This is a genomic window from Ralstonia mojiangensis (assembly GCF_023955645.1).
GTDB lineage: Bacteria > Pseudomonadota > Gammaproteobacteria > Burkholderiales > Burkholderiaceae > Ralstonia > Ralstonia mojiangensis.
The window spans coordinates 458,500-515,453 of record NZ_JAMXHU010000005.1; the positions used below are offsets into that span (position 1 = coordinate 458,500).

At 64.6% G+C, this 56,954-nt stretch carries 50 protein-coding genes and 1 riboswitch (2 of these 51 only partly in view); of the genes, 24 read left to right on the plus strand and 26 right to left on the minus strand.

The annotated features are described in order from the left end of the window. From NG898_RS22525 to NG898_RS22550, 6 genes are all read left to right on the plus strand, one after another. Positions 1-33, plus strand: the final stretch of a protein-coding gene (locus NG898_RS22525; protein ID WP_232039974.1) for an ABC transporter ATP-binding protein. It extends 762 nt beyond the left edge of the window; only the last 33 of its 795 coding nucleotides appear in the window; its start codon lies off the left edge, out of view; it ends in the stop codon at positions 31-33. Further along, positions 23-919 (plus strand): ABC transporter permease, encoded by an 897-nt coding sequence (locus tag NG898_RS22530; RefSeq protein WP_252694505.1) that lies wholly within the window; start codon positions 23-25, stop codon positions 917-919. Before NG898_RS22525 ends, NG898_RS22530 begins: the two co-directional genes overlap by 11 nt. Before the next feature lie 294 nt (positions 920-1,213). Beyond that, positions 1,214-2,242 (plus strand): ABC transporter substrate-binding protein, encoded by a 1,029-nt coding sequence (locus tag NG898_RS22535; protein WP_252694506.1) that lies wholly within the window; start codon positions 1,214-1,216, stop codon positions 2,240-2,242. A 54-nt stretch (positions 2,243-2,296) separates the two neighbouring features. Then, positions 2,297-2,707, plus strand: a complete 411-nt coding sequence (locus tag NG898_RS22540; RefSeq protein WP_252694507.1) for a DUF488 domain-containing protein — start codon at positions 2,297-2,299, stop codon at positions 2,705-2,707. Between the two features lie 29 nt (positions 2,708-2,736). Beyond that, positions 2,737-3,267, plus strand: a complete 531-nt coding sequence (locus NG898_RS22545; protein ID WP_420803715.1) for a DUF3455 domain-containing protein — start codon at positions 2,737-2,739, stop codon at positions 3,265-3,267. A 138-nt stretch (positions 3,268-3,405) separates the two neighbouring features. Continuing rightward, positions 3,406-3,624 (plus strand): DUF1059 domain-containing protein, encoded by a 219-nt coding sequence (locus NG898_RS22550; protein WP_024978360.1) that lies wholly within the window; start codon positions 3,406-3,408, stop codon positions 3,622-3,624. Between the two features lie 17 nt (positions 3,625-3,641). Here the strand turns inward: NG898_RS22550 and NG898_RS22555 are convergent, their stop codons facing one another. Together NG898_RS22555 and NG898_RS22560 are read right to left on the minus strand one after the other, a co-directional pair. Next, entirely contained in the window at positions 3,642-4,283 is a 642-nt protein-coding gene (locus NG898_RS22555; protein WP_252694509.1) for a helix-turn-helix transcriptional regulator, read from the minus strand. A 114-nt stretch (positions 4,284-4,397) separates the two neighbouring features. Further along, positions 4,398-4,835 carry a multidrug/biocide efflux PACE transporter gene (locus NG898_RS22560; protein ID WP_252694510.1) on the minus strand — a complete coding sequence of 146 codons (438 nt, stop codon included), beginning with the start codon at positions 4,833-4,835 and terminating at the stop codon, positions 4,398-4,400. Between the two features lie 114 nt (positions 4,836-4,949). Here NG898_RS22560 and NG898_RS22565 point away from each other — a divergent pair, with 114 nt between their 5' ends. Further along, positions 4,950-5,846 (plus strand): LysR family transcriptional regulator, encoded by an 897-nt coding sequence (locus NG898_RS22565; RefSeq protein WP_252694511.1) that lies wholly within the window; start codon positions 4,950-4,952, stop codon positions 5,844-5,846. A gap of 21 nt (positions 5,847-5,867) precedes the next feature. Here NG898_RS22565 and NG898_RS22570 read toward each other — a convergent pair whose 3' ends face one another. The 7 genes from NG898_RS22570 to NG898_RS22600 form a co-directional block, all read right to left on the minus strand. Then, on the minus strand, positions 5,868-6,743 hold the full coding sequence (locus NG898_RS22570; RefSeq protein WP_252694512.1) for a flagellar brake protein: 876 nt from the start codon (positions 6,741-6,743) through the stop codon (positions 5,868-5,870). 145 nt (positions 6,744-6,888) lie between these two features. Then, the gene (locus NG898_RS22575; protein ID WP_252694513.1) at positions 6,889-7,278 is read right to left on the minus strand and encodes a RidA family protein; all 390 of its coding nucleotides are present in this window, start codon (positions 7,276-7,278) and stop codon (positions 6,889-6,891) included. Beyond that, positions 7,275-8,252, minus strand: a complete 978-nt coding sequence (locus NG898_RS22580) for a threo-3-hydroxy-L-aspartate ammonia-lyase (protein ID WP_252694514.1) — start codon at positions 8,250-8,252, stop codon at positions 7,275-7,277. The genes NG898_RS22575 and NG898_RS22580 overlap by 4 nt, the downstream gene beginning before the upstream one ends. Then, on the minus strand, positions 8,249-8,890 hold the full coding sequence (locus tag NG898_RS22585; RefSeq protein WP_092972254.1) for a helix-turn-helix transcriptional regulator: 642 nt from the start codon (positions 8,888-8,890) through the stop codon (positions 8,249-8,251). The genes NG898_RS22580 and NG898_RS22585 overlap by 4 nt, the downstream gene beginning before the upstream one ends. A 139-nt stretch (positions 8,891-9,029) precedes the next feature. Then, complete coding sequence (locus NG898_RS22590) at positions 9,030-12,152, minus strand: efflux RND transporter permease subunit (protein WP_252694515.1); 3,123 nt, start codon at positions 12,150-12,152, stop codon at positions 9,030-9,032. After that, on the minus strand, positions 12,149-13,270 hold the full coding sequence (locus NG898_RS22595) for an efflux RND transporter periplasmic adaptor subunit (protein ID WP_252694516.1): 1,122 nt from the start codon (positions 13,268-13,270) through the stop codon (positions 12,149-12,151). The genes NG898_RS22590 and NG898_RS22595 overlap by 4 nt, the downstream gene beginning before the upstream one ends. Before the next feature lie 87 nt (positions 13,271-13,357). After that, positions 13,358-13,972, minus strand: a complete 615-nt coding sequence (locus tag NG898_RS22600; RefSeq protein ID WP_252694517.1) for a TetR/AcrR family transcriptional regulator — start codon at positions 13,970-13,972, stop codon at positions 13,358-13,360. 86 nt (positions 13,973-14,058) lie between these two features. Here NG898_RS22600 and NG898_RS22605 point away from each other — a divergent pair, with 86 nt between their 5' ends. From NG898_RS22605 to NG898_RS22615, 3 genes are all read left to right on the plus strand, one after another. Further along, on the plus strand, positions 14,059-15,519 hold the full coding sequence (locus NG898_RS22605) for an efflux transporter outer membrane subunit (protein ID WP_252694518.1): 1,461 nt from the start codon (positions 14,059-14,061) through the stop codon (positions 15,517-15,519). A gap of 58 nt (positions 15,520-15,577) precedes the next feature. Continuing rightward, complete coding sequence (locus tag NG898_RS22610) at positions 15,578-16,384, plus strand: oxidoreductase (protein ID WP_252694519.1); 807 nt, start codon at positions 15,578-15,580, stop codon at positions 16,382-16,384. A 460-nt stretch (positions 16,385-16,844) separates the two neighbouring features. Then, positions 16,845-19,169: a TonB-dependent siderophore receptor gene (locus NG898_RS22615; RefSeq protein WP_252694520.1), complete on the plus strand. Its 2,325-nt coding sequence runs from the start codon at positions 16,845-16,847 to the stop codon at positions 19,167-19,169. A 46-nt stretch (positions 19,170-19,215) separates the two neighbouring features. On the opposite strand, the gene NG898_RS22620 is transcribed toward NG898_RS22615, so the two are convergent. Next, the gene (locus tag NG898_RS22620) at positions 19,216-19,965 is read right to left on the minus strand and encodes an SDR family oxidoreductase (RefSeq protein ID WP_252694521.1); all 750 of its coding nucleotides are present in this window, start codon (positions 19,963-19,965) and stop codon (positions 19,216-19,218) included. Positions 19,966-20,077: 112 nt separating this feature from the next. Between NG898_RS22620 and NG898_RS22625 the strand changes: the two genes are divergently transcribed. The 3 genes from NG898_RS22625 (at position 20,078) to NG898_RS22635 (ending at position 23,561) form a co-directional block, all read left to right on the plus strand. Beyond that, positions 20,078-21,004: a LysR family transcriptional regulator gene (locus NG898_RS22625; protein WP_252694522.1), complete on the plus strand. Its 927-nt coding sequence runs from the start codon at positions 20,078-20,080 to the stop codon at positions 21,002-21,004. 210 nt (positions 21,005-21,214) lie between these two features. Then, the gene (locus tag NG898_RS22630; RefSeq protein WP_252694523.1) at positions 21,215-21,760 is read left to right on the plus strand and encodes a sunset domain-containing protein; all 546 of its coding nucleotides are present in this window, start codon (positions 21,215-21,217) and stop codon (positions 21,758-21,760) included. A 79-nt stretch (positions 21,761-21,839) separates the two neighbouring features. Next, positions 21,840-23,561: a SulP family inorganic anion transporter gene (locus NG898_RS22635; protein WP_252694524.1), complete on the plus strand. Its 1,722-nt coding sequence runs from the start codon at positions 21,840-21,842 to the stop codon at positions 23,559-23,561. Positions 23,562-23,639: 78 nt separating this feature from the next. On the opposite strand, the gene NG898_RS22640 is transcribed toward NG898_RS22635, so the two are convergent. The 3 genes from NG898_RS22640 to NG898_RS22650 form a co-directional block, all read right to left on the minus strand. Continuing rightward, positions 23,640-25,403, minus strand: coding sequence for a virulence factor family protein (locus NG898_RS22640; RefSeq protein ID WP_252694525.1), 1,764 nt, complete (start codon positions 25,401-25,403; stop codon positions 23,640-23,642). Next, positions 25,400-28,033 (minus strand): bifunctional lysylphosphatidylglycerol flippase/synthetase MprF, encoded by a 2,634-nt coding sequence (gene mprF / locus NG898_RS22645; RefSeq protein WP_252694526.1) that lies wholly within the window; start codon positions 28,031-28,033, stop codon positions 25,400-25,402. Before mprF ends, NG898_RS22640 begins: the two co-directional genes overlap by 4 nt. Positions 28,034-28,317: 284 nt before the next feature. After that, entirely contained in the window at positions 28,318-28,512 is a 195-nt protein-coding gene (locus NG898_RS22650; protein ID WP_092972264.1) for a hypothetical protein, read from the minus strand. A 291-nt stretch (positions 28,513-28,803) separates the two neighbouring features. Between NG898_RS22650 and NG898_RS22655 the strand changes: the two genes are divergently transcribed. The 5 genes from NG898_RS22655 to NG898_RS22675 all read left to right on the plus strand — a co-directional run bounded on the left by NG898_RS22655 (position 28,804) and on the right by NG898_RS22675 (position 35,670). After that, on the plus strand, positions 28,804-30,321 hold the full coding sequence (locus NG898_RS22655; protein ID WP_252694527.1) for a sensor domain-containing diguanylate cyclase: 1,518 nt from the start codon (positions 28,804-28,806) through the stop codon (positions 30,319-30,321). An 87-nt stretch (positions 30,322-30,408) separates the two neighbouring features. After that, positions 30,409-31,425, plus strand: a complete 1,017-nt coding sequence (locus NG898_RS22660) for a helix-turn-helix domain-containing protein (RefSeq protein WP_252694528.1) — start codon at positions 30,409-30,411, stop codon at positions 31,423-31,425. A 291-nt stretch (positions 31,426-31,716) separates the two neighbouring features. Continuing rightward, positions 31,717-33,657: a S8 family serine peptidase gene (locus NG898_RS22665; RefSeq protein WP_252694529.1), complete on the plus strand. Its 1,941-nt coding sequence runs from the start codon at positions 31,717-31,719 to the stop codon at positions 33,655-33,657. A 22-nt stretch (positions 33,658-33,679) separates the two neighbouring features. Then, positions 33,680-34,165 (plus strand): hypothetical protein, encoded by a 486-nt coding sequence (locus NG898_RS22670; protein ID WP_252694530.1) that lies wholly within the window; start codon positions 33,680-33,682, stop codon positions 34,163-34,165. 98 nt (positions 34,166-34,263) lie between these two features. Then, positions 34,264-35,670 carry an amino acid permease gene (locus tag NG898_RS22675; protein ID WP_252694531.1) on the plus strand — a complete coding sequence of 469 codons (1,407 nt, stop codon included), beginning with the start codon at positions 34,264-34,266 and terminating at the stop codon, positions 35,668-35,670. On the opposite strand, the gene NG898_RS22680 is transcribed toward NG898_RS22675, so the two are convergent. Continuing rightward, positions 35,649-36,848, minus strand: coding sequence for a M20 aminoacylase family protein (locus NG898_RS22680; protein ID WP_252694532.1), 1,200 nt, complete (start codon positions 36,846-36,848; stop codon positions 35,649-35,651). The two genes, NG898_RS22675 and NG898_RS22680, sit on opposite strands and share 22 nt — an antisense overlap. 53 nt (positions 36,849-36,901) lie before the next feature. Further along, entirely contained in the window at positions 36,902-38,197 is a 1,296-nt protein-coding gene (locus NG898_RS22685) for an MFS transporter (RefSeq protein ID WP_252694533.1), read from the minus strand. 255 nt (positions 38,198-38,452) lie between these two features. Here NG898_RS22685 and NG898_RS22690 point away from each other — a divergent pair, with 255 nt between their 5' ends. Continuing rightward, entirely contained in the window at positions 38,453-39,370 is a 918-nt protein-coding gene (locus tag NG898_RS22690) for a LysR family transcriptional regulator (RefSeq protein ID WP_252694534.1), read from the plus strand. Positions 39,371-39,392: 22 nt separating this feature from the next. Here the strand turns inward: NG898_RS22690 and NG898_RS22695 are convergent, their stop codons facing one another. Beyond that, on the minus strand, positions 39,393-40,697 hold the full coding sequence (locus NG898_RS22695) for an O-acetylhomoserine aminocarboxypropyltransferase/cysteine synthase family protein (protein ID WP_252694535.1): 1,305 nt from the start codon (positions 40,695-40,697) through the stop codon (positions 39,393-39,395). Positions 40,698-40,910: 213 nt separating this feature from the next. Here NG898_RS22695 and NG898_RS22700 point away from each other — a divergent pair, with 213 nt between their 5' ends. The 4 genes from NG898_RS22700 (at position 40,911) to aspA (ending at position 46,216) form a co-directional block, all read left to right on the plus strand. Next, positions 40,911-41,810 carry a LysR substrate-binding domain-containing protein gene (locus NG898_RS22700; RefSeq protein ID WP_252694536.1) on the plus strand — a complete coding sequence of 300 codons (900 nt, stop codon included), beginning with the start codon at positions 40,911-40,913 and terminating at the stop codon, positions 41,808-41,810. 208 nt (positions 41,811-42,018) lie between these two features. Beyond that, positions 42,019-43,326 (plus strand): dicarboxylate/amino acid:cation symporter, encoded by a 1,308-nt coding sequence (locus NG898_RS22705; protein ID WP_252694537.1) that lies wholly within the window; start codon positions 42,019-42,021, stop codon positions 43,324-43,326. Next, entirely contained in the window at positions 43,323-44,804 is a 1,482-nt protein-coding gene (cuyB, locus tag NG898_RS22710; RefSeq protein ID WP_252694538.1) for a cysteate racemase, read from the plus strand. The genes NG898_RS22705 and cuyB overlap by 4 nt, the downstream gene beginning before the upstream one ends. Beyond that, entirely contained in the window at positions 44,801-46,216 is a 1,416-nt protein-coding gene (aspA, locus tag NG898_RS22715) for an aspartate ammonia-lyase (protein ID WP_252694539.1), read from the plus strand. Before cuyB ends, aspA begins: the two co-directional genes overlap by 4 nt. A 34-nt stretch (positions 46,217-46,250) precedes the next feature. Here aspA and NG898_RS22720 read toward each other — a convergent pair whose 3' ends face one another. The 6 genes from NG898_RS22720 to NG898_RS22745 form a co-directional block, all read right to left on the minus strand. Further along, entirely contained in the window at positions 46,251-47,186 is a 936-nt protein-coding gene (locus NG898_RS22720) for an amidohydrolase family protein (protein WP_252694540.1), read from the minus strand. A gap of 2 nt (positions 47,187-47,188) precedes the next feature. Beyond that, positions 47,189-48,514 carry an MFS transporter gene (locus NG898_RS22725; protein WP_092972279.1) on the minus strand — a complete coding sequence of 442 codons (1,326 nt, stop codon included), beginning with the start codon at positions 48,512-48,514 and terminating at the stop codon, positions 47,189-47,191. A gap of 76 nt (positions 48,515-48,590) precedes the next feature. Further along, a complete protein-coding gene (locus NG898_RS22730; RefSeq protein WP_420803716.1) occupies positions 48,591-49,958 on the minus strand; it encodes an MFS transporter in 1,368 nt (455 codons plus the stop codon). A gap of 56 nt (positions 49,959-50,014) precedes the next feature. Then, complete coding sequence (locus NG898_RS22735) at positions 50,015-50,965, minus strand: SMP-30/gluconolactonase/LRE family protein (protein WP_252694774.1); 951 nt, start codon at positions 50,963-50,965, stop codon at positions 50,015-50,017. A 5-nt stretch (positions 50,966-50,970) separates the two neighbouring features. Beyond that, positions 50,971-51,918, minus strand: a complete 948-nt coding sequence (locus NG898_RS22740) for an NAD(P)-dependent oxidoreductase (protein ID WP_252694542.1) — start codon at positions 51,916-51,918, stop codon at positions 50,971-50,973. Next, positions 51,918-52,616, minus strand: coding sequence for an RraA family protein (locus tag NG898_RS22745; RefSeq protein ID WP_252694543.1), 699 nt, complete (start codon positions 52,614-52,616; stop codon positions 51,918-51,920). The genes NG898_RS22740 and NG898_RS22745 overlap by 1 nt, the downstream gene beginning before the upstream one ends. 170 nt (positions 52,617-52,786) lie before the next feature. Here NG898_RS22745 and NG898_RS22750 point away from each other — a divergent pair, with 170 nt between their 5' ends. Next, the gene (locus tag NG898_RS22750; protein WP_252694544.1) at positions 52,787-53,497 is read left to right on the plus strand and encodes an IclR family transcriptional regulator; all 711 of its coding nucleotides are present in this window, start codon (positions 52,787-52,789) and stop codon (positions 53,495-53,497) included. A 39-nt stretch (positions 53,498-53,536) separates the two neighbouring features. On the opposite strand, the gene NG898_RS22755 is transcribed toward NG898_RS22750, so the two are convergent. The 4 genes from NG898_RS22755 to NG898_RS22770 form a co-directional block, all read right to left on the minus strand. Next, positions 53,537-54,817 (minus strand): voltage-gated chloride channel family protein, encoded by a 1,281-nt coding sequence (locus NG898_RS22755; protein WP_252694545.1) that lies wholly within the window; start codon positions 54,815-54,817, stop codon positions 53,537-53,539. A 77-nt stretch (positions 54,818-54,894) separates the two neighbouring features. Beyond that, a riboswitch (Fluoride riboswitch) is annotated at positions 54,895-54,972 on the minus strand. A 119-nt stretch (positions 54,973-55,091) separates the two neighbouring features. Beyond that, the gene (locus tag NG898_RS22760; protein WP_252694546.1) at positions 55,092-56,378 is read right to left on the minus strand and encodes a cytochrome c; all 1,287 of its coding nucleotides are present in this window, start codon (positions 56,376-56,378) and stop codon (positions 55,092-55,094) included. Beyond that, the gene (locus tag NG898_RS22765) at positions 56,378-56,938 is read right to left on the minus strand and encodes a (2Fe-2S)-binding protein (RefSeq protein ID WP_065854089.1); all 561 of its coding nucleotides are present in this window, start codon (positions 56,936-56,938) and stop codon (positions 56,378-56,380) included. The genes NG898_RS22760 and NG898_RS22765 overlap by 1 nt, the downstream gene beginning before the upstream one ends. Beyond that, a protein-coding gene (locus tag NG898_RS22770; protein ID WP_252694547.1) for a xanthine dehydrogenase family protein molybdopterin-binding subunit crosses the window boundary here: on the minus strand, positions 56,935-56,954 show its final stretch. Its footprint extends 2,815 nt past the window's final position; 20 of the gene's 2,835 nt are visible here — the last part of the coding sequence; the start codon falls outside the window, past its right edge; it ends in the stop codon at positions 56,935-56,937. The genes NG898_RS22765 and NG898_RS22770 overlap by 4 nt, the downstream gene beginning before the upstream one ends.

Genomic DNA, 56,954 nt, shown 5'->3' on the forward strand with positions numbered 1-56,954 from the left:
GCCCGCACGGTGGAGGAAACCCATGCAGACTGAAACCCTTTCCATGCCGGCTACCACCGACATCAGCAACCGCGCGCCCGTCTACAGCACGCCCGTGGCGTTCGAGCGCATCGGCGTGGTGGAAAAACCGCTCTCCATTGCTGAACGCCTGTACGAGCAGGCGTGGCTGCGCAAGCTCGTCATCCTCGTCGTGCTCGCACTCGTGTGGGAAGGCGGTGCGCGCTGGCTCGACAACCCGCTGCTGCTGCCGACCTTCTCCGATACCGTGCAGGCACTGTGGGCAGGGTTGGCCAGCGGCACACTGTTTGCTCGCATCGGCACGTCGATGCAAACACTGCTGGCAGGCTACGTGCTCGGCTTGGCGTTGTCTTGCGCGCTGGTCGTGCTCGGCATCAGCAATCGGCTCGGGCAGGACTTTCTGGAAACGCTCACCGCCATGTTCAACCCGCTGCCGGCCATCGCCCTGCTGCCAATCGCGCTGGTGTGGTTCGGCCTGGGCAACGGCAGCCTGATCTTCGTGATCGTGCATTCGGTGGTGTGGGCGGTGTCGCTCAACACGCATGCCGGTTTCCTGTCGGTATCGAACACGCTGCGCATGGTAGGCCGCAACTACGGGCTTTCGGGCATGGGGTATCTGACCAAGATCCTGATCCCGGCGGCGTTCCCATCCATCCTCACGGGCCTGAAGATCGGCTGGGCATTTGCATGGCGCACGTTGATTGCATCCGAACTCGTATTTGGCGTGAGTTCCGGCCAGGGCGGTCTCGGCTGGTACATCTACGAGAACAAGAACCAACTGCAGATTCCCGAAGTGTTCGCCGGCCTGCTGACGGTGATCATCATCGGTCTGCTGGTAGAGAACTTGGTGTTCCGCACGCTGGAGGCACGCACCGTCAAACGCTGGGGCATGCAGAACTGAACATGGGCGCAACGCAAGCGCCCAGACGGTTTGGCCGTACTCTGCCCTATGCGGCGCCTTGAATTTTTGTGAGCGGGCGGAAAAAAGAAGGAGGCCTGTTTGAGCGATGCGAGTTTGCCTCCTTCTCCGCACGACGGTCACGGAAATTCAAGGAGTCTTTCGTCGCATCGGGCGCGCCTTTCTTTGCTTACTTTCTTTGGCAAGACAAAGAAAGTGAGTCGGCCCCAGCAGGGGACGAAACACCAGATGCACCACCAACAGACATAAAAATCGACAGCAACAAGGAGACACAAGATGCAGCAACCCCGCCGCAACATCCTCCGTTTCACCATGGCCGCCACGCTGGCCACATCCCTCTTCGGCGGCGCTGTCAGCACCGCGCATGCTGAAGCCAGCGAAGTCCGTATCTCCCACGGCTACGGCATCCTCTACCTGCCCATCATGGTGATGGCCAGCGAACACCTGCTGGAGAAGCAAGCCAAGGCCGCAGGACTGGGCGACGTCAAAGTCAGCTATCGCATCCTGGACGGCGGCAACGTCATCAACGACGCGATGCTTTCGGGCGCGTTGGACATCGCCTCGCTGGGCGTCCCGGGCTTCCTCACGCTGTGGGACAAGACGCGCGGCAGCGCGATGGAAGTGCGCGGGCTCTCGTCGCTAAGCTCCTCGTCGATGTACCTGATGACGCGTAACCCGAACGTGAAGACGCTGGCGGATTTCTCCGACAAGGACCGCATTGCCGTGCCGGGTATCAAGACCTCGCTGCCGGCGGTGGTGCTGCAGATGGCCGCCGCCAAGACGTTTGGCGACAAGCAGTTCAACAAGCTTGACCCGATCACCGTGCCGCTGCCGCACCCTGACGCCACCGCCGTCATGCTGGCCGGCGGCAGCCAGATCAACAGCCACATGGCCTCGCCACCCTTCTCGTACACCGAGGCCGCCGCGCCCGGCCTGCACCGCGTGTTCAACACGGTCGATGTGCTGGGCAACATCACGCTGGACATGACCTACACCAGCAAGAAGTTCTACGAGGCCAACCCGAAGCTGTCGGCGGCCTTCGTGGCGGCGCTGGATGAAGCCAACGCCCTCATCGCCAAGGACAAGACCAAAGCTGCGCAGATCTACATTGCGCAATCGAAGGTGAAGAGTTCGCCGGAAGAAGTGAAGAAGATCCTGGACGATCCGGATTCGCGCTTCACGACCACGCCCGTGGGCGTCGCACACTATGCTGAATTCATGCAGCGCGTGGGCACGCTCAAGAACAAGCCCGCGTCGTGGAAGGATGTTTTCTTCCCGACGGTGCAGAACCGGCAGGGTTCGTAACGCAAAACGCCTGAGCACAACGAGCAGCACGCAGCATCCGCACGGAGGCATTTCATGGCACTACGCATCGTCCGGCTCGGCGAGCCGCGCCACCCCGACGAAGGCTTGCGCATCGGCACCGTGCGGCGCCCGCCACGCGGCGTGCCCAAGGAAGAATTCGCCAGCCGCGATTTCTACGACGTCTGGATGCCGCTGCTCTCTCCCACGCCCGAACTCGTCAAGCAGGCGCAGGCCGCACAGACCGCGCACGACAAGGATCAGCAAAACAAGGGCTGGCAAACCTTCGTGCGCAACTTCCGCACCGAAATGCGCGACGGCGATGCGGCACGATTGCTCGACATGCTGGCCGCGCTATCGCACCAGACCAACCTGTCGGTCGGCTGCTATTGCGAGGACGAGGCGCATTGCCATCGGTCAGTGCTGCGCGAGTTGTTGAGGGAACGTGGGGCAAAGGTGGCTCCGTGAACAAGCACGCCACTTATACAAGGAAGACCATGACCAGCCTGCCCCGAACGCTTCGTCACCGCACCGCATCAGCCCTTCTGCTCGCACTGGCAATGACCAGCGCGCAGACAGTCATGGCGCAAACTGCGCCCGCCGTGCTCCAGCCAGCCGATGCACACCACATCGTCGCCACGCTATCGGCCACGGGGGTGCAAATCTACGTTTGCAAGCGCGACGGCGACAAGCCCCTGGCGTGGGCCTTCAAGGCGCCACTGGCGGAGCTTTACGATGCCAGCGGCAAGCTCGTCATCAAACACGGTGCGGGCCCAAGCTGGGAAGCCCCAGACGGCAGCAAGATCACAGGAAAAGTCTTGCAGCAAGCGCCAAACACCTCGGAAGCCGGTGCCATTCCGCTGCTGCTGTTGCAAGCCACCAATGTTGGCGGCGCGGGCTTGTTGAGCAGTGTGCGCTACGTGCAGCGGCTGCAGACCCACGGCGGCATCGCACCCGCACAACCTTGTACGGAAGAAGGCCAGGAAGGCCGCAGCCCGTACCTTGCGCAATACGTCTTCCTCGACTGACGCGCCGCTGCCAGCGGTTGGTGCCCCTACCCCATACGGGGGACGACGCGCTTCCTTGGCGACCCTATAACGAAGAGACGCGCGACCGGTGGTTCACCGCGTCGCGCCGTCGTCATTCGTCATTCCAGGAGCACCACCATGGGCCGCCGCTACATCGATTGCCGCGCCTTCCCCAGCGAGACCAACTGCTCGGTCGCCATCAGCGCCGACAGCGATGCCGAACTGCTGGAGGCGGCTGTGCAGCATGCCGTTTCCGTGCACAAGCACACCGATTCCCCCGAGTTGCGGGCGCAACTGCAGACCCTTTTCCAGGACGGCACCCCTGCCGTGGCGCCACCAAAGATGGCCGCTGCCTGATCAAAATGCGGCCGCTCCTACCGACGCGCCGACAGTGCCAGCATCAGCCGCACCACATCGCACTGGCTGTGCGTGTTGGTCTTGCGATAGACGTGCTTGAGGTGCGTGCGCACCGTGTCGAGTGAAATGCCCAGCGTGCGGGCAATACAGGCTGGGTCGGAGCCGCTTGCGAGCAGATCGGCCACATCGGCTTCGCGGCGCGTCAGGTGGAATGCATCGGTCAACCACAGGCTGGCCGGCTGCGCGGGCGAGATGCCCGCGCGCGCGGCAACGCGTTGCCAGCACAACGGCAGCGCTTGCGCAAAGTGCGGCAGCAAGGCTTGTGGTGCCGCACCGTGCCGCATGGGTTGCGGCACGCCCGACTTGCAGTAATCGAGCCACACCGCGCCGCGCACTTCGGCATCGGCCACAGACCACGAATCGACGCCATCACCGCGCACTGCATGCAGCAGCATGTCAGCCGCGCGTGCGCCACGCGATGCCACCCAGTGCCACCTTCTATCGACGCGCCACCGGATCATTGCCGCAGCATGGTCTGCGCCGCACGCGTCGCGCAGCACGTTCATCACGCCCACGGCATCGCCTGCGCAGGCCGCTACGTAGCAGTGGCGCAGCACGGTTGCCGAGGCATGAGGTGACGTGGTCAGAAGACGCGGCATAAGGCAATACGGGCGCAGCGGCTTGCGACCGCTGCGCCCGTCTGGAAAGGGACTTCATTATAGGAAGCGCGTCACCTCCTGCACTGCTCCTTTTGCCCTAGGCCAGCCCGCGCCTCAGGCCAGCGCGCGACGCGACATCCAGCGTGCGCGCAGATGGTCGTACGCGAGGTTGAAGAAAAACGTGTACGGCAAGAAGAACAGCATGATGCCGATGTCGATGACGAAGGCCTCCCACAGGCTGACGTTCAGCCACCACGCGCCCAGGGGCACCAGCATCACGACCAGCCCGCCCTCGAACAAGCATGCATGCACCACCCGCACCATCAACGTGCGCGACAACTTGTAGCGGTGCTCCACCCGCTCGAAGATCGCGTTGAAGACCATGTTCCATGCCATCGCCACGCCGGCAAACATGAGGGTCAATGCGCCCATGTGGGCAAGCGGCACGTCCATGATCCAACTGAACAGCGGTGCGCAGATGATGGTGGCGAGCAACTCAAAGCTCAGCGCGTGAAACACACGCTCGACAGGGGTTTTGGCTGGGACTTGCATGGCAGTGACTCCGATGAATGGGCGTCATTTTCATCGGTGGAAACCAGTTTTTCCAGTTCGATAGCATCGGCTTTTCCGATATATTGAGCGGATCCATCTGCCCTGGAGCGATCTATGCGCCACTCTCCTGAAGCTCTGCATGCCTTTGCCGAAGCCGCCACGCTGGGCTCGTTCTCGGCGGCGGCGCGCAAGCTGGGCAAGCGGCAATCGACGGTGAGCGAGGCGATCGGCAATCTGGAGATCGACCTGGGCCTGACGCTGTTCGATCGAAGCACGCGACAGCCGACGCTGACCGAAGCGGGCCGGGCGATGCTCACTCAGGTGCGCCGCGTGCTCGAAGCCAGCGAGCGGATGGACCGGCTGGCCGCGCAGATGGCCGGTGGCCTGGAGGCGCGCTTGACGCTGGTGGTGTCCGATACATACCAGTCCGATCGCTACGAACAGACGCTCGCGCTGCTCGAACAGCGCTTTCCGGAGCTGGAACTCGAATGCCTGATTGCTGAGTACGAAGACGTGCTCGACATCATCCAGCAGGGCCGCGCGCAGTTGGGCCTGGTGGCTACGCAGCCTGCGTATCCGCCCGACATTGGCGCCGCAACCATCGCCGAGCAATCGGAGATCGGTCTGTTCGTCGGGCGCCAGCACCCGCTCGCGCAATATGGGGACGAAGAAGTACCGCACACGGTACTGCGCGACACGCGGGAGCTGCGGCTGAACACGTTCGTTGACCCGATCGGGCCGCGGGCGGAAACAACGCCCGTGCGCGGCCTGCGCAGGTGGTCTGCGCCGAGCTATCTGATGCTGCTGGAAATGGCCGTGCTGGGTTTCGGTTGGACGGAACTGCCGCGCTGGCTGGTTGACCATTTCGCGGCAGATCGGCTGCACGAAGTGCACGCACGCGGATGGCCGCGCCATGTGCCCGTAGACGCAGTGTGGTCGCGCAAGCGCACGCTGGGCCACGCCGGCGCCTGGCTGCTGGAGACGATGCTGGCCGGTACGGTCAAGGCCTGAGCCCGTCGCCGGGCGTGATCGCTATTCGTCCAGCCGGTCGATGATCAGGTGCGAAAGCTGCGCCGTCTGCTCCTTCGACAGCGAGAACTCCATGCCAAACGACGGAAACGCAGAAGTAGGCGCCCCCAGCGCGGGCGACCCGCTCGCCACGCGGCCCGTGAGGGAGAACGTCTCCAACTGTCCATCGACGTAAGCACTGAAATCGAGAGCCAGCCGGTCGCCGGGCTGAAACGCCGCGCTGGCACTTTGCACAAGTGCGCCATTCAGGCAGATGTCGCGGATCACCGCCACACGATCTGCCGCTGATGCCGCCTGCCCTTCGGGGCGCAAGCGGGCACCGATCCGTACTTGCACGCGCTTGGCACGGCGCAACGGCATCTTCTGCATCTTGATCGGCGCAGACAGCACCAGATACGGTGTGGGAAACTGCCCCACCGATACCACGCTGCACATCATGGTGACCACGGCGCGGCCCGAGAACCCGCGCAACAAGAGAATGTCCCGTACCTCCGGACGCAGCGTGCGCTTGCCGTCGGCCGGCTGCGTGACGAACACCGCCTCGCCTTCGATATAGCCGATCAGTCGACACGGCAGCAGCCCCCGCAGCGGGGCAGATTTCTCCTGCACCTGCAGAACGGTGCCGACGCCCAGGCCCGTTGCCCCAAGGCGGGGCTTCGTCTCAGCTGGGGCGGCGGGCGCGGGGGGAGCAACGCCACTGCTTTCGTCCAACGCCAGCACGGGACCATGATGAAACAGCAAGCGGACGTCTTCGGCATCCGGCACCACGGCGCCGGCGGGCAGCAGCAGGTGGCCTACGCTGTCGGCCAGCGGGAACGGCAGTGGCTGGCCGACCGGCACGTCTTCCTGGGTAAGCTGCCGCGTTTTTGGTTGGGTCATGAGGGGGCGATGGATCTGTGCGTCTGGGCCGGGCATATGCCCCGGCAGGCATACCGGCCATTTTGCAACAATGGCGGGCAAACGGCCGGAGATCAACTCGCGCGAACCCTGCCTGCCTGACGCACATCAACGACAAGCGTTTGCATCACACCGCCAGTGCCGTCGCCTCGATTTCAACTGCCAGACCGTAATGCAGCGTGGGCACGGGCACCACGGCGCGCGCGGGCCGCAGTTCGCCGATCCACGCCCGATACAGCGCGTCGAACGCCGGCCAGTGCGTTTCCATGTCGGTCACATACACGCGCACCTGCACGAGGCGCGAGCGGTCGCTGCCGGCCGCGGCAAGCACGGCGTCAAGGTTGGACAACACCTGGCGCACCTGCGTCTCGAATGGCGCATCAACGAGCTTTTCGCCTGCCGGCGTGACTGGAATCTGCCCTGCCACGAACACGAAACCATTGGCGCAGACTGCGTGCGAGTAGTGCCCCGCAGGCGGACGCAACGCCGGCGCGTTCAGGTAGCGCGCATCGCTCATTTGGCCGCCTCCGCCCCCAGCACCAGCTTAGCGAAGTGCTGCAAGTCGACATTGCCGCCCGACAGAATCACGCCGACGCGCTTGCCGCGCACGTCGACCTTGCCGGTGAGTGCGGCCGCGGCAGCCAGACAGCCGGTGGGCTCAACCACCGCCTTCATTCGGCTGGCGAAGAATTGCATGGCGCTCACCAGTTCCGCATCGCTCACGGTCACGATGTCGTCGACCAACTCGCGAATCACGGCAAACGTATAGTTGCCCAGGTGCTGGGTCTGCGCGCCATCGGCCAGCGTCTTGGGCGTATCGATATGGACGATCTCGCCCTTGCGAAAGCTCTGCTGGCCGTCGTTGCCAGCCTCGGGCTCCACGCCAAAGATCTTGCACGCGGGGTTCAGTGCGCGCGCCGCCGTGGCGCAGCCCGAGAGCAGGCCGCCACCGCCCAGCGGGGCCAGCAGCACATCCAGCGGGCCAACCTCTTCGATCAGTTCTTTGGCCGCGGTGCCCTGCCCGGCCATCACGTGCGGATGGTCGTACGGCGGGATCAGCGTCAAGCCATGCTCTTCGGCCAGTTTGCGGCCGATGGCTTCGCGGTCTTCGGTGTAGCGGTCGAAGAACACCACCTCGCCGCCGTAGCCGCGCGTGGCTTCCACCTTCACGACGGGCGCGTCCTTGGGCATGACGATGACAGCACGCATGCCCAGCAGCCTGGCCGACAGCGCAATCGCCTGCGCGTGGTTACCGGACGAAAACGTGATCACGCCCGCCTTGCGCTGCTCCGGCGTGAACTGCGACAGCGCGTTGTACGCCCCGCGAAACTTGAATGCGCCCATGCGCTGGAAGCTCTCGGCCTTGAAGAACAGCTCGGCGCCGGTCATGGCATTGGCGGTGGCCGAAGTCAGCACGGGAGTCTTGTGGGCAACGCCTTGCAGGCGCGCGTGGGCGGCAACAACGTCGTCGTAGGAAATGGGCAGGCTCATGCGAGGTTCTCGGGAAGGTAGGTGTAGACGGTGGAGCGCGCCACGCCGAGCGTCTGCGCGACTTCGGTCAGCGCGCGGCGCAAGTTCAATAGGCCGCTGGCGGCCAGTTCTCGCATGGCTTCGCGGCGCTGGTCGAGCGTCATGGCCATGGGTGTGGTGTTGCGTGCGGCGGCAAACTGTTCCAGCGCGACGCGCACGTCTTCCACACGGCGAGGCGCCAACGATTCGGGCACCGGCGGCGCGGCCACATCAACGCGCATCAGTTGCGTAAGGCCGGTTGTCACCGCGTTCAACATGGAGACGTCCATGTTCAGGCAGATGGCCGCGACATATTGGCCACGGCTGTTCTTCAGGCCGATCGACGTGCTCTTGGCCGGGCGCCCATCGGGAAACCGGTTGGCGTAATTTTCGATGACTTCCGGAAAGTCCGGATCGGCCAGGCGCGCGAGTCCCAGCTCCGTCACGGCGTCGCCCACTTGGCGGCCGGACAGGTTATTGGCGATGGCGACGACGGAATGATCGGGATCGGTCAGGTCGTGCAGGACGACTTCCACCAGCGGCGCCAGCGTGTTGCCTAGCGCCTCGACGATCTTGCGGCCTTCGCGCAGCAGAAGGCGGTTTTCTTCGATGGACTTCATGGGTGCTGACGATACGTCAATTCCTGACATTTCGTCAACACCGTGGGAGCCGCCATGACGGCGTGCGGCTCCCGGCGAGAAAAAACGCCTGCCCGAAGGTCGAGAGAGAACAGAGGTAACTGGGGCAGGCGAAGAAAGATTACTCAGGCACCAGTTGGCCTGGGGGCTGCGCCGCTTCGTGAGATGCGTGCTTCGCCTCGGCCGCGTTGCCAGGCCGGATCCTGAACCAGATCGAGTACATCGCCGGCAGGAACACCAGGGTCAGGATCGTGCCGGCGAACGTTCCCCCGATCAGCGTGTAAGCGAGCGCACCCCAGAACACCGAATGCGTCAGCGGGATGAAGGCAAGGATGGCGGCCAGCGCCGTGAGAATCACGGGGCGGGCGCGTTGGACCGTCGCTTCCACCACGGCCCGGAACGGGTCCAACCCCTCGTCTTTGTTGTGCTGAATCTGCCCGATCAGGATCAACGTGTTGCGCATCAAGATGCCCGACAACGCAATCAGGCCAACCAGCGCGTTGATGCCAAATGGCTGCCCAAACAGGATCAAGGTCGGGACCACGCCAATCAACCCCAGCGGACTGGTCAGGAACACCATGACCATTGCCGGAATCGATCGCACCTGGAAGATGAGAATCAGCAGGGTCACCGCCAGCATGATCGGGAACAGCGGCAGCATGGCCTTCGTCGCCTTGCCCGACTCTTCGATGGAGCCCGCCTGCTCAATGCGGTATCCGCTCGGCAGTTTCTCGATGATGGGCTGAAGCTGCTTGCTGATGGCGGTCGACACATCGGGCGGTTGCAGGCCATCAGCAATGTCACCACGCACCGTGATGGTCGGCATGCGGTCGCGACGGCGCATGATGGGCTCTTCCATGCGCACATCGATCTTGCCGATCTGCGAGAGCGGAATGCGCTGCCCGTTGGCGCCAGCCAGCGTGAAGTCTGCGATCTTGGCCGGGTCGAGCCGCACGTTGCCAGCCGAGCGCGCGGTCACTTGCACGGTGCGGATGTCTTCTCGCACCGCCGTCACCGGAACGCCGTTAAGCAGGAATTGCAGTTGCTGCGCGACAGCGCTGGAAGTCAGGCCCACAGCCTGGAGACGGTCTTGCTGCAAGGTGAAATGCAGCGTCGGCACGCGCATGCCCCAATCCGTATTGACCGTGCGCATCATCGGGCTGGCGTCCATGACCTGCCGCACATCGGCCGCTATGCGGCGCAGTGTCTCCGCATCCGGGCCGGTCACGCGGTAGGCCACCGGGAACGGCGAATACGGACCGAACACGAGCTGCGTCACACGCACGCGTGCCTCGGGAGCGATACCTTCCGCAACGGCCTGACGCAGACGCTGCTCCAACGCGTCACGCTCTTCCTGGCTATTGGTGCGGATCACGATCTTGGCGAACGACGGATCGGGCAGCTCCGGCCCCATTGCCAGAAAGAAGCGCGGCGCCCCCTGGCCGATATAAGCCGTCACGATTCTGGCTTCCTTCTGCTTGGCGAGCCAGCTTTCGATTTTTGCGGTCGCCGCGTCGGTCTGGTTGATTGATGTGCCATAAGGCATCTGCACCTCGACCAGCACTTCCGGGCGATCCGAAATTGGAAAGAACTGCTTCTTGACCACAGCCATGCCCGCAATGGCCAGCGCGAAGAGCCCAACCACCGCACCCGCCACCAGCCATTTGCGCGCAATCACGCGCCCGAGCAGCGTGCGGAAGCGGTTGTAGCGCGGCGTGTCGTAAATGGCAGCGTGACCACCTTCGACCTTCTTGAAGTCGGGCAGCATCTTCACGCCCAGGTAAGGCGTGAACACGACCGCAACCACCCAGGATGCGATCAGCGCAATGCCGACGATCCAGAACATGTTGCTGGTGTATTCACCCGCGGTGGAACGTGCAAAGCCGTTGGGCATGAAACCGACGGCCGTGACCAGCGTGCCCGACAGCATTGGCGCGGCGGTGTGACTCCACGCATAGGCCGAAGCGGCCACGCGGCTGTAGCCCTCTTCCATCTTCACCACCATCATTTCGATGGCGATGATCGCGTCGTCCACCAACAAACCCAGCGCCAAAATCAAAGAGCCGAGGGTGATGCGATCAAAGTTCTTGCCTGTCGCGGCCATCACCACAAACACCACGGCGAGCGTCAGCGGCACGGCTGCGGCCACCACAAGGCCTGCGCGCCAGCCCATGCTGATGAAGCTCACCAGCATCACGACCAGCAATGCCGCAAAGAACTTCAGCATGAACTCATCAACGGACGCGGCGATGTTGACCGCCTGATCCGTCACCTTGGTCAAGCTCATGCCAAGCGGCATGTCCGCATTGATTGCGCCGACTTCCTTGTCGAGCGCCTTGCCGAGATCGAGCCCGTTCCAACCCTCGCGCATGACGATGCCCAGCAACAAGGCCGGCTGCCCGCCATTGCGCACCATGAACGTGGCCGGGTCTTCATAACCGCGCTTGACGGTGGCGATGTCGGAGAGCTTTAACGTGCGGCCTTGCGACACCACCGGCGTATCGCGAATCTTCTGCAACTCATCAAATGCGCCATCCAGGCGGACGAACACCTGCGGCCCTTTTGTTTCCACCGAGCCGGCGGCCGTCAGCGCATTCTGGTTGTTGAGCGCAGCAAACACGTCTTGCGGGCTCACGCCCAGCGTTGCCAGTCGGTCATGTGAGAACTCGACGTAGATGCGCTCGGACTGTTCGCCGATGATGTTGACCTTCTTCACGCCGGGCACGTGCAGCAAGCGCTGGCGCTGCGTCTCCGCATCGCGCACGAGCGCACGTTGCGGCTCGCCCTGCGCCTTGAGCGCAAACAGGGCAAAGGTCACGTCCGAATATTCGTCATTGACGATTGGCCCGATCACGCCTGACGGCAGGTTGCCCACCTCGTCGCCAACCTTCTTGCGCGCTTGGTAAAACTCCTCCTGCACTTGCGATGGCGGCGTGCTGTCGAGCAACGTCAGCGTGGTGAACGCCAGGCCGGGGCGCGTGTAGGTTTCGGTGCGGTCGTACCAGCGCAGCTCCTGCATGCGCTTTTCGATCTTCTCAGCCACCTGGTCCTGCATTTCCTGCGCGGTAGCACCCGGCCACACGGTGACGATGTTCATCACCTTGACCGTAAACGCGGGGTCTTCCGCGCGGCCCAGCTTGAAGAAGGAAATCAGCCCTGCCAGCGAGATCAGGCAGATGAGGAACAGCGTGACCGCACGCTCGCGCACGGCAAGCGCCGATAGGTTGAAGCGGCCCGGGCTCACAGTCGCACTCCCGCGATGGCGGTGCCGGTGCCGGTGCCCTGCCCGGCCACGCGGACTTGCTGGCCCTCGCGCAGCAGTTGTGCGCCTAACGCGACGATCCGTTCGCCTTGTTTGATCTGGCCGGCAACGCTTGCCCCTTCGTCACCAACACGCACGATGGTGATGGAACGCCACGACACCTTGGCAGGGTCCCCCTGAATGACCCAAACACCGGGACCCTTGCCGGCATCAAATACCGCACCCAGCGGTACCTGTAGATCGCCTTGCGCTGTGGCCAGCCGCTCAGGAATCTGGATCGTGACAGTCGCGCCAAGCGGCGCATTGGCCAGTTCGCCATCCAGAACATAGCGCGCTTCATACGTGCGGGTAAGCCGATCGGCAGCATCCGACAGTTGCCGCAGCTTGGCAGGCGTGCCATCGCTTTCCTTGCCGAACAACGTGGCCTGGGCGACTGAGCCGATCGCAGGCCGCAACGTTTCCGGCAACTGCACCACCGCTTCACGGCGCCCGGCATGGGCCAAGCGCACCACCGCCTGCCCGGCATTCACCACTTGGCCCGGCTCGGCCAGCGTTTCCATGACCACGCCGTCGCCATCGGCAACGAGTTCTGCATAGCGGCTGGCGTTGCGCGCTACGTCTGCCTGCGCTTCAGCAGCGCTCAGTTGCGCTTTGGCCGCATCCGCCGCGGCCTTGGCCTGGTCATAGGCGGAGGCGGAAATCGCGCCCGTGCCACGCAAGTCGCGGTAGCGCGCTTCGTCTTCCGAGGTCTGTTGCGCGCGTGCCCGCGCGGCGCTCACGGCTTCTCGCTGTGCGTGCGCAGCGAGCTTCAGATCCGCAGGATCGATGCGCATGAGCGGCTGCCCGCGCTTGACGGTTTGCCCCGCGTCCACCAGCCGTTCCAGCACCTTGCCAGGCACGCGGAACCCGAGGTCGCTCTGCACCCTCGCAGCCACCACGCCGGTGAACGAGCGCGATGCGGACGTCACGGGCCGAACAAACGCGGCGCGCACCAGAGGCGCCTGGGTGCGTGGGTCAGCGGGGGCTTTGTCACCGCAAGCGCTCAGCGCGAGCGGCAACGCAAGAACAACGGAAGAAGTAATAAGGCGACGCGAAAGCATGAAAGCCCCACCGACAGGATGAACTGGGCTTTCATTCTTGTTCTTGTGACCACTTTAGTCAATGGTCACAAAGAAAAAAACTGCACGTCAGGGGGAAAGACTCCGGAGCACGAGGCTCGAAAGCAATCCGGGCGCCGTGTCCGTGTAGTCAAAGCTGTACTGCAGAAGCAACGGATTCATGTAGGGGCGCATGACCAGGGAGATGGCAGCTGTGGCCTCGTCCAGCGGCGTCTTGCGCTCGAAGTCTCCGGTCTCGCGGCCCTCCTGCAGCACATCGCGCAGCAACGTCTGGATACGGCCTTCGTAGGCGATCACAGACTGCCAGCGCTCAGTCGCTGCCGAGGCGGCAATTTCATACAGCTTGCGGTCATGGGAAAACAGCCGAAGGCTGGACTCCGTCAAGGCTTTGAACATGCGGCGCAGCTTCTCGGGCGGAGAGTCTGCGTCCGCCAGGGCTGCATTCACGTCGGCCTCGATCTCGCGCAGGCAGTTGGCGCAAATCATCTCGCCAATGGCCTGCTTGGACTCGAAGAACTTGTAAATGTAGGCCTTGGAAAAACCGATGGCCTTGGCCAGGTCGGACACGGCGGTCTTCTCATAGCCGTAGCGGCTGAAGTGCTCGGTAGCGGCCGCGACGATCTGGTCTCGCACATCGTGATCCGCCGGGCCGCGGGCGGAGACGGGGTAGGAAGGGGTCTTCATGGGCCTCAGCTTACGCGAGTCGCAATAGTTGAACAACTTGTGACCAATTTGTACTATAGTCACTCAAAATTTCGATGGACGTCACCATGTTGCCCAAACACGCCTCCGCAGCCCTTCTCCTCGCAAGCTTGGCGGCCGGCTGTGCAGTCGGCCCCGATTATGTGAAACCTGATGCACCGTTTCCGGAACGATTCCAAGGCCAGACAGCGGTCGAGCAACGCACGGCCAATGCTGCGGCGGATCTATCCACGTGGTGGGCGGGTTTTGGCGATCCGAAACTCACCAAATTGGTGCGACTTGCACTGGAACAGAACCTGGACCTTGCCCAGGCGTTCGCACGCGTTACCCAGGCACGTGCAGGTTTGGGAGCCGCCAATGCCGCGCTGCTGCCCTCCGGCAATGTCACGGGTCAGGCTGCGCGTGCATACCAGTCTGTCGAAACCCCATTGGGCCGCGTGCTGAACTCGAGGCCCGGCTTTGACCGCTACGGCAACGCGTTTGAGGCTGACGTGAACGCTAGTTGGGAGCTGGACGTATTTGGCGGCCTGCGCCGTGGCCGCGAGGCTGCACTGGCGGACTACCAAGCCTCCCAAGCAGGCGCCGTGGCCACACGGCTGGCAGTGGCAGCGCAGACCGCCGACATCTACATCACCATCCGCGGCTTGCAAACGCGCCTGAAGGTGGCCCGTCACCAGGTGCAAACGCAGGAGGAATTGCTCTCCACCATCAACCTGCTGTACGGCAAGGGGTTGGCCGCCGAGCTTCAAGTCAGGCAGGCAGAGGGCGCGCTCGCTCAGGTACGCGCCTCGATCCCGCAACTTGAGGCGGGGCTTGAAGCAGCGATGAACGCGCTGGACGTGATGCTCGGCTCGCTACCGGGCACGCACCGGGACGAGCTTGCGCAAGACAGTGATATCCCCGCCGCGCCGCAGATTGCCATCAGCGGATCGCCCGGCGATTTGCTGAGGCGCCGCCCCGACCTCATCGTCGCCGAGCGCCGCCTCGCTGCTTCCAACGCGCGCATCGGCGTCGCCATCGCGGAGTACTACCCGAAGTTCTCGCTCAGCGGGCTGCTCGGCAGCGCCACATCGGTGGGCGCCGGAAGCCTGTTCGGCAGCGGCGCCAGCCAATTTGCCGGCGTGCTCGGCCTGCGCTGGCGCCTGTTCGACTTCGGCCGCATCAACGCGCAGATCGATCAAGCAAAGGGGCAAGAGGCGGAGATGCTGGCTGCGTACCGGCTTGCCGTGCTGCGCGCCACAGAAGATGTGGAAGACGCGTTCTCCGCCCTGGTCAAGCGCGAGGAGCAGGCCACGGTGCTCGCGCAGGGCGTGGATTCACTGAGCCGCGCGCGGAATGCTTCATTTGCGGCGTACCAAAAAGGCGTCGTCAGCCTGATCGAAGTCCTGCAGGCAGACGAGAGCCTGTTGCGTGCATCGGACGCTCGCGCCCAGGCCCAAACGGAATCCGCGCGCGCCGCGGTCGCGGCATTCAAAGCGCTGGGCGGCGGCTGGCAGCCCGATACCCCGACCGCCGTCGCCAGCAAATAGACCGCTGACAAAACCGATTGACCGCTACTCCCATTCACCCATACAGAAAGAAACTGCCATGTCGAATTCAAAAGTTGTTGTGATTACCGGCGTGTCCTCCGGCATCGGCCGTGCCACCGCCGCAAAGTTTGCCCAGCGCGGGTGCCGTGTATTCGGCACCGTGCGCAACCTCGCACGCACTCAACCGATTGCCGGTGTTGAACTGATCCAGATGGATGTCCGTGATGAAGCCTCTGTCCAGCGTGGATTCGAGGCGATCATCGCGCAGGCCAAGCGCATCGATGTGCTGGTCAACAGCGCCGGCGTGGCCCTGCTCGGCGCGACAGAAGAAACGTCGGTTGCCGAAGCCCAGACGCTGTTCGACACCAACGTGTTCGGCATCTTGCGCACCACCCAGGCCGTCTTGCCGCACATGCGTGCGCAACGCTCCGGACGCATTGTCAACATCAGCTCGGTGGTCGGCTTTCTGCCGGCGCCGTACATGGGCCTGTATTCGGCATCCAAGCACGCGGTGGAGGGAATGTCCGAGACCTTGGATCATGAGGTGCGCAAGTTCGGAATCCGTGTGGTGCTTGTCGAGCCGTCATTCACCAAGACCAGCCTGGATGCAAACGCGCCTCAAGCGGTTTCCAAGGTCTCTGCCTACGACGCGGAGCGCGGCATCGTTTCTCAGGCCATTCAAAAGAGTGTCCAGAATGCGCCGGACCCTGATGGGGTCGCCAGCACCATCGTCGATGCTGCACTGGGGGCCTGGAAGATGCGCCGCACACCCAAAGGCGAGGCGTCCCTTCTCAGCAAGCTGCGCCGGTTCATGCCGGCAGGCCCCGTTGACGCGAGCCTGAGGAAGACATTCGGCCTCTCTTGAGCGCGTTGTCGCAAGCGCGTTCACGCCCCGCGCGAAAGCTCAACAATGTTCATTGGAAGTCCGAAACCTCGGACGTGCCGCCAGAAAACATCTTGAAAAAACCTCATCAAATCTGCCCCTCCCTGGAAGCTTGACGACGCATCCTGTCAGGCGTGGCGGCAAAGCGTGCGTCTGCCGTCAAAGCCCCGCATGGCATGGTTCCTGCACGCCGTAATGCGCCGTACCACCAAAAAAATGTCGGGGGACTTACGTGATGAAGGGGCAGCACAAAAGGGGAATTCGCCGAACAAGAGAAATGTGCACAGGGGCTCACGCTACGCAGCACTGTAAGCGGCGGCGTTGTGTTTTCCGGACCCACCATGGAGACGGAGCCCCGCACGCCAGGGTGACCGCAGACCCCGCCGCCTGATCGCTTGTCAGGATGTGCTCGAAGTGCCGCTGCGCCGCGTGCATCATCACCATGCGGCCGTCTAAAGCCATCGCATGCGCAACGGCGCAGGCTTGCCTGCCGCGCACGGGCCGCACATTGCACGGCGTGCGACTGTTCGGGCTTGCAGCGCTGTTCGCTGCGCAGTACGCCCACGCTGCCCCGCTGGGCACCTGGGATTTTTCCATCGAGCGGGCGCCTTTGGAGCGGGTGTTGATGGAAATCGCCAACGTGAGCGGACAGCCCATGTCGTTCCCCTCCGGTCTTGCCAAAGACCTGTTGGCTGGTCCGGTTCGCGGTGCCATGTCGGCCCAGCAGGCTGCGGAACAGGCCCTCAAGGACAGCGGTCTGCAACTGACCACGCTGCCCGACAACACGTTGACCATCGTGCGGGCCTCAGAGCAGCCGCGCGACATCGGGACCCTTCCCCCAGCTGAAGTACGGGCAAAGACAGACAGCGACTTTGCCGTCTTCACAACAGGCTCCATCACGCATATCGAGACGCCCATTACGAGCGAGCCCCACGCCGTCAGCACCCTCACAAGAGAGTTGCTCACCAGCCAGAATGCCCCGTCGATGGCAGATGCCCTGGCACTTGCCGGTGTCTCGTCGATGTCGCTCGACCCCAGCGCCACGCCACGGTACGCCACGCGGGGTTTCATGACGGGACAAATCTCCGTCGATGGTCAGCCTGACAAGATGGCTGCGCTGCGCCCCCTCGAGGCGGTAGAAGATGTTTCGGTGATCAAGGGAACGCATGCTGACATCGGGGGTGCCCCCACCGCCGTGGGCGGCATCAATGCCAATCTCAGGGCACCCACGGTAGCGCCGCAACGGACGGTGTCCGTGGAAATCGGCTCGCACGCCGAGCGCAAAGCCCTGGTGGATCTAGCCGGCCCGATCGGATCGACCGACCTGTCTTACCGGACGGTGGCGTTGCAGGACACGACGGCCAACAGCGATTCCGGATACGCCGGTCGCCGCAAAAGCTACGGGCTCGCAGCGCTCGGGTGGCAGGATGCCGCTACGGAGGTCACAGTCGGACTCGAGTCCGTCACCAGCCGCCAGCCCATGCCGCCCGCCACGTTCGCATTGAACGGCGCGCCTGTCCGATTGGCCATGCAAAGCCCGCTGGGCAATGCCGACGACAACGTGCAGTCCCGCGCGAGCCGCGCCTATTACAAGGTCTCGCGCAACCTGTCGGACGATTGGTCCTTGCACTCACGCGGCACGTACGAAGCGCTCACCGAACAATCTGCGCTCTGGCATACGGCGCTCGTGGTCAACAACATGGCACCCACGTCGACGCTGAACTTTGGCGATCGCAGCAACGACACCTCGTGGGCCATCTCGAACGAGCTCACGGGCAGGTTCGCACATGGGCCGTTCCAGCACGTGCTCACGCTCGGCTGGGATGAGTTTCAGGAGCGGCAGGACATGGTCTTTGCGGCAGCGCCTTTTCTGATGCCGCAGAATCCGTTTGCCCCTGTTCAACTGCCGCCGGCCACGTTCGTGCCGGGCATTCAGGTTTCGCAATCGGTACGGCAGTCGGAGTTTCGCGTGCGTGACCAAGTCGCCATTGGCGAGCATTGGGAGCTGTCCGGCGCCATGTACGTGAATGACTACATCGCCAAACTGCCGCTCGGGCAGCTTCAGGGCTCCGCCTGGACACCGTCGCTGGGCGTGCTCTACAAGCTGACGCCGCATACCGCATGGTTTGCCGATTACTCACGCGGTTTCCGTCTCAACACCAGCTACTTCGATCCGTGCCAAGCCTTGTTGCCTGAACGGAGTCGCCAGCTGGAAACCGGGCTGCGCTGGGCAGATGCCAACCGCGCGCTGACGATGCAGGCGGCGTTGTATCGCATCGACGCGCACCACGTAAGGCTGGTGGATGTGGCGCCCGCCGGCTACGACACACAAATCGCGCACCAAAGCAGCGAAGGACTGGAAGTCTCGATGCAAGGCGCGGTAACCAAAGGCTTGGACACCTCGTTGTGGGTGGCACTGGCTCGCGTATCCGGCACGCTGATCACGGGATACCTGCCGCAGGCGCCATTCCTGAGCGGCGCGGTTTGGACGACGTACACCATGCAGGCGGGCCCATTGAAAGGCGCGGGCGCCGGGATTGGCATCACGGGGCAACGCGGCGCGCCATGCTACGGCGACACCCCGTTTCGCATGCCCGGCTTCATGCGCGCCGACGCCAGTCTCTTCTGGCACCAGAGATCCTGGAGCGTCGATCTCTTCGCACGCAATCTCTTCAATATCCGGGCTTACGGCAACGCACAGTCTGGAAACTTCATCCCCGTTCAGCCGGGCCGCACGCTGACACTGCGCGTGACCCACAACTTCTGACGTTGGCCGGCCCAGCCGAATCGGGCACACGCGCCAAGGGACGGGCTTAAAGCTGGCTCATGCCGCCGTCGGCAATGATTTCCGTGCCAACAATGAAGGCCGATTCCGGCGCCGACAGATGCAGCACGGTCGAAGCAATCTCCTCCGGCTGGCCAAAGCGGCCCAGCGGCACCTGGCTCTGGATCTGCGCAGCGGTGGCAGCCAGCGTGTCGGCATCCAGGCCGAGCTTGCCGTACAGCGGCGTTGTCACCGGGCCGGGACTGACCACATTCACGCGGATGCCCGAACCGATCAGTTCACCCGACAGCGTCTTCGCCAGCGAGATCAGCGCAGCCTTGCTCGCTGCATAGACCGAAGAATTCGGCATGCCGATGTGTGCGTTGATGGAGCCGTTCAGCACGATCGACGTGCCCTTGTTGAGGATGGGCAACAGTGCCTGGATCTGAAAGAACGCGCCCTTCACGTTGGCGTTGAAGGTGGCATCCCACAGCGCCTCGTCAACGTCCGGGACGGCGGCAAAGCGGGCCATGCCGGCGTTGATGAACACGGCGTCCAGACGCACGCCGGCCTCCTGCAGTTGACGGGTCAGCTCGCGTGCGGCCGCCACGCTGCCGGTTTCATTGCGGATGGCGATGGCGTTGTGACCGAGCGCGGCGCGCGCCGTTTCCAGCGCTGCGGCGTCACGGCCAGTGATGACCACGCGGGCGCCTTCGCGCACAAATGCCTGGGCGGCTGCCAGGCCAATACCGCTGTTGCCGCCAGTGACCAGAACGGTCTTGCCTTCGAAGCGATTCATGATGTCCTCCAGTAGGAAAGTTGAACTTGAACAATCGCGTGACTGCAGTGTGGACGCGGGCAAGCGGTTTGCCATACGATCCGGACGATGAACACGTTCGAAGGAATTGCACATGTTGACGGATGAAGAATTGGCCCTGCTGGAGGCCATCCGGCAGACGGGCAGCCTGTCGCGCGCGGCGGCACAACTGGGCAAGGCGCCATCGACCGTGTCGTATGCCGCGCGGCAACTGGAGCAGCGCTTCGACGCCCTGCTGTTTGATCGGCGCCGCTACCGGCTGCAGCTCACGCGCGCCGGGCAGTTGCTTACGGAAGAAGCCGCGCGACTGGCGCAGGATGTCTCGCGCGTGACGCAGCGTGTGCGCCAGGTGGCCAACGGCTGGGAAGACCGCCTGTGGATCGTGACGGATGAACTGCTGGAGTTCGAATCGCTCATGCCCGTGATGCACGCGTTCGATGCGCTGCAATCGGGCGTGGCGCTGCGCGTGACGCACGAGGTACTGGCCGGCACCTGGGAGGCGCTGCGCGACGGCCGCGCCGATCTCGTCATCGGGGCGACGAACGAGCCGCCGTCCATCCCGAACCTCGGGTGGTTCGAACTGGGCGTGGTGGAGTGGGTGTTTGCCGTGTCGCCACGGCATCCGCTAGCCGCCGTTGAAGCGCCGCTCACGCGCGAGGAAATCGCCCGACATCGCGCCGTGGTGGTGGCCGATTCCGCGCGAACCACCGCCGGCCGCGCCTACGGCATGCTCAGCGGGCAACCGACGCTGGCCGTGCCCAGCATGCGTGCCAAGACGCTTGCGCAGCGCGACGGCCTGGGCGTCGGCTGGCTGCCGCGGCACCGCGTGGCGTCCCTGCTTGCGCGCGGCGAGCTGGTGGAAAAGCGCACCACCGATCCGCGCGAGCCGAACCTGCTCTACGTCGGCTGGCGCAGCGGCGATGGCGACGGTGAAGGCCGCGCACTCCAATGGTGGCTCGAACAACTACGGCAGCCCCGTCTGGCCAAGCGGCTTGTGCAGGGCGTCGACGCATTCGCCTGAAACTTCACCGGGCCACGTGATCTTGCCTATGCTGGGATGACGCCGACGCCGCATTCGCCCGTCGGCGCAACACAAGCGACGCCGACTGTTGCGGAATGATCAATGTTGCAGCGTTTGTCTTCTGACAAACCCTCGGGTGGGTCAACGCGCGCTGTCGGCCAGCGTTAATCGGTCACGCACGTATCTCCGTGCCTCGTTGAGGGTCTCGTTATGAAACTGTCTGCGTTGATGTTTTCGATGGGTGCGCTGGTGATGGGCTCGGCGTTTGCGCAGGGCACCGCCGCGCCCGCCACCGCACCAGCAGCGGCCCCGGCGGCCGTCCACGCGGTCTGCAAGGATGGCACCCCGTATAGCGGCGCGACGCTCAAGGGCGCTTGCCGCGGCCATGGCGGTGTCGACAAGAAAGCCAGCGCAGGCGGTGCCCCTGCTGCCGCGCCGGCCGCTGCACCTGCCGCCCCGGCTCCGGCCAAACCTGCCGCAGCCGCTCCCGCTGCGCGTGCCGCCGCTCCAGCTCCAGCTCCGGCAGCAGCGGCCAAGCCCGCAGCCGCAGCGCCTGCCAAACCGGCCGCGGCCGCTGCAGGCACCGTTGCCCCCGGCGGCGGCCCCGACAAGGTCTGGGCCAATGCCAGCACCAAGGTCTACCACTGCCCGGGCGATCGCTATTACGGCAAGACCAAGCAGGGCGAATACATGACCGAAGCTGACGCCAAGGCTGCCGGCATGCGCCCCAGCCGCAACAAGGCCTGCACCAAGTAAGACACGCCTGACGCAAACCCGCACGCCGCGGCCCACCCGGGTCGCGGCGTCGTCCATTTCAGCCTGATCACCGCATCGCATGCCCCCCAGCAACGAACATCCCGCCGCCGCCCTGCAACACCCAGAGGGCTTCGCCCCGTTGGCTGCGCCGCCCCAGCCGCCACAGCAGCGGGTGGTGCGCGACGTCATCGCCGGGTTCTCGATTGCGGGCCTGTTGCTGCCCGAAGCCGTTGCTTACGCAGGCATTGCCAGCCTGCCGCCACAGGCCGGGCTCATCGCATTGCTGTGCGGCCTGGTGGTCTATTCGCTGATCGGCACGAGCCGCTTTGCCATTGTCTCGGCCACATCGTCTTCTGCCGCCGTTCTGTTTGCGACGGTGCTATCCGAACCTAGCGGTAACGGCGCAACGGCGCTCACGATGGCGGCGGCGCTCATCATCGCAACGGGCGTGCTGTTCATCCTGGCGGGCGCGGCACGCCTGGGCGGCATGTCGGATTTCATCGCGCGACCGGTATTGCGCGGTTTCACGTTTGGGCTGGCACTGACGATTGCCGTCAAGCAGTTGCCTAAGATCCTCGACGTGACGGTGCACCACAGCGACACGCCACGCATCGCGCTCGACCTCATCACCAGTGCGGCCAGTGCCAACCGGTACAGCACGACATTGGGCGCCGTCGCACTCGCGCTGCTCTTCGGCCTTGGGCGCTGGGGGCGCATTCCGGCCACGCTGGTCGTCATCGTGCTGGCCATCGCGGCCGGCTACTGGATCGACTGGCACAGCTACGGCATTGCCGTGGTCGGCCATATCGACCTGCAGAACATCAGTTTCGGTGTGCCTGCGCTGAACCGGGTGCAATGGATGGAAAGCGCCGAACTCGGTTTTGCGCTCATGCTGATCCTTTATGCCGAGTCCTACGGCTCGATCCGCAACTTCGCGCTCAAGCACGGAGATGGCATCTCCGCCAACCGTGACCTCGTTGCGCTGGGCTGCGCGAATCTGCTCTCTGGCCTGCTGCATGGCATGCCCGTCGGCGCCGGGTATTCGGCCACGTCTGCCAACGAAGCGGCGGGCGCGCAATCGCGTTTTTCGGGGCTCTGCGCGGCGGCCGTGGTGGCGCTGATCGTCTGGTTGTTCCTGCCGCAACTCGCGCGCATTCCCGAGCCGGTGCTGGCGGCCATCGTGATCTTTGCGGTAAGCCATTCACTGCATCCCGCCGTGTTCAAGCCTTACTGGACCTGGCGCCGCGATCGGCTGGTGGTGATTGCCGCGTTGCTGGCCGTGCTGGTGCTGGGCGTGCTGCACGGGCTGCTGGCCGCGATTGGCGTGAGCCTGCTTTTGACGCTGCGCCAGCTTTCCGAGCCCAACGTGAGCGTGCTCGGTCGCCTGCGGGAGAGCCACGATTTCGTCGATGTGTCACTGCACCCCGAAGCCAAGCCGGTGCCTGGCGTGCTGATCGTCCGGCCCGAAGTCCCGCTGTTCTTCGCCAACACCGAGCGCGTGCTCGGCACGGTGCGTGCGATGCTGCAACAGCCGCACGAGCCCGCGCTGCGCGTCATCATGCTCAGCCTGGAAGAAACACCGGACGTGGACGGCTCGGCCATCGAAGCGCTGCGCATCTTTGCCGCCGAATGTGCGGCGCGCGGCCTGCAACTGATGCTCGTGCGACTCAAGCCGCGCGCGCTGACCGTCCTGCAGCGCGCCACCGACAACACGCTGCGCACCGAGATGCTGCACGAGCTGAGCGTGGACGAGTGTGTGCAGTCGCTGGCCTCAACGGGCGGCACACCGGCACCGGCCTAGCGCGACAACGCCGCCTCGTTCCAAACACGCCGGTCTTCCCGGGGCTGCGCGACACGCGCCAGCCCCGGCGTTGGCGGATTAGCGCGGGGCGTTGCCTGCTGCACGCGCGCCTTCGAGAATGATGCGCGCCAGCTTGGCGTAATCACCATCAAAGTGATGGCCGCCAGGCAGCTTCACCAGCTGCACCTGCTTCGGGTCCAGGCCCGGGCAATTGGTGTCTTTCTCTTCCTTGCCGTAGATGCACATGCCCAGGCCCGCCGGCAGCCTCTGCACCTCCGGCAGGATCGGCAGGCCGGACGCGCTGCTCGACACCCAGTTGGTCATGTGGAACTCGAAATCAGCACGCTTGCCCAGGCCCATCATCACGGCCAGCGCAACATGCTCGCGCGACGCCGCCGGCATCCGGTTGACGATGAAGGGCAGCACGTCTGCGCCCTGCGAATAGCCAATCAGCAAAGCCTTCTGTTTCTTCCAGCGCGCGGCGTAAAAGCGCACGAGCCGATCCATATCGGCGGCGGCAGAGGCTGGCGTGCGCGGCGTCCAGAAGTAGCGCAGCGAATCGATGCCGACCACGGGCACGCCTGACTTGGAAAGCGCAGCGGCCACCTCCTTGTCGAGCCCCGCCCAGCCGCCGTCACCCGAGAGCAGTACGGCAAACAACTCCGACGATGTACCGGGCTGCGCGGGCACTTCGATGATCGGCAGGTCGGACACCGCTGCGGGCGGCGGCGGGGGCGGCGGTTTGCGCTGCGCGACAAGCTTGGCGAAAGCGGTCTTGAATGGGTCGGAGGCGGTCACGGGCGGTGCGTTGGCAGCCGACACGGTGGCCGGCAATGCCACCGACTGCGCTCCCGAAATCGTATCGATGAAGGCTTGCGTGGCACGCGCTTCGCACAGCGGACCGGAGCGCCGCGCAAACGACGTGGGCGTGGCCGATTGCAGCGCCACCCACGGCGCAGACAATTTCGTGGCGGGCAGCAGGACCACGCCGGCATTTTCAGGCGGCTTGACGCGCTTGGCGGTGGTGCGACTCTCGCTCATGCGGCGGCTGAAGTGCACGCCCTCGCCCTTGCACAGCGGCTTGCGCAGCTCCAGCACCGGGCAGAATTCCATCGACATGGCCGCGGCAAAGATATTCGGGCGCGCCTGGGCAATCATGGCGTAAGCCAGCGCACCGCCCTCGTTGTCGCCGACGAGGATGGGCGGGTAGTAGCCCGGCACTTTCTCGTAGGCCTGCAGGAAGCGGCTGAAGTTTTCGAGGTCACCGTCCGGGAAGGCGCAATCGCCCAGGTCAGCCTCCAGACTGGCGAACAGCGCAGGCGTCGACAAACCTGCCACCAGGGCGCCCTGCTGCGCGAGGCTCTCTGCCATGCGCGATGCGGCGGGCGTCCAGCCCAGGTCACCCGAGAGCATCAGCACGACGGAGCGGATTTCACCCTTGGGCTTGTAGACCGGCACATCGCGAAAGCGCCCGTGCGTGACGAACTCGACGGCACCCGGTGCAGCAGCGGGCGTAGCGGGCGCCACCACCGGCAGCGACAGCACGCCACCATTGGCAGCCTTGTTGGCGGTAACGGCGGCGGCGCTCATTTGCAGGCGAGGCGGCATGTCGCCGCGCGGCGGCACCGCCACAACACCGCTGGCGCCCGTCATGCCCACAGGCGGCACCAGCACCGGACCTTGCGCAGGTGTGGGCTTGACGGCAGCCGGAGCATCGGCAGCGATGGCCCAGGATGCTGCCAGCACCATGCCGACCGCACTTAAATGCCCAGCCCAACGCAAGCCTTTGCGTAGCACTCCCCGATGCCGCGCCTCTTGCGTGCGCGGTACTTGCCAACTCATTTGGAGATCACTCCCTTCAAGCCGCCGCCGATCAACGCGGCGACGTCCGTCAATGTGAACAGCGGCGCAATACCGCCACGTGCGAGCAGGTAGCGGGCTTCCCACACCGGCTCGAACTTGTCTTTGAAATTGCGCAGCCCTCTGAAATTGTAGAAGCGCGCGCCGTGTCGGAACATCATCCGTCCGAAGCGGTGCCAGCGCGGCGCAAGCTGATGCTCAACCATGCCCGACATCGGTGCCATCCCCAGCCCGAAACGCTGGTACCCCTGCGCCTGGAAGTGGAGGATGACCTTGCCGAACAGGAAATCCATCGTGCCCGGCGGCACGTCGCTGCGATAGCGCATGAGGTCGACACTCGCCTCGATGCGCAGCACATCGGGGCACATCAGCGTGGCAAACGCCAGGATGACGCCCTCGCGGCGCACCACGGCCACGGGCTGGCTGCAGATGTAACGGTCGTCAAACGCGCCCAGCGAAAAGCCTTTTTCGCGCGCATTCTGGTTGCGTAGCCATTCATCGGAGATGGCGCGCAATTCGTCCAGGACGGTCGGCACGTCTGCCGTCGGGATGATCTCGAATGACAGGCCTTCGCGCTCCCCGCGCGTGACACCATGGCGCAGGTTGGCGCGGCGTGAGCCCTTCAGGCTGAACTCGGGCAGCGACACATACGCCTCTTCGCCCAGCTTGTAGGCGCGCAGCCCCGCATCGAGATACAGCGACAGCGTCTGGGGCCGCGTCTTGTAGAACGCGGCGCGGCCGCCATGCGCGTCGGCCATTTCGATAAAGCGCCAGATCAACTCGGGCCATTCCTGCTGCGCGCCCACCGGGTCGGACAGCGCCACCCACGAGCGCCCCTGCTTGGCGTACATGATGAACGCGTTGCCCGACGGCGAGAAAAGCAGGCTCTTGTCGCCCATCAGCGCGAGCGTGGCATCGGCGGCGGGCTGCTTGCGGACGATCTCGGCCGCGCGGGCGAGTTCTTCGTCGCTCGGGAAGGTCGTAACGCCGGGCTCCTTGCGAAAGAGCTGCCACATGCCGAAGCCGAGTCCCGTTACGGCCACGGCCATCAGCGCGCGGATGGAACGCGGCGCATCGCCGTCGAACGTGAATTGCCACCAGAGCTGGTTGGCGTAAGCGACCTCGCGGTAGGCGAAGAAGAGGATCCACACGCACGCCGCAAACACGCAGACCATGGCAAGCAGCCACCCCGCCTCCAGCCGCTGAGAGAACAGCGACGACGGCCGGTCGAACTGCCGGCGCGAGATGACGAGCAGCACCGCCAGCGTCACCAGCACCGCCATCTCCGACACGGCAATGCCCTTGGGCAACGCCAACACGCCGGTGAGCAGCGACAGCACCAGCGCCGCCCACCACGCGGCGTCCAGCCGGTGCAGCAGCCCGCGCGCGACAAACAGCATGATCAGCCCCGCCACGCTGCCGATCATGTGCGAGGCTTCCACCACGAACAGCGGCACATGCATGCGCAGAAGGTCTTCGGCTTCGTCACTGGCGGGGGTAACGCCCGAGACGAGCAGCATCACGCCCGCCACCATCGTCAGCGCTGCCAGCAGCCCCGGCGACAGCTTGACCGCAGCGCGGCCGAACGGCGCCCCGGCGCCGGAGCGCAACTCGAACGCACCGAGCATGGCAGCAGCCACGACCAGCGGCAGCAGGAAATAGATGACGCGGTAGAACAGCAGGGCGGCGAGCACCTCGGCCGGCGGCGCCTGGCCGCTGCAGCCCAGCAGGATGACCGCCTCGAACACGCCAAGGCCGCCCGGGCTCTGGCTCAGCACACCCAGCGTGACCGCCAGCGCGTAAAACGCCACAAAAGTGGGCAGATCGACAGCGCCTGCTGGCATCAGCACCCACAGCGCCGCCGCAGCCGCACTCATGTCCGCCGCTGAAATCGCAAACTGACGCGCGGCCAATCCTGGCGGCGGCAGGCGGATCTCCCACCGGCCGAACAGCGTCACATGGCGCTGTCGCATACAGAGGATCAACAACGCCACGACGCCGGCCAGCACCAGCAGTGCCACGACTTCGAGCAGCGCTGCGGGCAGATGCGTAATCGCGGCGATGTGCGGCGCGCCCCACAGGAGCCCGACCGCGCCAAAGGCCGTGGTGGACACGCCGAGCGCCCCTGCATCAAACGCGACCGCCTCCGTCACGCGCGCGGCATCGACCCCGGCCGCCGTGTACAAGCGCGTGCGCACCGCCCCGGCCGTCAACGAACCGAGGCCGACGGTGTTGCCCAGCGCATAAGCAATGAAGGAGGTGGTGGCCACCGTAGCGGGCGCCACATGCGCGCCGGCATAGCGCAGGCCGGACGCGTCGTAGCCGGTCAGGGCGACGTAGCTGAGCGCCGTGGCCAGCATGGCCAGCATCAGGTGCGAGCGCGGCGTGGCCTGCAGCGCGGCGACCATGTCGGCGTAGTGCACATGGTCGAGCAGCGCATACAGGCTGTCGAACACCAGCGCACCAAGCACGAGCACCACGCCGACCACGATCCAGCCGGCAACGCCAAAGCCGGAATCAGCGGGCGCAGGCGTGGCGGGCGCGTCAGGCGCGGTGCGGGCCGAGGATCGGCGTGATGTTGGACTGGCGTCGTTGGACGCGGCGTCAGGCATGGTGAAAAACGAAATCCTGCTGGCTTGGCGGAGTGCCGGGTCGAAGCGATACGCAAATCCGGACACGCAGAGACGAGAGAGCGCGGCACGCCAAACCGCCGGAGCCCACCCTCGGCACGGTATCGACGTCTTGATGGCACCCCGACCTACCGGCACAGGCTTGTCGCAGACGCCGGTTTCCTCTCGACGCGCGCTTCAGGCGGCGCGTGTGCTGGATTCGCACGTTGTTTGCGGCCTACGTAATACGGCTGAAGCAGCCGATGCGTTGACGCGCAGTCCGCATTTTACGGTTTGGGCGCGCTCTCCGGCGCCTTAGGGGGCACATCGGGCTTGCCGGCATCGACGGAAACCGGGTCACTGGCAGGAAAGGTTTCCTCAATGCCCTCGTCGAGCAGGGCTTCTTCATGCGTATCGGCCACGGGCGGATGGGGGTTGGCGGGCGCCGGAGTGGGTGAGGCGCGATCGTCTGGCTCTGGCATGGCGTTCTCCAAGAATGCTTACCCAGAATAGGCAAAGCTGGCCTGACACGATGGCATGGGGGGCGGAATGCACATCTGTCGGGTGGGCAACATGCCCAGCGCCGCGGGTGCGGCAATCAGTCGAGGATCAGCAAGCTGCACACCTGCCGCCAAAAACGTTGCGTAGCCAGGATGAAATCGACCGCCGCAAACGTTTTTATTGCAGAAAATGTCTTACATAGTATTGCGTAGAAAGGTGGTGTCCGGTACACAATCGAGGCTAACGTTTTCAATATTTTCACAATTCTGCGCATGCCTTTACAGCGCGCCACGGGTGCCTTCCTACGGCGGCCTTCCCTGCTGATCATCGGCGCGTCGGTGCTGTCGGCGGTGCTGGCCGCGCTCACCGCGCTCTCGCTCTGGGAAATGCGCACGGACGCGCTGGCCCGCGCCCGTGATGCCGCTGACAACCTGTCGCTGATCCTGCAACGTGACATCGCGCGCAACATCGAGGTGTACGACCTGTCGCTGCAGGCCGTAATCGACGGTGTGCGCGACCCTGCCATGCTGGCGTTGCCGCCCGCCGTGCGCCAACTGGTGCTGTTCGACCGGTCGACCAACGCGCAGGACCTGGGCTCCCTGCTGGTGACTGACAAGGTCGGCGACGTGATCCTCGATTCCCGTTCGGTACCGCCGCGGCATATTCACCTGGGCGACCGCGACTACTTCCAGGTGCATCAGGGATCCGCGAACGTCGGGCTGTATATCAGCGAGCCGTTTACCCCGCGCGTGAGTGGCCTGGATACGTCGCTCGGACTCAGCCGGCGGCTGAACGGCCCGCATGGCGAATTCAACGGCATCGTGGTCGGCACGCTGCGCCTGAATTACTTCCGTCGGCTATTCGACGGCATCAACCTCGGCCCCCACGCAACCGTGACGCTGGTACGCACCGACGGCACGCTGCTCATGCGGCGCCCGTACAGCGAAAAACTCATCGGCCGCAGCCTGGCCGATGCCCCCGCCTTCCAGAAGCGGCTGCTCGCACCGGAAGGCTCCTACGTAGACGTCGCCGGCATCGATGGCATCGAGCGCCTGTTCAGCTTCCGCCATATCGGCGACCACCCGCTGATGGTCACGGTCGGTCTGGCTACCGAAGACATCTACGCGGAGTGGCGGCAGCGCGCATGGGTGATCAGCGGCATCGTGCTGATGCTCGACGCGGTATTCATGGTGCTGTCGTTCCTTTTTGCGCAGCAACTGCGCAAGCGGCTCGATATGGAGCAGCAATTGCACCTGCTGGCCAATACCGACAGCCTGACCGGACTCGGCACGCGCCGCGCGCTGGACTCGGCATTGGACGTTGAATGGCGTCGCGCCAATCGCCATCACACCCCGATGTCGGTGCTGATGATCGACGTGGACAACTTCAAACCCTACAACGACAAGTACGGCCACGCCGCCGGCGATACCGCGCTGCGCACGGTGGCACGCTGCATCAACGACAGCATCAAGCGCCCCGGCGATTTTGCCGGCCGCTACGGCGGCGAAGAGTTCTGTGCTGTGTTGCCCAATACGGACCTCAACGGCGCCATGCGCGTGGCCGAAAGCATCCGCACCGCCGTGCTAGGCGCCGACGAGCCCAACGTGGGAAGCGCGTACGGCAAGCTGACGGTCAGCATCGGGGTGGCTTCCCACTCGGGCATCGCCGCGGCGGACGATACCGTTCAAGACCTCATCCACCTCGCCGACGGGCGCCTGTATGAGGCCAAGGCGGCGGGCCGCAACGTGGTCATGCCCAGACAGGAGCGGCCGAAGCTGGCGGTGGTCTAGTCCAGCCCCGTCAGGCACCCCACTTTGGGGGCATGCCATCATCGGCCATCGCTTCTGCACAATGCGCATGACTTTCAGGAAAACGCTGTGAGCAAACCTCCGCACTCCCACTTCGATACGTCTGCGCTGCCGCGCGAGCATCAATTTGCGGCGTGGCGAGATGCCATCAACGTGCTGTTCGATACGCGCTCCGCCGCGCCGCAGTCGCATGGCTTTCAGGCCAGCGTCGACGCTTATCTTTGCGGCGAGACGGGTGTGGGCATGATCAGCGCGCACGCACAGCACTATGACCGGTCCCGCTCCAAGCTGGGGCGCGACGGCATGGATGTCTACGTGCTCCAGTATTACCTGGAAGGCAGTTGCGGACAGCGCGACTGCGCCACCGGCACCGCCACACGCCCCGGCGATCTGTTCATCGTCGACGCTGCCCAGCCGCTCGCCACAAGCACGACCAACAGCCGCTTCCTGAGCCTGGCCGTGCCACGACGCCTGCTGGCGCCGCTGCTGCGCGCACCGGACGAACTGAGCATGCGCGTGCTGCGCGGCGATGCCCCGATGGTTGGGCTGCTGCGCGATCACCTCTGTTCGCTCTATCAATCGGTCGGGAAGTTGAGTGATGCCGAGGCGCAGGCCGTCATCCCGGGCACGCTGCAACTGGCTGCGGCCGCCATCAACTGCCAGGTGACCGAAGCCAATGCGCCGGCCGTGAGGGAAAGCCTGTTTGCGTCGATCTGCCGGCACGTGCAGCACAACCTGTCCGATCTCGCGCTTTCGCCCGAAGGCGTGGCCGTGCAATTCGGTATCTCGCGCGCCACGCTGTACCGGCTGTTCGAGCGCGAGGGCGGCTTCTTCAATTACCTGCGCACGCAGCGCCTGCGCCAGTGCCACGCGATCCTGGCCGATCGATCGCAGACGCACCGCTCGGTGGCCGAGATCGCGCAGACCTACGGTTTTTCCGACGCATCGAACTTTACACGCGCATACCGCCGCGCCTCTGGCATGTCGCCACGTGAGACGCGCATGCTGGCCATCGAAGGCCGCGCCGCTGCCATGCCTTTCGTGCAACACAAGGACTGGCGCACCTGGGTCATGCAGATGCGCTGAGGCGCGCGCCTCCCTTCCCCGCGCTCCCTTTTTTCTCCCACCTCCCGCGCCCTGCCGCCTCCAAGACTGAGACGCGCTGACAGGTTCGCGCGACGGCCGAACCGGTTCGCGCGCGCAGCCCCTTTCGTCGTTGAATCCCAGCTGACGTGCATGCGAGCATCCGGCCCGACCTGATGAGCGCCCATGCGCTCGCGGCGGGCACGCGCGACGTGCCCTCTCTTCGTCGAACAGGTCAAAGCGGTGCGGACATCCCGCGCTTTGCACAACACACAACGACAAAACGGGGGTCTCGTGAAAGACATTACGGGAAAAACGCTTGCCTTGACGCTGTTCGCCACCGTGGCCCTGGCCGCGTGCGGCGGCGGAGACTCAGGTAGCAATACCGCCAACAACGGCGGCAACACGGGTGGCAATACGCCGCCCGCATCCACGTGCGCAGAAACCGGCGTCGATGCCAAGTACGCCTGCCAGACCGGCAGCACCGAGCCGCTGTACGCCTACCAATGGGCGCTCAAGCAAGCGACCAGCTTCTTCGCGGCGTTCGGCCTGGTGGCCAACGGCACGACCGACATCGACGTGGAAGACGCGCACAAGGCCGGCATCAAGGGCCAGGGCGTGAACGTGCTCGTGCTGGACGACGGCATCGACGTGCACAACGAAGATCTGTTCGCCAATGCCAACTCGGACATGACGCACAACTTCGACGATGGCTCGAACGATCCGACACCGGCAGACATTCCTGCGAACATCAAGGAGGCGCATGGCACCAACGTAGCCGGCATCATCGCCGCGGCGCAGAACGGCAAGGGCGTCATGGGGATTGCGCCACGCGCGACGCTGGGCGGAGCGCGCTTTATTGGCGCGGCGAACCCCGACATCACCGCAGCCTATGGCGGCGCAGCCTGGTCGAAAAACGGCCACCTCATCAATGCGTCGTACGGCGCAAACCCGCAGGCGCCGCTGGAGTACGACACGTCCACCTCGACACAGGCCGCGGTACGCGCCTTCCCGAACCTGCGCAACGGCCGCGGTCTGGTCATGCTCAAGGCGTCGGGCAATGAATATGAATCCATCAACGACGACATCAACCTTCCGCCGCGCACGTGCCCGACCGTGGGCGGCACCGCCGGCATGATCGGCTGCGAGAATCCCGCCAATGATCCGGAAGCGCTGGAGCCTGGCGTAATCGTTGTCGGGGCGGCAAATGCGCAAGGCATCAAGTCGAGCTACTCCAACGCCGGATCGGTCAACTGGATCACAGGCTTGGGCGGCGAATACGGCAACGGCGGCAAATACGGTGAGGTGGGTAGCGGGCCAAAGATCTTCTCGACCGACCTCACCGGCTGTGCACGCGGCTACAGCCGAGCCAATCCGGACGACACCAATGACTTTGCGATTCCAGGCACCGCCACCAACCTGAAAGACAACGCAAAGTGCGACTACTCGAGCATGAACGGCACATCGGCAGCCACGCCCACGCTGTCCGGCGTGGTCGCGCTGATGCTGGCAGCCAACCCGAACCTGACGTGGCGCGATGTTCGCGAAATCCTGCGCGCGACGGCTCGCAAGATCGACACCGATTACGGCAGCCGTGACGGCCGTAACGCGCGAATCGACCTGCTTACGGGCGCCGCCACTGGCGATACCAGCGCCGCACTGACTGACGGCGCGACCACCGCGCGGCTGGACTACGGCTGGCAGACCAATGCCGCCGGCTATGCATATTCCACGTGGTACGGCTTCGGTCTGGTCGATGCATCAGCGGCGGTGAAAATGGCCAAGGCCAATGTCGCCTACAAGCCGGCAGCATTGTCGGTGCCGGACTTCGCGGCGGCCTTTGCCAACGTGAACCAGTTCAACTACGGCGCGGTGCAGAAGCTCGGCCAGTTCAACGTGTCGGGCACAGACAAGGTCGACGCGCTGCAGCTGCGCGTATCGGGCTCGGTGTGCGTGGGCAGTGTCGGCTTCTTTGTGAAATCGCCCTCGGGCACGGTGTCGGCGTTGTCCCTGCCGTACAACGGCTATTACAACAACGGCGTCGATACCGTGAACAAGTACGGCCTGGGCAGCTACGCCTTCTATGGTGAGAACGCGGCCGGCACATGGGAGGTCTACGCCGTCAGCGGCGTGCCGAGCAACACCTGCTCGACGTACCAGCCCCAGGGCGGCACCCACACCGTGACGCTCGCCACGCCGCTGGCCGTGGAGTACCGCGTGATTGCTGCCAAGTGAGCCCGTTCGGAGACCAATCAACATGATCAATACAACCCTGATGAAGACCGTGGCGCTGGCGGCGCTCCTCTCGATGGCTTCGGCGTGCCAGGCGGCCGACGTGATGGTGGGCAAGCACCTGAGCACGCAAGAGCTGGCCCAGTACGCGAGCGCACCGACGGTGCAGATCGAATCGCAGTCGTTCAAGGTGCTCTCCAGCGGCACGCGCACCAAGGCTGCGGGCGCGTCATCCTCAGCCGTCACGCAAGTGGCCAATGAGCGTGGTGTGGTGGGCGAGAGCCGCAACGAGGTGGTCGTCTCGCAGGTGCCGGTCGACAGCGTGCGCCAGGCAGTGAGCAGCCTGCCGGCAACGCCCGTGTCGGCGGAGTATTACGGGCACCTGAACATCAGCACCCTGCGCTTCGCTTCGTTCCAGGACGCTGTGAACGCGCGCACGCAGCTCAAGAAGACACTGCCGCAGGCGCGCGTGGACGTTCCGATCCAGTACGCCAAGCCCGTGGCGCGCTGATTCTCTAACGCAAGTTGCACAAGACGCCCCGCCGCCGCGCGGGGCGTTTTGCATGGAGCGGCGTATCATCCCGGCCTTTTCCCCGTCAGGACAACACCATGACCAAGGCCACCGGCAGCTTCGAAGCGCTGGCCGCACGCGAAGGCGGCCTGCAGCACCGTCTCTCTTCTGCACAACTCGCCATGATCGCCATCGGCAGCGCGATCGGCACCGGCTTGTTCCTAGGTAGTGGCGCAGCCATCCAGTTGGCCGGCCCGGGCGTGATTGCAAGCTACGCCATCGGGGCGCTCATCGCCCTGCTGCTCATGGGCTGCCTGGCCGAGATGGTCGTGGCCCACCCGACCACCGGCTCTTTCGGCGCGTATGCCGAGCATTACGTGAGCCCGCTTGCCGGCTTCCTGGTGCGCTACGCGTATTGGGCGGCGGTCGTCTTCGTGATCGGCGCGGAGGTGACGGCGGTGGCGGTGTACATGGCGTACTGGTTTCCGGGCGTGCCGGCCTGGGTATGGATCGTGGGCTTCTCTGCCGTGCTCGTGTGGATCAACGCCAGCAGCGTCGAGGTATTCGGCGCGGCCGAATACTGGTGCTCGATGATCAAGGTGGTGGCGATCGTCGCGTTTCTGGCGGTGGCGAGCTATGCCATCCATCGCGCACCCGAAGGCGGGCCGATCGGCTTTCACAACTACGTGAGCGCGGGCGGCTTTGTGCCACACGGCTGGAATGGCGTGTGGTTCGGCGCGGTGGTCAGCATCTTCAGCTTCTTCGGTATCGAGTTGATTGCCGTGGCCGCCGGTGAGGCACGCGAGCCGGAAGCAGCCGCCACCCGCGCATTCCGCTCCACGCTGTTCCGGCTGGTGTTCTTCTATCTCTGCACGCTCGCGCTGATGCTGGCCGTGGTGCCGTGGCAGCAGGCCGGCACAGGCAAGAGCCCGTTCGTGCGCGTGATGGAAATCCTCGGCATTGCCGGCGGAGCGGGCGTGATGAACTTTGTGGTGCTCACGGCGGCGCTGTCGTCGATGAACGCGCAGTTGTATGTGTCGACGCGCATGCTGTTCAGCCTGGCACGTGGCGGGCAGGCCCCCAGGGCACTCGGTGTGGTGAGCCAACGGGGCGTGCCGCTGCGCGCGCTGGCCGTGTCCAGTTCCGGGGCTGCGCTGGCGGCCGTGCTAAGTGTGGTGCTGCCGGGGCACTCGTTTCTTCTGATGATGGCGCTGGCGATGTTCGGCGCGCTCTTTACGTGGCTCGTCATCTTCATCACGCACCTACGCTTTCGCCGCGCAGCCGAACGCGAAGGGCGCACGCTGCGATTTCGCATGTGGGGTTTTCCGGTGCTGACCGTCATCGGGGCCGTCGCAATGGCGGCCATCATCGTCAGTACGGCGTGGATGGCGGATTTCCGCATGACGTTGGTCGTGGGTGTGCCGTTCCTGCTGGTGATGACCCTGGTATTCCGGCAGGCGAGGCTGGGGGAGTCGACTGCGCGTCAGCCGTCTGCGCGCAACTGATCCTCCACCAGCGCTACCCAGCACGCTGCCCCGATCGGAATCAGCTTGTCGTTGAAATCGTAGCCGTCGTTGTGCAACGAGCAGCCGACCCACTGGCCGCCCAAACCGTTGCCCAGCGCGAAGTAGCAGCCAGGGCGCTTCTCCAGCATCCAGGCAAAATCTTCACTGCCCATCTGCGAGGACGGTGGCACCTGGATGACGCGCTCCTCGCCCAGCACGCTCGCCACGGCACGGCGCGCGAAGGCGGTCTGCTCGGGCGTATTGCAGATGGCTGGCACCAACCGCTCGTAGACGATCTCTGCGCGCACTCCATAGGATGTGGCCTGGTGCGTAATGACCTCGCGGATGCGCGTCTCCAGCAGCTCGCGCACCTCCGGCTTGGTGGCGCGCACGCTCAACTTGAGCATGGCCGTTTCGGGGATGATGTTGTGGGTTGTCCCGGCCTGCATCTGCCCAACGCTGATGACGGCCGCATCCACAGGCGCGACGTTGCGCGAGACGATACCCTGCAACGCCACGACCGTTGCCGCCAAAGCCAGCGTCGGGTCCACAGCCAGGTTAGGCATGGCGCCATGGCCACCGCGCCCGCTGAAAGTCACCGTCACACGATCTGACGAACCGCCCAGCGGGCCGCTCTGCACGACGGCCACGCCCAGCGGCAAGCCGGGCGCGTTGTGGAAAGCGTAGATGCCATCGCAGGGGAAGCGCTCGAACAGACCATCCTCCATCATGGCCACGGCGCCGGACAGGCCCTCTTCATCGGGCTGGAAGATGAGGTTCAGGGTGCCGTTGAAGTTGCGCGTGGCCGCCAGGTGCTCGGCGGCGGCAAGCAACGTGGCGGTATGGCCATCGTGGCCACACGCATGCATGCGACCGTCCACCTGGCTGGCGTAGGGCAAGCCTGTGCGCTCCTGCATGGGCAACGCATCCATGTCGGCGCGCAGGCCGATCGTGCGCTTGCCGTTGCCAACCTTCAATTGCCCCACCAGGCCGTGGCCACCGACGCTGTGCACGTCATAGCCCCATTCACGCAGCAGACCGGCGACGAGCTGGGAGGTGTGCGGCACGTCGGCACCCAATTCCGGATTGGCATGGATGCGATGACGCAGTTCGGCAAAGCGGTCAGCGCCCACGTGCAGGGCCTGGGGGATGCTGGGTGAATTCGGATCGAGGTACATGGTGCTAGGTCAGAGGCGAACTGGGTAAAAGCAACGATGGCGCGGTATCAATCTCAATCGCGGCCGGGATACGTCGGGAACAGCGTGAGCGCGCCCAGGCTGATTGCACTGCTGGCCAGCAGATACCAGGCCGGTGCCATCGGGTTGCCGGTTACGCCCAGCAACCACGTAACGACGAGCGGCGCAAAGCCGCCGAACACGGTCACCCCGAGGCTGTACATCACCGACATGCCGGTTGCGCGATGCTGGCGCGGGAAGGCTTCCATCAGCAGCGCCGCGCCCGCGCCATTGCTGACCGACATGAACGTCACGCCCAGCGCGATCAACCCCATGGTGAGAGCTAACCCCGCACCGGAAGACAGCAGCACGAAGCCTGGGTACGTGCACGACAGGCTGACCGCAGACGCGACATACAGCATCGGCTTGCGCGTCGGCAGGCGGTCGGCAATCAGACCAAACAGCGGCGACATGACCAGCATGGTTAACCCCGCCACGCACGCCGTTAGAAATGCCGTGACAGCCGGCATGTGCAACGAGTGGATGAGGTACGTGGGCATGTAGAAGATCAGGATGTACATGGACGCAGTAGCCCCCGTCATCAGCAGCATGCCCAGCACCAGCGTGCGCGCATGCTGGCGAAGCACATCGACCACGCTTCCGTGCGGGGCGGCCTCGTGCGTCTCCTTCAGATGCCGGCGGATATACATGCCGACCGGCGCGATCAGCAAGCCCACCAAGAACGGCAGCCGCCAGCCCCAGCTCTGTAAAGCCTCCGGGCTGAGTACGGCGCTCACACCGGCCGCACTCAATGCGCCGAGCAGCGCCGCCGCGCCCTGCGTGGCTGCCTGCCAGCTCACCAGGAAGCAACGCCGGCCCTTGCTGGCCGATTCCAGCAGCAGGGCCGACGCCGCGCCGATTTCCCCGCCGGCCGACAGCCCCTGTAGCAAGCGCCCGAGCACCACCAGCACCGTTGCCGTCACGCCAATCGTCGCGTGGCTCGGTGTGAAGGCGATCAGCGCGGTGCCGGCCGTCATCAATGCAATCGTCAGTGTGAGTGCTGCCTTGCGGCCACGCCGATCGGCCATGTTGCCGATCAGCACAGCGCCCAGCGGCCGCATGACAAAGCCCGCGCCAAACGTGGCGAATGACAACAGTAACGAGGCCAGCGGGCTGCTCGACGGAAAAAACAATCGCCCGATGGTGGCGGCAAAAAAGCTATAGACCGTGAAGTCGTACATTTCGAGCCCGTTGCCGATGGCGGCGGCAACGACAGCGCGGCTGGAATGTGGGGGCACGGTGGTGGTGCCTTGGCGCGGGGCGCCAGCGGGCACGGCGATCTGGGCATCCATCTTGATGTCTCCTCCAGTCGAGCGGGCTTCTATGAGCGTCCCGCAATGCGCTGGATTGAAGGGCAATAGTAGGAGCTGTCGGGCCGATTCCGCCTCTCGCTTTTTTTCATGGCTATAGCTGTTGGCTATGGCGGGGAGGCTCATCCCAGCCTGCCCGGCTAGCCCAACGGCCGCCCGAGGAGGATTCCACAGTACAGTTGCTGGCTGACGGCGTGGCATGCCAACCCTTCGCTGCGCCGTGTATCAAGGACACCTATGAAGCTCAACCAGCTACGCGCACTGGTCACCGTTGCCGAGACGGGCAGCATCCAGGAGGCCTCGCGCCTGCTTCACGTCACGCAGCCCGCGCTCAGCAAGACCATCAAGGAGTTGGAAACCAGCGTGGGCGCAACGCTGTTCGTACGCTCCAGCAAGGGCATCCGGCTTACGCCGTATGGCCAGCGCCTGGTCGGGCATGCACGCTTGATCAACGAAAGCGTCAAGCGCGCACGAGAAGACCTGGAAGACATGAAAGGGGCGGTGACGAGCGAATTGACGGTGGGCGTTACCCCCGTCACCGCGCTCATCGGGCCGGTGGCCGACTGCCTGGTGACTTTCCGGCGCGAGTTTCCCAATGCGCGGTTGCGCATCCTGGAGGCACGTCCGGGCCAATTGCTGGAACTGCTGCGCGAGGGCGCCATCGATTTTGCCCTGACGTCTCAGTTGCAGCCGGGCGAGCGCGGTTTCGACCACACCGTGGTCTGCCGCGCGCAGACGCTGATCGGCGTACGCAAGGGCCACCCACTGCGAGGCCATCAGCCCCTGCATGCCTTGCAGCAAGAAGAGTGGCTTGCCCCCGATTCGCTTGCTGACGAGCACTCGCCGCTGTACCGACTGTTTGCCGATGCCGGTCTCGCCCCGCCCGAGCGCGTGGTCGAATGCAATTCCATGACGCTGCTGCTCGAGCTGTGCTGGAAATCGGACGCCCTGCTCCTGCTGTCGAGCGAATCGACGCGCTCGCCCACAATCCGTCAGACGATCGAGTTCATCGAGACCGATCAACCAATGCCCGAGCGCGTGATCTCCCTGCTCACGCGGGACCGCCACGTTCTGACAGCGCTCGGCGCGCGCTTGTATGACGCGCTGGCACAGGCGTTGCAGCAAGCCTATCCGGAGCAGCCGGCGCAGCCGTGAACCCGCGCGGTTCTGTGCCCGATCAGGCTAACGCCAGCGCCTGATCCAGATCGGCCAGCAGATCATCGATATGCTCGATGCCGATGGATAGCCGGATCGTCTCCTGCCGCACGCCAGCCTTGGCGAGTTCAGCCTCAGAAAGCTGCCGATGCGTGGTCGATGCCGGATGCGTGGCCAGTGACTTCGCGTCGCCAATGTTCACCAGCCGCGTGAACAACTGCAGTGCATCCTGGAAGCGCGCGCCAGCGGCAAAGCCGCCCTTCACGCCAAACGTAAGCAGCCCCGGCGCCTTGCCTGAAAGGTACTTGCGCACGAGCACGTGGTCGGGATGGTCGTCCAGGCTTGCATGGTTGACCCACTCCACCTTGGCGTGGCCGCGCAGATGCCGGGCGATGTGCGCGGCGTTCTGCGTGATGCGGTCGATGCGCAGGCCCAGCGTTTCGATGCCTTGCAGGATCAGGAACGCGTTGAACGGCGACAGCGCCGCGCCGGTATTGCGCAGCGGCACCACGCGAGCGCGGCCGATGTACGCCGCGTCGCCCAGGGCTTCCGTATAGACGACGCCGTGGTAGCTCACGTCCGGTTCGTTCAGCCGCTTGAAGCGCGCCTTGTGCTTCGCCCACGGAAACTTGCCGGAATCGACGATCGCTCCGCCCAGGCTCGTGCCGTGGCCGCCCAGATACTTCGTCAGCGAATGCACAACGATGTCGGCGCCGTGCTCAAAGGGCCGTGTCAGATACGGTGTCGGCACGGTGTTATCGACAATGAGCGGCACGCCGTGGCGGTGCGCGATCTCGGCCAGCGCGGCAATGTCGGTGATGTTGCCCAGCGGGTTGCCGACCGTCTCGGCAAAGATGGCCTTGGTGCGGTCGTCGATCAGCGCTTCGAACGATGCAGGGTCACGCGGGTCGGCAAACCGCGTGGTGATGCCCGACTGCGGCAGCGTGTGCGCAAACAGGTTGTAGGTGCCGCCGTACAGCGTGCTGGCCGAGACGATGTTGTCGCCCGCTTCCGCAATCGTCTGGATCGCGTACGTGACCGCCGCCTGCCCCGACGCCAGCGCCAGCGCCCCGATGCCGCCTTCAAGCGCGGCAATGCGCTTCTCCAGCACATCGTTGGTCGGGTTCATGATGCGCGAGTAGATGTTGCCCGGCACCTTCAGGTCGAACAGATCGGCGCCGTGCTGTGTGTCGTCAAACGCAAATGCAACGGTCTGGTAGATCGGTACCGCCACCGCGCGAGTGGTCGGGTCTGCGCTGTAGCCGCCATGGACAGCCACGGTGTCGGGTTTCCAGGCGGGGGCGGTGCTCAAGGACGGCTGCGTCATGGTGCGTCTCCGGAAGGTTGGTCCGGCGAGCATATGGGCAGCCCTGCGGTTGAGGGAACGACCGTTTTTATCTTTGGTTATGCGTGAAGCGGCACGATGCGGAGGCCGCATGCGGTCATGCGGATATCGCATACCTAGGGTAAACACGTGCCACCTCGCGTGAGCCGAACGGATAGCCTCCACAGCATTGAACGCACGGCGCCGGAGGGGGACATGGAAGTCAAATGGATCGAGGACTTTATTGCCCTCACGCAGCACCAGAGCTTTTCGCGGGCGGCGGAAATCCGCAATGTCACCCAGTCCGGCTTCAGCCGGCGTATCCAGGCGCTGGAGCAGTGGGTGGGCGCGGAGCTGGTGGATCGCAGCACCTATCCGCCCACATTGACAGCAGCCGGGCGCCTGTTTGAAGAGGCCGCGGATGACGTGCTGAGCAAGCTGATCGACACACGCGCCATCATTCGCTCGGAGCACCGCATGCCCGGGCCGGGGCTGCAGATTGCGGCGGGCCACACCATCTCATTGAATTGCCTGCCCACCTGGCTGGCGACGGTCGGCAAGCACATCGGCAACCTGCGCGCGCGCATTATTCCGGGCAATGTGCACGACTCGGTGCTCATGCTCGTCAACGGCACCTGCGACCTGATGTTCGCGTACGACCACCCCAACCTGCCGCTGCATCTTGACCCGATCAAGTACCCCAGCCTGACGGTCGGCCGCGACACCTTCATGCCGGTCAGCAAGCCCAATGCGCGGCTAGGGCCGATGCACCGCCTGCCCGGCACGGCCAACCGGCCGCTGCCGCTCATCTCTTACACCCCCACGAGCTATTTCGGCCGTTGCCTGGCGCTGCTGTTGAGCCAGGCCGATGCGCAACCGTTCCTGCGGCTCGACTATGAGTCTGACATGGCCGAAATGCTCAAAAAGATGCTTCTCGCCGGTGAAGGCATTGCTTGGCTGCCAAAGAGTTCGATCGAGGCGGAGCTTGCCGCCGGCGTATTGGTGCCGGCCGGCGGGTCGACGTGGTCGCTTGATCTGGACCTGCGTGTGTATCGCAACCAGTTCACGCGCAACGAGCTGCTGGAAAAACTCTGGCGCCATCTGAGCCTGTCCTGAACCTGCATCGGCGGGCCGTTTGCTCGTTTACCCGAACTATGCGGCGCTCGCATGAGCCCTTGCGGGAGCCGCATCACAACGCACGCTACCGTTCCTACACTCCGTCCACGCAATGAAAGCCGAGCCGAATCACCGGCCGGCGTCATGCGAAAGGCCACGGATTCGGTGTTCTCCGATTCCGGCAAGAGACCTCACTGGACGGAGCACCATGAAAAAGAATCGCCTTACCGCAACCATCCTGGCAGGCATGCTGCTGGGTATCGCCGTGGGCTATGCGTGCCACAAGCTCGCACCCGACGCCAATGCCGCCAAAGCCATCGCCGGCTATTTCTCCATCATCACGGACATCTTCCTGCGGCTGATCAAGATGATCATCGCGCCGCTGGTATTCGCCACGCTGGTCTCGGGCCTGGCTGGCATGGAGGGCACGCAGGCCGTACGCCGAATTGGTTTGCGTTCGGTCACGTGGTTCGTTTGCGCGTCGTTGATCTCGCTGGCGCTGGGGCTTGTGCTGGCCAACGTGCTGCAGCCGGGAGCGGGTCTGAACATGACACCCAACGCCGCTGATGTTGCCACCGGCCTGAACACCGCCGGCCTGAACTTCAAGGACTTCATCACCCACGCGTTCCCCACCAGCGTGCTGGATGCCATGGCACGCAACGACATCCTGCAGATCTTGGTGTTCTCGGTGTTTTTTGGCGTGGTGCTGGGCGTGCTCAAGGGCGATGAACGTATCGCGCCGCTGTCGCGCACCATCGATGCCCTCGTGCCGGCCATGCTCAAGCTGACCGACTACGTCATGGCGCTGGCGCCCATCGGCGTGTTCGGCGCCATTGCCTCGGCTATTACGCTGCATGGGCTCGATGTGCTGACGACGTACGGCAAGCTGGTCGGCAGCTTCTATCTGGGCTTGGCGCTGCTGCTGTCCATCCTGATCGGCATCGGCCACATCTTCCTGGGGCGCCAAACGTGGGCGTTGCTCAAGGCGATTCGCGAGCCGGCCATGCTGGCGTTCTCCACCGCCAGCAGCGAAGCCGCCTACCCGCGTCTGACCGAAAAGCTCGAGGCCTTTGGCGTCGACAAGAAGGTCGTCGGTTTCACGCTGCCGCTGGGCTACGCGTTCAACCTGGATGGCTCGATGATGTACCAGGCGTTCGCGGCGCTCTTCATCGCACAGGCGTTCGGCATCGAGATGCCGCTGTCGCAGCAGATCCTGATGCTGCTGGTGCTGATGATCAGCAGCAAGGGCATGGCTGGCGTGGCGCGCGGTTCGGTGGTGGTGGTGGCAGCGGTGGCGCCGATGTTCCATCTGCCGCCCTCGGGCGTGGTGCTGATCCTGGCCATCGACCAGATCCTGGACATGGGCCGCACCGCCACCAACGTGGTCGGCAACAGCATCGCCACCACGGCCATCGCCAAGTGGGAAGCGCGCCGCGCCGCACGTGAGCAGACGCAGGATTTCGCCGGCATCTCCAACGTTTCGGGCGTTTCTGGCATTCCGGGCGAAGTGAAATGACAACACCGCATGCGCGTCGCTCGCTGGGCGTGATTGGTGGGCTGGGGGCGCTGGCCAGCGCAGACGTGTTCTTCAAGCTGATCCAGTCCACCCCGGCCAGCACCGATGCCGAGCATCTCGACATCGTGTTCGAGCAGCATCCGTTTTCTCAGGCGGGCCACACGACGGCAGCCACCACGGAGCGCAAGCTCTACATCTTCGATCTGATCCGCGACTTCCAGCGGCGCGGCATCGGGGCGGTGGTGCTGCCCTGCTTTTTGAGCCACACCTTCATCGACGAGCTGACCGCCAATTCGCCGTTGCCGATCGTCGACATGATGGCGGGACTACGCAGCCACGTGCGGCGCAAGTTTCCGGCCGCGCACCGCATCGGGGTACTCGCTTCGGACACCACGCGCAGCAAGCGTTTGTTCGAGCGCTACTTCAATGCGCCCGAGTTCGACGTCGTCCACCCGCGCGTTGACGGCATCGATCGCGTGACCGAAGCGGTGTACGCCCCCGACGGGATCAAAAGCGGCAACCTGCGCGGGCGCCCCATCGGGCTGTTGCGCGACGCCTGCGCGGACCTTGTTGACCAGGGTGTCGACCTGATCCTGCCGGGACTGACCGAGATCGCCCTGGTGCTCGACGAGCTTGGGCCCCTTGGCATGCCCATCGTCGATTCCAACCTGGCCTACGCGCAGTACGTGGTGTCGGGGCAACACGATGCGCCTGGCAAGCTGTTCAAGGTGGGTGTGGTGGGCGGCGTGGGGCCCGCAGCCACGGTCGACTTCATGCAGAAGATCGTGCGTAACACGCCGGCCACGCGCGATCAGGACCACATCAAGCTGCTGGTCGAGCAAAACCCGCAGATTCCCGACCGCACCGAAAACCTCATCGGCGAAGGTCCGGACCCGACCATCTCGCTGTACGCCACCTGCCGCAAGCTGGAGGCGGGCGACGCCGACATCATCGCCATTCCGTGCAACACGGCACATGCATACGTTGAGCGCGTACAGCCGTATCTCAGCATCCCGATCGTCAACATGCTGACCGTGACGGCCGAGCATATCCGCCGAACGCTTCCGGCCTTGCGCAAGGTCGGCCTGCTGGCGACCTCCGGCACGGTGGCCAGCGGCGTGTACAGCAAGGCGCTGGAGGCGGCGGGCCTTGAGCAAGTGGTGCCCAGCACCGAGCGGCAAGCCCGTGTGATGAACGCCATCTACGGGCCGCAGGGCGTGAAAGCGGGCTTCACCGCAGGCGCCTGCGTTGACGATCTGATGGCTGCCATTGACGAGTTGGCAGCGCGCGGCGTCGAGGCCGTGATTCTCGGCTGTACGGAACTGCCGCTGCTGCTGCCGCACGCTAGCGTCAACACATCTGAAGGCCGGCTCGTCACGCTGATCGACCCGACCGATGTTCTGGCGCAGCACTGCGTTGCGCGCGCCCTCGCCCACCCTTCTCCATCGCATTCCAACGCTTCATTACAAACGACATGACCCACCGTATCGAACACGACCTGCTCGGCGACCGCGAAATCCCCAGCGATGCCTATTACGGCGTCCACACGCTGCGCGCGCTGGAGAACTTTCCGATTACCGGCACCCCCATTTCTGTCTACCCGCAATTGCTCAACGCACTGGCCAGCGTGAAGGCTGCAGCAGCGCTGGCCAACCATGAGCTGGGGCTGCTGGACAGCCTGCATGCCAACGCGATCGTGCACGCATGCGAGCGTGTGCGGGCGGGCGAAGCACACGCGCATTTCGTCGTCGATGTCATCCAGGGTGGCGCAGGCACGTCCACCAACATGAACGCCAACGAGGTCATTGCCAACCTGGCGCTGGAGTCTCTTGGCCACGCGCGCGGCGACTACCAGCACCTGCACCCGAACGAACACGTCAACCTGAGCCAGAGCACGAACGACGTCTATCCGACCGCGCTGCGGATTGCCGCGCACGAGGGCGTCCTGGCCCTGATCGAGGCCATGGGCGTATTGCGGCAAGCATTCGAGCGCAAAGCCGAGGCATTCCGCGGCGTGCTCAAGATGGGCCGCACGCAGCTCCAGGACGCCGTGCCGATGACACTCGGCCAGGAGTTCAGCGCCTATGCCGTCATGCTGGGCGAAGACCAGGAGCGCCTGGCCGAAGCCGCGGCATTGATGCGCGAGATCAACCTGGGTGCCACGGCGATCGGCACGGGCATCAACACGCATCCGGACTATGCGGCCGCGGTCTGCCGGCATCTGGCGCGAATCACGGGCATTCCGCTGGTGACGTCGCACAACCTGGTGGAGGCCACACAGGATGTGGGCGCGTTCGTTCAGCTCTCGGGCGTGCTCAAGCGGACGGCGGTCAAGCTGTCGAAGACCTGCAACGACCTGCGGCTGCTCTCCAGCGGCCCGCGCGCGGGGCTGGGCGAGATCAACCTGCCGCCCATGCAGGCGGGGTCGAGCATCATGCCCGGCAAGGTGAACCCGGTGATTCCGGAAGTCGTCAATCAGATTGCGTTCGAGGTGATCGGCAATGACCTGACCGTCACCTTCGCCGCTGAGGCCGGGCAGCTTCAGCTCAACGCCTTCGAGCCCATCATTGCGCACAGCCTGTTCAAGAGCGTCTCGCACCTGCGCAACGGGTGCCTGACGCTGGCGGAAAAGTGCGTCGACGGCATTACCGCCAACGAGGCGCACCTGCGCGCCAATGTGGAGCACTCGATCGGCATCGTTACCGCGCTCAATCCGCACATTGGATATGCGAATGCGACGGCGATTGCGCAGGAGGCGCTCATCAGCGGCACCAGCGTGTATCAGCTCGTGCTGGACAAACGCCTGCTCAGCCGCGAGGCGTTGGATGAGATTCTGCAGCCGGACATGCTGGCCCAGCCGCGCGCGGTGACGGCGGCCCGGGCGATTTGACCGAACCGAGGCCGCAGAGCCGAAAAGGGATCGGTCAACCGAAGCCGTAAAGCTTCACCGGATTGGCGACAAAGATCATCTGTTGCCAATCCGCACGCCCGATCCACATGGCAATCGTGTCGACCAGCGCAGCATCGTCGGGCTTCTGCGTCTTCTCGGTCGGATGCGGCCAGTCAGTGCCCCAGAGCATGCGCTCGGGCGCCATGTTGATGAATGCCTTGGCCACGGGCTCTACGTCCGCATAGGCTGGAGCACCTGTCTTGGTATCGACGTATGGACCGGACAGCGTGATCCACGTGTTTCCCTTGTCGATCAGGCGTTGGGCTGTGCGCATGGCGTCGGACTGCATGCCGCCCGGCTGCGGAACATGTGCAATGTGGTCGATGACCAGCGGACACGGCAGCGCAAGCAGATGCGGCTCCAGCGCGGGCAGCTTCGCGCCCTGCACGACAAGCTCGATATGCCACCCAAGTGCGCCGATGCGAGACGCCAGCGGCGCAAGCATGTCGACGGTGGTGGCCCCCGGATAGCTGAGGTTGAAGCGGATGGCCCGCACACCTGCTGCGTGCATTTCCGCAAGCTGAGCATCGGTCACGGAGGTATCGACCACCGCGACGCCGCGCGCATTGGGCCCAAAACGCTTCAGCGCATCCAACGTGCAGCGGTTGTCCGTTCCGTATGTCGACGGCGTGACAACCACGTTGCGCTGCACGCCCAAGCGCGCCTGCACCTTGCGGTACTGCTCGATACTCGCGTTGGGCGGTCGCAGCGTGGTGCCTGGGGCGCTGGGGAATCGGTCATCGTAGATGTGCATGTGGCAATCCACGGCGCCGGCCGGCAAGTTGAAGGTCGGCGGGTTGCTGCCGCTGGACCACAACTCTTCCGCCGCCCCGGAGAGCGCGGGAACGGCCGCCGCCACGGCGCCGGCGCCTGCCATCTGCAGGAACCGTCTTCTATTGAGCGCGTGCATCGTCAGGCGGTCTCCGTCTTGTTCAGCACCTGCGGCTCGGGCTTCGAGCGGCTCAACAGCAGCAGCGTCATCACGCTCACCAGCGTCAGCAGCGCCAACGGCATCAGCGCCAACGCGTAGCTGCCGGTGGCCTGCTTGACCCAACCGTACACGTTCACCATCAGGCCGCCGCCAATGAGGTTGGCAATCGCGTTGATGGTGGCAAGGCCCGCTGCGGCCGCGCTGTTCGATAGCATGCCGGAAGCCAGCGCCCAGAATGGCCCCTTGAACGAATACGCACCCACCAGCACCGCGCACAGCATCACCATGGTTGGCACAAGAGACCCGCTCAGCGATGTGCCAAAAAGGCCGAGGCCGATCAGCAGCATCGGAATGGCGGTGTGCCAGCGGCGCTCCTTCAGACGGTCGGACCGGCGCCCCCAGAACACCATCAGCACCGAAGCCACCGCATACGGCACCGAGTTGAGCAGCCCCGTCTGCATGACGGTCAACCCAAACGATTTGAGGAGTTGCGGCTGCCATACCGACAGCGTGCTGCCGGCGGCCGACGCGCACACGTCCACCAGGGCGAGGCACAGCACGTAGCGATTGCAGAACAGCTTCGCCAGCGGCATCTGCGCGACTTTCTTCGGCCCGCGCGCTTCACCGGCCAACGTATTCGTGAGCCACTGGCGCTCGTCATTCGACAGCCACTTGGCTTCTTCCGGTCGATTGGTCAGCAGGCGCAGGCAGGCGATGCCGAGCAGCACCGTCGGAATGCCTTCCAGGATGAACAGCCAATGCCAACCTCGCAGGCCGGCAAACCCGTCCATCTGCAGCAGCGCAGCCGAGATGGGCGAGCCGATGAAGCTTGCCGCCGGAATCGCGACCATGAACGTCGCCACAATACGGGCGCGGTGTGTTGCCGGAATCCAATACGACAGATACAGCAGCACGCCGGGAAAGAACCCGGCCTCCGCCGCACCCAGCAGGAAGCGCAGCGCATAGAACGATGCCGGGCCTTGCACCAGTGCCGTCGCGGCCGAGATCAGGCCCCACGTGATCATGATCCGCGCAATCCAGATGCGCGCGCCGTAGCGTTGCAGCGCAAGATTGCTCGGTACCTCGAAGAAGAAATACGACACAAAGAAGAGGCTGCTGCCAAACCCGAACACGCGGGCCGTCAGCCCGAGGTCATGATTCATCTGCAGCGAGGCCATGCCTACGTTGCCGCGATCGATGAAAGCCAGCAGGTAGCAGAGCATGAGAAATGGCACGAGCCGCCAGACCACCTTGCGCAGGGTCCGCTGCTCGATCTCGGTGACATCGGTACTGCCCGTCACTTGCATGTTTGTCTCCTGGCGCCGTCGTGTGCTGCGCGGCGCTGTTTGAACGTCTAGGAAGAAAGGTACTGCGATCGCGCGATCAGCGGGTGGCTTCACCGGCATCAGCGCCGGGGTCGCCCAGCCAGGCGATGGACAGCGCACCGATGAGCAGCACGGCCGACACCGCCAGCAGCGGGGCTGTGAAACCATGCGAGAACTGCTTGATGGCACCGATCATCGACGGGCCGACAAAGCCGCCGAGATTGCCGACGGAAACGATCAGCGCCAGGCCGCCCGCGGCCGCGCGGCCCGTGAGGAAGGTGGAGGGAATCGCCCAATACGTGGCCTGGAACGCCAGGATGCCGCTCACCGTCAGGCACAGCGCCGTCAGCTTGAGTGGCGGAGCATCAACGGCGGTGCTGGCCGCCAGCGCGGCCGCTGCAACCACCAGTGCACCGGCCACATAGGGGATACGGTTCTGCGCGCGGTTCGCCACGCGAGCCCACCACAGCATGATCACCGCCCCAATCGCGTACGGAATGGCCGTCAGCCAGCCGACCACCGCGTGCTCGACACCAAACTGCTTGATGATCTGCGGCATCCAGAGGCCCACGCCGATGGAGCCGACGATGCCGCAGAAGTTGATGAACGCCAGCACGAAGACGCGCCAGTTGGTCATTGCATCACGCAGGGTCGAGCCGTGTTTGCTGGCGATGTCGCGTTGCTCCATGGCGAGGCGGCGCGCGAGCACGGCCTTTTCATCGTCCCTGAGCCACGTGGCCTTTTCCGGCCGGTCTGCCAGAACAAACAGGCACGCAATACCAAGCAGAACCGCCGGCAGCCCTTCGATCAGCAACAGCCATTGCCAGCTGCGCAGCCCGTGCAGGCCACCGAGCTCGAGTAGCGCACCCGATATCGGGGAGCCGATCATGTTCGCCACCGGAATGCCGACCAGGAAGGCAGCCGTCACCTTGGCGCGCCACTTGCCCGGAAACCAGTGCGTGAAGTACAGGTAGATGCCAGGCGTGAAGCCCGCTTCGGCAAGACCCAGCAGAAAGCGCGCCGCCGCAAAACTCTTGGGCCCGACCACGAACGCCGTGGCCATCGAGAAGATGCCCCACGTAATCATGATCCGCGCGATCCAGATGCGCGCGCCCACCTTCTGCATGATGAGGTTGCTCGGGATCTCGAACAGGAAATAGCCGATGAAGAACAGTCCCGCCCCGAACCCGAACTGCTCGGCCGTGAGGCCAATGTCCTTGTTCATGGTGAGCGCGGCAAACCCCACGTTGGTGCGATCGAGATAGCTGATCACATAGCAGGCGAAGATGAACGGCAGGATGCGGCGGAATGCCTTGGCCAGCGTGCGTTCGCTCGCCTGGTAGTCCGCATCGGGCAGCGTGGCGGCGGCGCGCACATCCGCGCCATGCGCTGGCGTGGTGGCACTCAAGGTCTGGGACATTTGCATGGTCTCCTCCATCGCGCTTCTATGAGCGCTAGGGGTTGTGTATCGATGATCTGTGGCTAGGGCGTGGCTTTTGTCTGCTTTGCCCGATGCGGCAGCGGGCCGGCGATGTCCATCTCGGTCTTGAGCACCGTGCCGGACACCGATTCGGTCATGAACAGTGTCTTCATTTCGGGACCACCGAAGCACAGGTTCGTGAGCGACGCACCTTCTGGGCTGGCCACGATCACGTCTGGCTCCGCTCGGTGGTTCAGCACCCAGGCGCGGCCGAGTCCGGGGTTGGCCACGAACAGCCGCCCCGCCGTGTCGATCGTCAAACCATCGGGGCCGCTCGGGCCGTACGACGTGAAGAACTGTCCGACCTTGCTGACGGAGCCATCGGCCTGTAACGGCACACGCCACACGCAGTTGCCGCGCGTCATGGCGACGTACAGCAGCTTCTCGTCCGGCGACAGCACAAGCCCGTTGGGGCTGGGGCAATTGCCGAGCAGCATGTCAAGCCTGCCTTCCGGCGAGAGGCGATAGACGCGACCCGTCGGGTCTTGCAGCCCCGTCTGGCCCTGGTCGGTGAAGTACAGGTTGCCGCGCGAGTCGAACGTCAGATCATTCACGCCCTTGAAGCGCTCCGAATTGCGGCGCTCCAGATACGGCGTGACTTCGCCGCGCTTGATATCGAGCAGCATCAGCCCGTTGCGGTAATCGGTGATGAGCAGGTGCGCATCGTCGACGAACTTCATGCCGTTAGGCTCGCCGTCGTATTCGGTCACCAGTTCCCAATCGCCCGCCGGCGAGATGCGGAAGACGCGACCGTGCGGAATATCCGTCACGTACAGATGGCCGTGGCCGTGGCCGTCCGGACACCACACCGGCCCTTCGAGGAACGAATCGGTGGCTTGCCCGCCGCGATTGGCGCGCGCCCATTCCGTCTGGACATCGGGCTTGCGAAACTTCGCGGGCATGCGCGTGAAGACTTCAGCTTCACGCACCGCCGGTGGCGAGAGCAGGAACATGGACATCACGCCGCCGTGCGGGCACGTTCCTCTATCACTGCGAGCACATTGGCCGCGGCGCCCTTGCCCATGTTTACGTAGGCCGCGTCGCTCACGCCGCCGATGTGCGGCGACAGGATGATGTTCGCAACGCCCTGGAACGGGTGCGGCGTGGTCATCGGCTCCACGTCGAAACTGTCAAGCCCTGCTGCACGGAGTTGGCCGCTGGCCAGCGCTTCCACCAACGCCGGTTCGTCGATGAGGCCGCCGCGCGCCGTGTTGACCAGAATCGCGCCGGGCTTGAAGCAGGTGAACGCGTCGCGGTTCAGCATCTTGCGGTTCTCGGCGGTCAACGGGCAGTGCAGCGACACCACATCGGACTGTGCGTACAACTCGCCCAGGCTCACCAGCTTGACGCCTGCAGGCGCCTCCTTGGCGTACGGGTCGAATGCGACAACGTGCATACCGAACGCCAGCCCAATCGCGGCAGCCCGGCGCCCGATCGCGCCCAAGCCGACCAAGCCAAGCGTGCGGCCATCCAGCTCGACCGACTTGTGCGTCGCCTTATCCCAATGCCCGGCATGCATGCGCGCGTCGAGATGCGGGACAGACTTCGCACACGCCAGGATCAGTGCCCACGCATGTTCGGCCACGGCGGCGGCATTGGCCCCCACTGCTGCACGCACCGCAATACCACGCGCCGCGGCGGCGTCCTGATCGATGACGTCGATACCGCTGCCATGCTTGGAGATCACCTGCAGATTGCCGGCCGCATCCATGATGCGGGCGTTGATCTTGCCGTAGCGCACGATGATCGCCACCGGCTTGTGCCGCGCGCAGAGCGCGACGATGTCGTCTTCGGTGGGCTGCTTGCCGGCAAACACGACTTCGAAATCGCCCAGCATCTCCAATGCTTGCGGTGCCAGGTCAGCCGCCGTGACGAGCAGGACAGGCTTGGTTGCAGTCGTGCCCATTACAGTGCCTCGCCTTCAGCCAGCATGCCCGCGGCGCGCAGTTCTTTCTCGAGCCAGCCGGGGCGCGTATCGCCCTTGCGGATTGCCGCAATGCGGGCAGCTTCGGCGTCCACCTTTTTCTGTGCGAGCACGAGAATGCGCTCAACGTCGGCACGCGGAATCACGACCACGCCATCTGCATCACCAACCACCAGGTCACCGGGGTGCACCGTCGCGCCGGCAGCCGACACGGGCAGGTTCACGCGGCCGGCGACGCTTTTGGTCGGCCCGCACGGGTTCAAGCCGGCAGAAAAGATCGGAAACGTGCCGTGCGCCAGTTCGTGTGAATCGCGTACCGCGCCATCGATGACAAACCCGGCGATGCCCGTGGCATGTGCCTGCGTGGCCATGATCTCGCCGATCAGCGCGCAGCTCTGGTCGCCTTTGCCGTCCACCACGATCACATCACCGGGCTTGGCGACCGCGAGCGCGGCGTGGATGGCAAGGTTGTCGCCGGGGCGGACTTCAACCGTCACGGCGGGGCCGACCACTTTCATCGTCGGAGCGAGCGGTTTGACGCGGCCATTCAGGGTGCCGCGGCGGCCGGCAACGTCGGCCAGGATGGCTGCCTGAAAGCGGGCAGCCGCCTCGACCAGCGCGGGCGAGACCCGCTCGATATCGCGAACGATGGCGGAAGTAGTGTGTGAAGGGGTACTCATGAAAAGCTAGCCTCAGTCTGTGATGTTGCACTCTGTACAACCATGGTGTACTCAGTGAAATCACTATAGCCAGGGCAAGCGAGGCGATCCAGTAGCGTTTACCCTTCCGCCAGATACAACAGCGTTGTACGTAGTACAATCCTGCCGTTCATGCGTTCGGGGGGTTGGAAATGGGGAATGACGGCGTTGCCGCAGTGGAAAAGGCGCTGGCCTTGCTGGATTGCTTCAAGCCGGGGGCGGAAGCCTTTTCACTCGCGGCCCTGGCGCAGGCGTCTGGCATGCACAAGACCACGGTGTATCGGCTGATGAACTCGCTGGAGCGCATGAGCTATGTCATTCGCTCCGAGTCGGGCGCGTACTCGCTCGGGCCGCGCCTGCTGTACCTCGGCAAGCTCTATGAGCAGTCGTTCCACTTGTCTTCCGTGGTGGAACCGGTGCTGCACGCGCTGGCGGCAGCCACGCGAGAGAGCGCATCGTACTACGTGATTGATCACGGCCGGCGGCTGTGCCTGTTTCGCGCTGAACCGTCGGAAGGCCTGCGCGAGACGCGCCTGCCCGGTACGTCTCTTCCGTTAGACGACACGGCCATCAGCCATGTGCTGCGCTACTGGGGCCTGGGTGAAGCGCTGTATGACGAGACACCGGAGTTGCCGCTGTTCACCTCCGGCGCGCGCGATCAACACACGGCGGCATTTGCCACGCCCATCTTCGGTTCCGGCGACAAGTTCATGGCCGCGCTCACGCTATCGGGCGCGGCCTCTCGGCTCGAAGCGGCGCGCACCACTGGCGATTTCGTCACGAAGCAGTTGCAGGCGGCTTCCGACCTGTCGCGCAAGCTCGGCGCAAGTGCGGCGCTGTGCGAACGCGTCTACGGTGTTTGATGTGAAGGCGCTGCTTGCAGCCAAGCTCGCGCCCGCGGGCTAAGAGCGCTCGGCAGATTCGGCCGGAGCTTGCCCAGCCGGCGCGGCGTCGGCGGGGCGCTTCGCATGTCCAATGCGCTGCGCGTGATAGATGCCGGTGTGGCCCGAGAAGAGATAGCTCACCACGCACGCAATGCCGGCAAACGTGCCGACTTCGGGGCCGAAGAGTTCCATCGCCATGAGCGTCGACGCGATGGGCGTATTGGCGGCGCCCGCAAACACCGCCACGAACCCAAGGCCCGCCAGCAGCGGGAAGGGCAACGGCAGCACGTAACCCAACGCATTGCCCAGCGTGGCGCCGATGTAGAACAGCGGCGTGACTTCGCCACCCTTGAAACCCGAGGCCAGCGTCACGATCGTGAAGGCCGCCTTGCCGGCAAAGTCGTAGGCCGGAAGCGGGTTGTGGAACGCATCCACGATGACGGGAATGCCGAGGCCCAGGTATTTGTCTGTACCGAGCGCCAAGGTCGCAGCCACGACCACGCTGCCGCCCAGCACCGGGCGCAGCGGCCCGAAGGCGATGTGATGCTTCAACAGGCGGCTGAGCCGGTGCGTGAGCGCCGCGAATGTCATCCCCGCCAGACCGAAAACGATGCCGGCCACCACCACCAAGCCGATCGCGACCGGCGTGAGATGCGGCACAAAAGGAATCGCGTACGGCGTGTGGTGCACGCCCAGCAACGGCGGTACCAGATCGCCCACGATGGCCGCGATGAAGCACGGCAGGATCGCGTCATAACGCAGACGCCCGATCGCCAGCACCTCCAGCCCGAACACGGCGCCGGCCAGCGGCGTGCCGAACACCGATGCGAAACCCGCGCTGATGCCCGCCATCAACAAGATGCGCCGGTCCGCCGGCGCCAGCGAGAACAACCGCGTCAGGTAGTCCGCAAAGCTGCCGCCCATCTGGACAGCCGTGCCTTCACGCCCGGCCGACCCGCCAAAGAGGTGCGTGACAACGGTACCCAGCAGGATGAGCGGTGCCATGCGCCTGGGCACGACCCGCTTCGGATCGTGGATCTCGTCGATCAGCAGGTTGTTGCCGCCTTCCACCGAGCGCCCCGTGTAGTGATAGAGCAAACCGACGGCAAGGCCCGCGACGGGCAGGAACCACAGCAACCAAGGATGGGCGGTGCGCGTGTTGGTGGCCCAGTCCAGCGCCAGCAGCAATACCGCGGAGCCCAAGCCCGCAAGCATGCCGACAAGCGCCCCCAATGAGAGCCAGCGCAGCAGATAGCCGAACATGAGCAGCGGCTCGGAACGTGTAACCATTTTCTTCATGATGACCAGATTCGAAGAACTCAAACCTGAGCGACAGAACGTCGTTTGGGCGTGTGCCTACAACTTCCTTCGATCAGGAACTTGTAGGCATCATCAGCCGGACGCGTCACTCGCAGCCCGGCGGTTAAGGGAGGCATGCCATCTCCGCAAGGCTCAGGATTGTGCCCGAAGGCAGCTGCTGTCACAACCGGGAACACTCACCGCGGGACGCACATGAACAAAGCCCGCCCGGGCATCGCGCCCGGGCGGGCTTTTCTGGCTTCAGAGGTAACGCTTACTGCCGCAAACCCTTCACGCGGTCTGCGGTGATATCGGCCGGTTGCCCGCCAAAGCTGGTCCGCAAGTAGTTGGCCAAATCGGCCAGCTCCGCATCGTTCATCTGCGCAAAACTGGGCATTTCCTGCATGGCTTCCGTGCCCGGGAAGCGCTGCGCTTCAATGCCGTCGAGCATCGAGACGATCAGGTTATGCGCGTCGGCATTGCGCACGGTGGCGTTGCCCAGCATCGGCACAGCGACGTGGGGCTTGCCCTCGCCATCGCGGCCATGGCAACCGGCGCAGACGGCGAGGTAATGCCTGCGGCCGGCCTTGAGCTGATCGACATTCTCAGGCGTGGCAGCCACCGGCTTGAGCGGTTGCGGCGCAGGCGCCTTATCGCCCAGCAGATACGTCGTCAGTGCCGCCACATCCGCCTGGCTGAGGTATTGCGTACTCAGGTGGACAACCGGGTACATCTCACCAAACGCGGAGCCCTGCGGCGCGATGCCCACGCTGAAGAACGTCTGCAGAGCGCCCAGCGTCCAGCCACGAGTCGCTAGGCCGGCTGGCGTAATGTCCGGCGCGACCACGCGGCCCAGTGCAGCGCCGGCAAGCGGCTTGCTGCTATCGAGCTGACCGGAAAACCCGCGCGGGCTGTGGCATTCGGCGCAGTGGCCCAACGCGTTGGCCAGATACCGGCCACGCTGCCAGGCCGCCGTGTTGCCGACGGATGCGTCGGGCAGCGCGTTCTTCAGGAAGAACACGTTCCAGCCCGCCATGGCGATGCGGATGTTGTACGGAAAGCGCAGCGCATGCTCGCGGTTGGCGACGGCCGCCGGCTTCACCTGCTGTGTCAGGTAGGCGTACATCGCATCGGTATCGCCGCGCGACAGACCGCGATACGACGTGTACGGCATCGCCGGATACAGGTGCTTGTCGGGCGTGACGCCGTCGTGCAGGGCCTTGTAGAAATCGTCCGCGCTCCACTTGCCGATGCCCTGCTCCTTGTCGGGCGTGATGTTCGTGCCGTAGAAAGTGCCGAACGGCGAGGCCAGCGCCACGCCGCCGGCAAACGGCGCACCGTCCTTGGCCGTGTGGCAGGCCGCGCAGTCCGCTGCGCGCACGAGGGCGCGGCCGCGGTTGATCAGGTCGGCGCCGGTCAGCTTGGCTGGGGGCGGCTGGTCGGCGGCGGGCGGGATATCGGTGGAGCGGTCACCGCAGGCGGACAACGCCGCAGCGGCCAGCAGCGACAGCAGCGCCTTTCGCGTCCATTGAGTGAATTGCGTCAGTTCAGCTATGGCCATCACTTGCCGTCCTTCACAAGTCCGGGCGTGCTGAGAACGACGTCCTTCACGGCCTCGAAGTAGCGCACGTAACCGGTGCAGCGGCAGATGTGGTCGTTCAGCGCTTCGGTAATCGTCTCGTCCAACTTGTCGCGTGCTACCGGTTCGCGCTTGAGGCGCTCCACCAGCACCGTCGCCCCGTTGACGAAGCCCGGCGTGCAATAGCCGCACTGGAAGCTGAAGTGCTCCAGGAACTTTTGCTGCACGAGCGTGAGCGACACCACTTCGCCCTTCTCATCGCGCTTGGCGTGCCCTTCCACCGTGCGGACCTTCTTGTTCTGGAAGAAATGCGCGCCGGTAATGCACGTGCGCACTTCTTCGCTGGTGCCGTCGGGCTTGTCGAGGATGACCGTGCACGCGCGGCACACGCCCTGCCCGCAGCCGAGCCTTGAGCCGGTCAGGCCGGCGTATTCGTGCAGGAAGTCGATCATCATCAGCCCCTCGGGCACTTGCGTGGGGCCAACGTCCTTGCCGTTGATATGGACGGTGAGCGGTTGTGTCGTGATGGTCGTGTTGCTCATGCCAGTACCTCCTGAA

What these genes read in the sequence shown, in the direction of transcription:
- NG898_RS22530 (WP_252694505.1), top strand. Translation starts at nt 23, where the DNA reads ATGCAGACTGAAACCCTTTCCATGCCGGCTACCACCGACATCAGCAAC.
- NG898_RS22535 (WP_252694506.1), top strand. Translation starts at nt 1,214, where the DNA reads ATGCAGCAACCCCGCCGCAACATCCTCCGTTTCACCATGGCCGCCACG.
- NG898_RS22540 (WP_252694507.1), top strand. Translation starts at nt 2,297, where the DNA reads ATGGCACTACGCATCGTCCGGCTCGGCGAGCCGCGCCACCCCGACGAA.
- NG898_RS22545 (WP_420803715.1), top strand. Translation starts at nt 2,737, where the DNA reads ATGACCAGCCTGCCCCGAACGCTTCGTCACCGCACCGCATCAGCCCTT.
- NG898_RS22550 (WP_024978360.1), top strand. Translation starts at nt 3,406, where the DNA reads ATGGGCCGCCGCTACATCGATTGCCGCGCCTTCCCCAGCGAGACCAAC.
- NG898_RS22555 (WP_252694509.1), bottom strand. Translation starts at nt 4,283, where the DNA reads ATGCCGCGTCTTCTGACCACGTCACCTCATGCCTCGGCAACCGTGCTG.
- NG898_RS22560 (WP_252694510.1), bottom strand. Translation starts at nt 4,835, where the DNA reads ATGCAAGTCCCAGCCAAAACCCCTGTCGAGCGTGTGTTTCACGCGCTG.
- NG898_RS22565 (WP_252694511.1), top strand. Translation starts at nt 4,950, where the DNA reads ATGCGCCACTCTCCTGAAGCTCTGCATGCCTTTGCCGAAGCCGCCACG.
- NG898_RS22570 (WP_252694512.1), bottom strand. Translation starts at nt 6,743, where the DNA reads ATGACCCAACCAAAAACGCGGCAGCTTACCCAGGAAGACGTGCCGGTC.
- NG898_RS22575 (WP_252694513.1), bottom strand. Translation starts at nt 7,278, where the DNA reads ATGAGCGATGCGCGCTACCTGAACGCGCCGGCGTTGCGTCCGCCTGCG.
- NG898_RS22580 (WP_252694514.1), bottom strand. Translation starts at nt 8,252, where the DNA reads ATGAGCCTGCCCATTTCCTACGACGACGTTGTTGCCGCCCACGCGCGC.
- NG898_RS22585 (WP_092972254.1), bottom strand. Translation starts at nt 8,890, where the DNA reads ATGAAGTCCATCGAAGAAAACCGCCTTCTGCTGCGCGAAGGCCGCAAG.
- NG898_RS22595 (WP_252694516.1), bottom strand. Translation starts at nt 13,270, where the DNA reads ATGCTTTCGCGTCGCCTTATTACTTCTTCCGTTGTTCTTGCGTTGCCG.
- NG898_RS22600 (WP_252694517.1), bottom strand. Translation starts at nt 13,972, where the DNA reads ATGAAGACCCCTTCCTACCCCGTCTCCGCCCGCGGCCCGGCGGATCAC.
- NG898_RS22605 (WP_252694518.1), top strand. Translation starts at nt 14,059, where the DNA reads ATGTTGCCCAAACACGCCTCCGCAGCCCTTCTCCTCGCAAGCTTGGCG.
- NG898_RS22610 (WP_252694519.1), top strand. Translation starts at nt 15,578, where the DNA reads ATGTCGAATTCAAAAGTTGTTGTGATTACCGGCGTGTCCTCCGGCATC.
- NG898_RS22615 (WP_252694520.1), top strand. Translation starts at nt 16,845, where the DNA reads ATGCGGCCGTCTAAAGCCATCGCATGCGCAACGGCGCAGGCTTGCCTG.
- NG898_RS22620 (WP_252694521.1), bottom strand. Translation starts at nt 19,965, where the DNA reads ATGAATCGCTTCGAAGGCAAGACCGTTCTGGTCACTGGCGGCAACAGC.
- NG898_RS22625 (WP_252694522.1), top strand. Translation starts at nt 20,078, where the DNA reads ATGTTGACGGATGAAGAATTGGCCCTGCTGGAGGCCATCCGGCAGACG.
- NG898_RS22630 (WP_252694523.1), top strand. Translation starts at nt 21,215, where the DNA reads ATGAAACTGTCTGCGTTGATGTTTTCGATGGGTGCGCTGGTGATGGGC.
- NG898_RS22635 (WP_252694524.1), top strand. Translation starts at nt 21,840, where the DNA reads ATGCCCCCCAGCAACGAACATCCCGCCGCCGCCCTGCAACACCCAGAG.
- NG898_RS22640 (WP_252694525.1), bottom strand. Translation starts at nt 25,403, where the DNA reads ATGAGTTGGCAAGTACCGCGCACGCAAGAGGCGCGGCATCGGGGAGTG.
- mprF (WP_252694526.1), bottom strand. Translation starts at nt 28,033, where the DNA reads ATGCCTGACGCCGCGTCCAACGACGCCAGTCCAACATCACGCCGATCC.
- NG898_RS22650 (WP_092972264.1), bottom strand. Translation starts at nt 28,512, where the DNA reads ATGCCAGAGCCAGACGATCGCGCCTCACCCACTCCGGCGCCCGCCAAC.
- NG898_RS22655 (WP_252694527.1), top strand. Translation starts at nt 28,804, where the DNA reads ATGCCTTTACAGCGCGCCACGGGTGCCTTCCTACGGCGGCCTTCCCTG.
- NG898_RS22670 (WP_252694530.1), top strand. Translation starts at nt 33,680, where the DNA reads ATGATCAATACAACCCTGATGAAGACCGTGGCGCTGGCGGCGCTCCTC.
- NG898_RS22675 (WP_252694531.1), top strand. Translation starts at nt 34,264, where the DNA reads ATGACCAAGGCCACCGGCAGCTTCGAAGCGCTGGCCGCACGCGAAGGC.
- NG898_RS22680 (WP_252694532.1), bottom strand. Translation starts at nt 36,848, where the DNA reads ATGTACCTCGATCCGAATTCACCCAGCATCCCCCAGGCCCTGCACGTG.
- NG898_RS22685 (WP_252694533.1), bottom strand. Translation starts at nt 38,197, where the DNA reads ATGGATGCCCAGATCGCCGTGCCCGCTGGCGCCCCGCGCCAAGGCACC.
- NG898_RS22690 (WP_252694534.1), top strand. Translation starts at nt 38,453, where the DNA reads ATGAAGCTCAACCAGCTACGCGCACTGGTCACCGTTGCCGAGACGGGC.
- NG898_RS22695 (WP_252694535.1), bottom strand. Translation starts at nt 40,697, where the DNA reads ATGACGCAGCCGTCCTTGAGCACCGCCCCCGCCTGGAAACCCGACACC.
- NG898_RS22700 (WP_252694536.1), top strand. Translation starts at nt 40,911, where the DNA reads ATGGAAGTCAAATGGATCGAGGACTTTATTGCCCTCACGCAGCACCAG.
- NG898_RS22705 (WP_252694537.1), top strand. Translation starts at nt 42,019, where the DNA reads ATGAAAAAGAATCGCCTTACCGCAACCATCCTGGCAGGCATGCTGCTG.
- cuyB (WP_252694538.1), top strand. Translation starts at nt 43,323, where the DNA reads ATGACAACACCGCATGCGCGTCGCTCGCTGGGCGTGATTGGTGGGCTG.
- aspA (WP_252694539.1), top strand. Translation starts at nt 44,801, where the DNA reads ATGACCCACCGTATCGAACACGACCTGCTCGGCGACCGCGAAATCCCC.
- NG898_RS22720 (WP_252694540.1), bottom strand. Translation starts at nt 47,186, where the DNA reads ATGCACGCGCTCAATAGAAGACGGTTCCTGCAGATGGCAGGCGCCGGC.
- NG898_RS22725 (WP_092972279.1), bottom strand. Translation starts at nt 48,514, where the DNA reads ATGCAAGTGACGGGCAGTACCGATGTCACCGAGATCGAGCAGCGGACC.
- NG898_RS22730 (WP_420803716.1), bottom strand. Translation starts at nt 49,958, where the DNA reads ATGCAAATGTCCCAGACCTTGAGTGCCACCACGCCAGCGCATGGCGCG.
- NG898_RS22735 (WP_252694774.1), bottom strand. Translation starts at nt 50,965, where the DNA reads ATGTTCCTGCTCTCGCCACCGGCGGTGCGTGAAGCTGAAGTCTTCACG.
- NG898_RS22740 (WP_252694542.1), bottom strand. Translation starts at nt 51,918, where the DNA reads ATGGGCACGACTGCAACCAAGCCTGTCCTGCTCGTCACGGCGGCTGAC.
- NG898_RS22745 (WP_252694543.1), bottom strand. Translation starts at nt 52,616, where the DNA reads ATGAGTACCCCTTCACACACTACTTCCGCCATCGTTCGCGATATCGAG.
- NG898_RS22750 (WP_252694544.1), top strand. Translation starts at nt 52,787, where the DNA reads ATGGGGAATGACGGCGTTGCCGCAGTGGAAAAGGCGCTGGCCTTGCTG.
- NG898_RS22755 (WP_252694545.1), bottom strand. Translation starts at nt 54,817, where the DNA reads ATGAAGAAAATGGTTACACGTTCCGAGCCGCTGCTCATGTTCGGCTAT.
- NG898_RS22760 (WP_252694546.1), bottom strand. Translation starts at nt 56,378, where the DNA reads ATGGCCATAGCTGAACTGACGCAATTCACTCAATGGACGCGAAAGGCG.
- NG898_RS22765 (WP_065854089.1), bottom strand. Translation starts at nt 56,938, where the DNA reads ATGAGCAACACGACCATCACGACACAACCGCTCACCGTCCATATCAAC.